Annotated in this window: 45 protein-coding genes and 2 pseudogenes (1 of these 47 running past the window's edge); 21 read left to right on the forward strand and 26 right to left on the reverse strand. The window is 69.4% G+C overall.

What is annotated here, in order from left to right:
* Positions 1–3,001, reverse strand: a pseudogene (locus tag ACFWV3_RS03615) (hypothetical protein); the annotation flags it as partial.
* Between the two features lie 507 nt (positions 3,002–3,508).
* Here ACFWV3_RS03615 and ACFWV3_RS03620 point away from each other — a divergent pair.
* Both ACFWV3_RS03620 and ACFWV3_RS03625 read left to right on the forward strand, forming a co-directional pair.
* A complete protein-coding gene (locus tag ACFWV3_RS03620) occupies positions 3,509–4,474 on the forward strand; it encodes an alcohol dehydrogenase catalytic domain-containing protein (RefSeq protein WP_382407807.1) in 966 nt (321 codons plus the stop codon).
* 137 nt (positions 4,475–4,611) lie between these two features.
* A complete protein-coding gene (locus tag ACFWV3_RS03625) occupies positions 4,612–6,852 on the forward strand; it encodes an ATP-binding protein (RefSeq protein ID WP_382407809.1) in 2,241 nt (746 codons plus the stop codon).
* Between the two features lie 63 nt (positions 6,853–6,915).
* Here ACFWV3_RS03625 and ACFWV3_RS03630 read toward each other — a convergent pair whose 3' ends face one another.
* Positions 6,916–8,391, reverse strand: coding sequence for an AMP-binding protein (locus tag ACFWV3_RS03630; protein WP_382407811.1), 1,476 nt, complete (start codon positions 8,389–8,391; stop codon positions 6,916–6,918).
* Positions 8,357–8,596 carry a hypothetical protein gene (locus ACFWV3_RS03635; RefSeq protein WP_382407813.1) on the reverse strand — a complete coding sequence of 80 codons (240 nt, stop codon included), beginning with the start codon at positions 8,594–8,596 and terminating at the stop codon, positions 8,357–8,359. The genes ACFWV3_RS03630 and ACFWV3_RS03635 overlap by 35 nt, the downstream gene beginning before the upstream one ends.
* A gap of 189 nt (positions 8,597–8,785) precedes the next feature.
* On the opposite strand from ACFWV3_RS03635, the gene ACFWV3_RS03640 reads away from it, so the two are divergent.
* Positions 8,786–9,808 carry an alcohol dehydrogenase catalytic domain-containing protein gene (locus ACFWV3_RS03640; RefSeq protein WP_382407815.1) on the forward strand — a complete coding sequence of 341 codons (1,023 nt, stop codon included), beginning with the start codon at positions 8,786–8,788 and terminating at the stop codon, positions 9,806–9,808.
* Positions 9,809–9,878: 70 nt separating this feature from the next.
* Here ACFWV3_RS03640 and ACFWV3_RS03645 read toward each other — a convergent pair whose 3' ends face one another.
* On the reverse strand, positions 9,879–10,640 hold the full coding sequence (locus ACFWV3_RS03645) for an IclR family transcriptional regulator (protein ID WP_382407817.1): 762 nt from the start codon (positions 10,638–10,640) through the stop codon (positions 9,879–9,881).
* Positions 10,641–12,458: 1,818 nt separating this feature from the next.
* Here ACFWV3_RS03645 and ACFWV3_RS03650 point away from each other — a divergent pair.
* Positions 12,459–12,737 (forward strand): hypothetical protein, encoded by a 279-nt coding sequence (locus ACFWV3_RS03650; RefSeq protein ID WP_382407819.1) that lies wholly within the window; start codon positions 12,459–12,461, stop codon positions 12,735–12,737.
* Positions 12,738–12,786: 49 nt separating this feature from the next.
* The gene (locus ACFWV3_RS03655) at positions 12,787–13,032 is read left to right on the forward strand and encodes a hypothetical protein (RefSeq protein WP_382407821.1); all 246 of its coding nucleotides are present in this window, start codon (positions 12,787–12,789) and stop codon (positions 13,030–13,032) included.
* 50 nt (positions 13,033–13,082) lie between these two features.
* On the opposite strand, the gene ACFWV3_RS03660 is transcribed toward ACFWV3_RS03655, so the two are convergent.
* The 5 genes from ACFWV3_RS03660 to hutH form a co-directional block, all read right to left on the reverse strand.
* Complete coding sequence (locus ACFWV3_RS03660; RefSeq protein WP_382407823.1) at positions 13,083–14,048, reverse strand: DMT family transporter; 966 nt, start codon at positions 14,046–14,048, stop codon at positions 13,083–13,085.
* Positions 14,049–14,108: 60 nt separating this feature from the next.
* Positions 14,109–15,083 carry a hypothetical protein gene (locus tag ACFWV3_RS03665; protein ID WP_382407825.1) on the reverse strand — a complete coding sequence of 325 codons (975 nt, stop codon included), beginning with the start codon at positions 15,081–15,083 and terminating at the stop codon, positions 14,109–14,111.
* A 1,284-nt stretch (positions 15,084–16,367) separates the two neighbouring features.
* Positions 16,368–17,288 carry a hypothetical protein gene (locus tag ACFWV3_RS03670; RefSeq protein WP_382407827.1) on the reverse strand — a complete coding sequence of 307 codons (921 nt, stop codon included), beginning with the start codon at positions 17,286–17,288 and terminating at the stop codon, positions 16,368–16,370.
* Positions 17,289–17,507: 219 nt separating this feature from the next.
* Positions 17,508–17,825 (reverse strand): methyltransferase, encoded by a 318-nt coding sequence (locus tag ACFWV3_RS03675; RefSeq protein WP_382407829.1) that lies wholly within the window; start codon positions 17,823–17,825, stop codon positions 17,508–17,510.
* A 105-nt stretch (positions 17,826–17,930) separates the two neighbouring features.
* Complete coding sequence (hutH, locus tag ACFWV3_RS03680) at positions 17,931–19,559, reverse strand: histidine ammonia-lyase (RefSeq protein WP_382407831.1); 1,629 nt, start codon at positions 19,557–19,559, stop codon at positions 17,931–17,933.
* A gap of 304 nt (positions 19,560–19,863) precedes the next feature.
* Here hutH and ACFWV3_RS03685 point away from each other — a divergent pair, with 304 nt between their 5' ends.
* From ACFWV3_RS03685 to ACFWV3_RS03695, 3 genes are all read left to right on the forward strand, one after another.
* Positions 19,864–20,646, forward strand: a complete 783-nt coding sequence (locus tag ACFWV3_RS03685) for a class I SAM-dependent methyltransferase (RefSeq protein ID WP_382407833.1) — start codon at positions 19,864–19,866, stop codon at positions 20,644–20,646.
* 38 nt (positions 20,647–20,684) lie between these two features.
* Entirely contained in the window at positions 20,685–20,924 is a 240-nt protein-coding gene (locus tag ACFWV3_RS03690; protein WP_382407835.1) for a hypothetical protein, read from the forward strand.
* A gap of 257 nt (positions 20,925–21,181) precedes the next feature.
* A complete protein-coding gene (locus ACFWV3_RS03695; RefSeq protein WP_382407837.1) occupies positions 21,182–21,457 on the forward strand; it encodes a hypothetical protein in 276 nt (91 codons plus the stop codon).
* Positions 21,458–21,750: 293 nt separating this feature from the next.
* Here the strand turns inward: ACFWV3_RS03695 and ACFWV3_RS03700 are convergent, their stop codons facing one another.
* On the reverse strand, positions 21,751–22,860 hold the full coding sequence (locus tag ACFWV3_RS03700) for a type III polyketide synthase (RefSeq protein ID WP_382407839.1): 1,110 nt from the start codon (positions 22,858–22,860) through the stop codon (positions 21,751–21,753).
* Between the two features lie 188 nt (positions 22,861–23,048).
* On the opposite strand from ACFWV3_RS03700, the gene ACFWV3_RS03705 reads away from it, so the two are divergent.
* The 6 genes from ACFWV3_RS03705 to ACFWV3_RS03730 all read left to right on the forward strand — a co-directional run bounded on the left by ACFWV3_RS03705 (position 23,049) and on the right by ACFWV3_RS03730 (position 27,748).
* Positions 23,049–23,819: an SDR family NAD(P)-dependent oxidoreductase gene (locus ACFWV3_RS03705; RefSeq protein WP_382407842.1), complete on the forward strand. Its 771-nt coding sequence runs from the start codon at positions 23,049–23,051 to the stop codon at positions 23,817–23,819.
* A gap of 203 nt (positions 23,820–24,022) precedes the next feature.
* Positions 24,023–24,148 carry a hypothetical protein gene (locus ACFWV3_RS03710; RefSeq protein ID WP_382407844.1) on the forward strand — a complete coding sequence of 42 codons (126 nt, stop codon included), beginning with the start codon at positions 24,023–24,025 and terminating at the stop codon, positions 24,146–24,148.
* A 385-nt stretch (positions 24,149–24,533) separates the two neighbouring features.
* Entirely contained in the window at positions 24,534–24,785 is a 252-nt protein-coding gene (locus ACFWV3_RS03715; protein ID WP_382407846.1) for a hypothetical protein, read from the forward strand.
* A gap of 479 nt (positions 24,786–25,264) precedes the next feature.
* Entirely contained in the window at positions 25,265–26,041 is a 777-nt protein-coding gene (locus tag ACFWV3_RS03720) for a WXG100 family type VII secretion target (RefSeq protein ID WP_382407849.1), read from the forward strand.
* A gap of 723 nt (positions 26,042–26,764) precedes the next feature.
* The gene (locus tag ACFWV3_RS03725; protein WP_382407851.1) at positions 26,765–27,247 is read left to right on the forward strand and encodes a cold-shock protein; all 483 of its coding nucleotides are present in this window, start codon (positions 26,765–26,767) and stop codon (positions 27,245–27,247) included.
* A 60-nt stretch (positions 27,248–27,307) separates the two neighbouring features.
* Positions 27,308–27,748 carry a hypothetical protein gene (locus ACFWV3_RS03730; RefSeq protein ID WP_382407853.1) on the forward strand — a complete coding sequence of 147 codons (441 nt, stop codon included), beginning with the start codon at positions 27,308–27,310 and terminating at the stop codon, positions 27,746–27,748.
* 395 nt (positions 27,749–28,143) lie between these two features.
* Here ACFWV3_RS03730 and ACFWV3_RS03735 read toward each other — a convergent pair whose 3' ends face one another.
* Positions 28,144–28,716 carry a methyltransferase gene (locus ACFWV3_RS03735; protein ID WP_382407856.1) on the reverse strand — a complete coding sequence of 191 codons (573 nt, stop codon included), beginning with the start codon at positions 28,714–28,716 and terminating at the stop codon, positions 28,144–28,146.
* 39 nt (positions 28,717–28,755) lie between these two features.
* Positions 28,756–29,166 carry a methyltransferase dimerization domain-containing protein gene (locus ACFWV3_RS03740; protein WP_382407858.1) on the reverse strand — a complete coding sequence of 137 codons (411 nt, stop codon included), beginning with the start codon at positions 29,164–29,166 and terminating at the stop codon, positions 28,756–28,758.
* A gap of 346 nt (positions 29,167–29,512) precedes the next feature.
* Between ACFWV3_RS03740 and ACFWV3_RS03745 the strand changes: the two genes are divergently transcribed.
* On the forward strand, positions 29,513–30,655 hold the full coding sequence (locus tag ACFWV3_RS03745; protein ID WP_382407861.1) for a CaiB/BaiF CoA transferase family protein: 1,143 nt from the start codon (positions 29,513–29,515) through the stop codon (positions 30,653–30,655).
* A 5-nt stretch (positions 30,656–30,660) separates the two neighbouring features.
* Here the strand turns inward: ACFWV3_RS03745 and ACFWV3_RS03750 are convergent, their stop codons facing one another.
* The 4 genes from ACFWV3_RS03750 to ACFWV3_RS03765 all read right to left on the reverse strand — a co-directional run bounded on the left by ACFWV3_RS03750 (position 30,661) and on the right by ACFWV3_RS03765 (position 34,396).
* Complete coding sequence (locus ACFWV3_RS03750) at positions 30,661–31,410, reverse strand: SDR family oxidoreductase (RefSeq protein ID WP_382407863.1); 750 nt, start codon at positions 31,408–31,410, stop codon at positions 30,661–30,663.
* A gap of 240 nt (positions 31,411–31,650) precedes the next feature.
* The gene (locus tag ACFWV3_RS03755) at positions 31,651–31,905 is read right to left on the reverse strand and encodes a hypothetical protein (protein ID WP_382407865.1); all 255 of its coding nucleotides are present in this window, start codon (positions 31,903–31,905) and stop codon (positions 31,651–31,653) included.
* Positions 31,906–32,659: 754 nt separating this feature from the next.
* Positions 32,660–33,115: a hypothetical protein gene (locus ACFWV3_RS03760; RefSeq protein ID WP_382407867.1), complete on the reverse strand. Its 456-nt coding sequence runs from the start codon at positions 33,113–33,115 to the stop codon at positions 32,660–32,662.
* A 450-nt stretch (positions 33,116–33,565) separates the two neighbouring features.
* A complete protein-coding gene (locus ACFWV3_RS03765; protein ID WP_382407869.1) occupies positions 33,566–34,396 on the reverse strand; it encodes a hotdog fold thioesterase in 831 nt (276 codons plus the stop codon).
* 535 nt (positions 34,397–34,931) lie between these two features.
* On the opposite strand from ACFWV3_RS03765, the gene ACFWV3_RS03770 reads away from it, so the two are divergent.
* The 4 genes and pseudogenes from ACFWV3_RS03770 to ACFWV3_RS03785 all read left to right on the forward strand — a co-directional run bounded on the left by ACFWV3_RS03770 (position 34,932) and on the right by ACFWV3_RS03785 (position 38,481).
* Complete coding sequence (locus ACFWV3_RS03770) at positions 34,932–35,372, forward strand: aldo/keto reductase (protein WP_382407871.1); 441 nt, start codon at positions 34,932–34,934, stop codon at positions 35,370–35,372.
* A pseudogene (locus tag ACFWV3_RS03775) lies at positions 35,279–35,506 on the forward strand (aldo/keto reductase); the annotation flags it as partial. The gene ACFWV3_RS03770 and the pseudogene ACFWV3_RS03775, both read left to right, overlap by 94 nt.
* 103 nt (positions 35,507–35,609) lie before the next feature.
* Entirely contained in the window at positions 35,610–37,862 is a 2,253-nt protein-coding gene (locus ACFWV3_RS03780; RefSeq protein WP_382407873.1) for a helix-turn-helix domain-containing protein, read from the forward strand.
* Positions 37,863–38,187: 325 nt separating this feature from the next.
* Positions 38,188–38,481, forward strand: coding sequence for an acyl-CoA dehydrogenase (locus ACFWV3_RS03785; protein WP_382408148.1), 294 nt, complete (start codon positions 38,188–38,190; stop codon positions 38,479–38,481).
* A 761-nt stretch (positions 38,482–39,242) separates the two neighbouring features.
* Here the strand turns inward: ACFWV3_RS03785 and ACFWV3_RS03790 are convergent.
* From ACFWV3_RS03790 to ACFWV3_RS03805, 4 genes are all read right to left on the reverse strand, one after another.
* Entirely contained in the window at positions 39,243–40,478 is a 1,236-nt protein-coding gene (locus ACFWV3_RS03790) for a cytochrome P450 (RefSeq protein WP_382407875.1), read from the reverse strand.
* 861 nt (positions 40,479–41,339) lie between these two features.
* Positions 41,340–41,600: an integrase core domain-containing protein gene (locus ACFWV3_RS03795; protein WP_382408150.1), complete on the reverse strand. Its 261-nt coding sequence runs from the start codon at positions 41,598–41,600 to the stop codon at positions 41,340–41,342.
* A gap of 259 nt (positions 41,601–41,859) precedes the next feature.
* Positions 41,860–42,429: a helix-turn-helix domain-containing protein gene (locus tag ACFWV3_RS03800; protein ID WP_382407877.1), complete on the reverse strand. Its 570-nt coding sequence runs from the start codon at positions 42,427–42,429 to the stop codon at positions 41,860–41,862.
* Positions 42,430–42,828: 399 nt separating this feature from the next.
* On the reverse strand, positions 42,829–44,328 hold the full coding sequence (locus tag ACFWV3_RS03805) for an SDR family NAD(P)-dependent oxidoreductase (protein ID WP_382407879.1): 1,500 nt from the start codon (positions 44,326–44,328) through the stop codon (positions 42,829–42,831).
* 286 nt (positions 44,329–44,614) lie between these two features.
* On the opposite strand from ACFWV3_RS03805, the gene ACFWV3_RS03810 reads away from it, so the two are divergent.
* Together ACFWV3_RS03810 and ACFWV3_RS03815 are read left to right on the forward strand one after the other, a co-directional pair.
* The gene (locus ACFWV3_RS03810) at positions 44,615–47,797 is read left to right on the forward strand and encodes an amino acid adenylation domain-containing protein (RefSeq protein WP_382407881.1); all 3,183 of its coding nucleotides are present in this window, start codon (positions 44,615–44,617) and stop codon (positions 47,795–47,797) included.
* Entirely contained in the window at positions 47,794–49,383 is a 1,590-nt protein-coding gene (locus ACFWV3_RS03815; RefSeq protein WP_382407883.1) for an HAD-IIIC family phosphatase, read from the forward strand. The genes ACFWV3_RS03810 and ACFWV3_RS03815 overlap by 4 nt, the downstream gene beginning before the upstream one ends.
* Before the next feature lie 59 nt (positions 49,384–49,442).
* Here ACFWV3_RS03815 and ACFWV3_RS03820 read toward each other — a convergent pair whose 3' ends face one another.
* The 6 genes from ACFWV3_RS03820 to ACFWV3_RS03845 form a co-directional block, all read right to left on the reverse strand.
* A complete protein-coding gene (locus ACFWV3_RS03820) occupies positions 49,443–51,011 on the reverse strand; it encodes an AMP-binding protein (RefSeq protein WP_382407885.1) in 1,569 nt (522 codons plus the stop codon).
* A 79-nt stretch (positions 51,012–51,090) separates the two neighbouring features.
* Positions 51,091–51,300, reverse strand: a complete 210-nt coding sequence (locus tag ACFWV3_RS03825) for an MbtH family protein (RefSeq protein WP_382407887.1) — start codon at positions 51,298–51,300, stop codon at positions 51,091–51,093.
* Between the two features lie 22 nt (positions 51,301–51,322).
* On the reverse strand, positions 51,323–51,562 hold the full coding sequence (locus ACFWV3_RS03830) for a hypothetical protein (RefSeq protein ID WP_382407889.1): 240 nt from the start codon (positions 51,560–51,562) through the stop codon (positions 51,323–51,325).
* A 169-nt stretch (positions 51,563–51,731) separates the two neighbouring features.
* On the reverse strand, positions 51,732–53,102 hold the full coding sequence (locus tag ACFWV3_RS03835) for a condensation domain-containing protein (RefSeq protein WP_382407891.1): 1,371 nt from the start codon (positions 53,100–53,102) through the stop codon (positions 51,732–51,734).
* Positions 53,099–56,053 carry an amino acid adenylation domain-containing protein gene (locus tag ACFWV3_RS03840; RefSeq protein ID WP_382407896.1) on the reverse strand — a complete coding sequence of 985 codons (2,955 nt, stop codon included), beginning with the start codon at positions 56,051–56,053 and terminating at the stop codon, positions 53,099–53,101. The genes ACFWV3_RS03835 and ACFWV3_RS03840 overlap by 4 nt, the downstream gene beginning before the upstream one ends.
* A protein-coding gene (locus ACFWV3_RS03845; protein ID WP_382407898.1) for a beta-ketoacyl synthase N-terminal-like domain-containing protein crosses the window boundary here: on the reverse strand, positions 56,050–57,671 show its 3' portion. The gene runs 415 nt beyond the window's last position; 1,622 of the gene's 2,037 nt are visible here — the last part of the coding sequence; the start codon falls outside the window, past its right edge; its stop codon occupies positions 56,050–56,052. The genes ACFWV3_RS03840 and ACFWV3_RS03845 overlap by 4 nt, the downstream gene beginning before the upstream one ends.

A 57,671-nucleotide genomic window follows, 5' to 3' on the forward strand; every position in this document is an offset into this window, starting at 1 on the left:
CGTCCACCATCTGAACGTCAGCGGGTTGCACGTCAGCCGGGAAACTCGGCCCACCATCGCCCAAAACCGAGAAGTCGATCCCCGCCCAGCCCTCGGGCTCCTCCTCCACGTAGCGGAACTGACCGTCCTCGCCCGGATCGATGTGAAAAGCAGGCGAAGGGGAGCCCGCGCTTTCGGAACCCGAGGCGAATTCCGGTGGCGTCGAGCCACCCCGCCCACTCGTCCCCTTGCCACCGAGTCCACCAGGACGCCGCAAACCCGCCTTCGCCGTGAGCTCGAGAGCCAACTCCAGCAGACCGGCGCCCGGCGGCATTCCCAGTTCCTGTTGGTGGATCCGGTAAGCGAGCATCTCCACGACACGCTGGTCGAGCTGCCACTGGCTCTCCACCTGGTCGGTCTCGGGTGCCAGATACGCAGGAGGGCGCGTGATGCCACGCAGAATCTCCGTCGCCTCAGCCAACGGGCCCTCCGTCACCCGGAGAGACAACTTCTGCCACGCCGTCGGCGCGTCCACGGCCGGATCCAGCCAAGGCACACCCCATTCGCCGGCCGCCTCCTGCTCACCAGCCGGCTCCTGCGAACCGACCGGCCCCCGCCCATCAGCGAACTCCCCCAAGCCCACGACGGACACGTCCGCGGATCCGAGGTAGTGACCACCATCGGTCTCCCGGCGCGGCAACACCACCGTGTCCACGCTCAGCGGATCGAAGGTCTTGCTCCCCTCACCCGGCCCACCCTCGCCCATGATCTGCAGACTGATCCCGGCAGCCCTCGCGATCCCACGGGGAACCAGGTTGCCCGCGTCACGGGCGTAGTTCCCCCGCTGACGGATGTACTCGACCTCCGCCGCATAGTCATCGCCGTCGTAGTACGAAGAAAATTCGTCGGCGTGACGCTGCAACGCATCGGCGGTGGCCGCGCGCAAGTGCAGAGCCGTGGGAAACCGCTCACGCAGAACAGGACGCGACCGCAACACCGCCTCGTAGATGTTGTCCCCACCCGCCGGAACCGGAAACGCCCGCATCCCGGCATTACCAAGGGCAACCCGTTGCATCGCCGTCGGCACCAGCTTCCCCGGCCGCGCCAGCCTCACTTCCTCGACCAGATCCCGCAACAGCGGCCTTCGAAGGCGGACGCCCTTGAGGCGAAGCTCGTGAACGATGTTCCTGACGCTGTCGTCCGGTTTGCCGGCCAGGTGCCGACCGATCTCGACGGCAACCTCCGCCGCCGGCATGGCCACGCCACCTGGGACCTCGCCGAGACGTGGCAGCTCTCCCACCCGGACGTCGAAATCCTGCCGCTGCTGCAGATCACCAGTCCGGTCCTCCACGACCGGAGGCGGCGTCGAGATGTTCACGACCTCGCGAGCCTGCGGCTCCACGACCGCACCGGCCGGTGTTCGGCTCGGTTCCGGCGCGCTCTGCCCGTCGGACACACCGGAACCGTCCACTGAGGACGAGGGGACGCCAGCGTCCGCCGGCAGCCGCACACCGGGAAAGGTGCCGGTGGAGTCAGTCGTAGCGGTGACGAGCGGAGTTTGACCCGTAGGAGAGACTTCGAGCGCTCGGATGCCCGGTGTGGAGTCCGAGATGCCGGTGCCGGTGAGGCCTGGCCCGGCGGCGGTTGTGTCTGGTCGAGTCACACCGTTCACAGGCGCGGTGGTGTCCGCGGTGAGCGCCTCGGCGAACCGGTCACCCACGAACTGCTCACCGGACCGCGGCGCGAGCCCAGCCAACCCCTGTGTCGGCGGGCCCTGCCCTTGGACACCCTGCCCTTGGACACCCTGCCCTTGGACGCCCTGCCCAGTCTGCCCCTGCCCCGCCTGTACCTGGCCTGGCGTGCCCTGCACCGGTGTGCTCTGCCCAGCCGCGCCCTGCCCAGCCGCGCCCAGACCCTCGGCAGCCCCGCCAAACCCGCCAGAGGCCCCCCTCCCCCCACCCGAACCACCATTACCCGGACCAGGCCCGACACCCGGACCCCTGACCGGTGCAGCGCCCCCACCACCGCCACCCGGAATACCAGCACCTCCGCCACCTCCGGGGAAACCAGGCCCACCACCCCCCGGAAAACCCTTTTCCCCCGAACCACCCGGAAGCTCCGGGCCATCCGGGCCGCCGATACCGCCGCCCTTCCCGGCCGCCAACGCCGCGATACCAGCCGCCACCGCCGCGATCTTCGGACCCGCATCATGCGCACCCCGCTCCACACTGCTGCTGAACGCACCATTCACCGCACCCGCCCACAAATCATCAAAACTCCCACCCAGAATCCCCGCAGCCCCCGCACCCACCACCGTCTCCGCCGCAGCCTCGTTCAACGCCCCGAACACCACCGACTTCGCAAACCCCGGCGCCACCCTCGACATCCCCAACGCCGCACCCGCAATCAACCCACCCGCCGCCGCACCCGCCGTGAACTCGATCAACGAACTCACCTTGTCCCAATAAACCCGCGTCCCCTCCGCAATCTGCGCCAACTGCGCCAACGCCCCCTGCACAACCTCATCCACCCCCTCCCGCACCGCCGCCACCAACAACCGCACAGCCCAGTTCAACCGATCCACCACCTGCGCCACCGCCACCCGCGCCGCCGTGATGAACGCCGGCACCAACGGCGCCGTAAAAGGATTCGACAACGCCCACACAACCGAATTCGCGAAATACACGATCTCGATCAACATCGAATACACCGACTGCTCGACATTCAACGCCAAACTCAACAACGCATCCGACTGCCGCCCCGCCAACCCCGCCAACCCCGGAACAACCGCCCCCAACTCCCTCACATGCAACCGGAACACCAAACCCAAACGACCCCCCAACGCATCCTCCACCTGCCCCGCCAACACATCCATCGTCGCCGCCATCTGCTCCAACGACACACCACTGTCCCGCCACTGCCGCGCCAACTCCCGCGCCACCGCCACATCCACCCGCGGCGCCAACTGCCCCGCAAGCAACACCCACAACCAATCCAAATCCGGATCAAAATGAATCTCCACGACTCAACCCCGAACCACACCGTCAACCGGACTGGCGGAGTGAACGCGGACGGCGAAATCAATCCCGTAGTTGCGGACTCCGCGCCGGACACGACACTCAGCGGACACCGCTGGCCCTGGAGGTGTGTGGGACGCCGTCGGCGTCGGGCCGTCGGCCGCTCTGACAGCCCACTCCGGCGGAAGACACACCCCTCAGTAGAAACGCGGCTCACAGCCTCGAACAAGGCTCGGCAGCGACGCCGGGCCTTCCGCGTGACCAACGGTGCCCGAACACACAGGGATCGCATCCTGGCTGTTCCGGCTGGCGGGACGCTCTCGTGGCGCGGGTCACGCCTGCAGCCATCCTGACCAGGCGAGCTGTCGCGGCGGTCCGGCACGCGCCGCAGCTCTCGAACGAGGCCGCGTCCTTTCAGGTCGGGTCCGCGCGGGTGAGGACGGTAGAGCATGAGAGCCGCTGTGTTGCAAGGCAGGCGAAGCGTGCGCGTGTGCATGCGGCCCGATCCCAGGGTGAAGCATCCGACAGATGTCGTCGTCCGCGTGGTCGCCTCCGCGATCTGCGAGTCCGACGTGCGGTACTACCGCGGCCTGGAGGGACCGGCGCAGCGGCAGCCCTGCGGTCACGAGTTCATCGGCGTCGTGGCCGACATCGGCTCGGAGATCGTCGGCGTGCGTCGTGGTGACATGGTCGTCGCCCCGCTCGCCTTCGCCGACGGCACGTGCGGCGACTGCGCACGAGGACGGCACGATCTCTGTGCGGCGGGCGGGCTGTTCGGCGTCGCCGGGGACGGCGGGCAGGCGGAAGGCGTGCGGGTCCCGTTCGGCGACGCGACCCTCGTCAAAGTGCCGATGGGCGAGCACGACGAACGGCTGCCCTCCGTGCTGGCGCTCGGCGACGTGATGGCCGCGGGATGGCACGCGGTCAGCTCCACCCGCGTCGGGCCCGGATCCGTCGTCGCGGTCGTCTCCGACGACGCCGACGGGCTGTGTGCGGTGCTCGCCGCCCGCTGTGCGGGCGCCGAACGCATCATCCTGGTGACGACGTCCGGGAAACGTGCCGCGATCGGCGAACGGTTCGGCGCGACCGACATCGTGGTGCCCGACGGGGAAGCGTTTCGAATTCGACGTCCCGGCGGGCGGGCGGGTGCCGACGTGGTGATCGACTGCGGCGGTGACGAACGGGCACTGAGCACCACCCTCGCCGCCTGCCGCGACGGCGGGGTGGTCAGTCTCGGCGCGAGTGCCCACCTGGGTGCGGGCGGCATCAGCCGGATCCCGGACTCCGGCCGGGGCCTGACGATCGTCGGCGGTCCCGCTCCGGCCAGGGCCTACCTGCCGGGCCTGCTCGCGAACGTCGTCGCGGGCCGTCTCGACCCGTCACCGATCTTCGACCACGCCGTCCCGCTGGCGCTGGTCTCCGACGGCTACGAGGCGATGAGCACGCGGGCGGCGGTGAAGGTGCTCGTCACCACCTGAAGTCCACAGTGGACTCCCGGTGACGGCGCCCGGGACGTCCGCCGACTGCGAACCGGTGACCCTCAAGGAAAACGCCACCGTCGAGCGCCTTGTGCCGACCGACCCGCACTTGTTAAATCACTTCTATGTCCGAGCCTATGAACGCACCACCCGCGTTCAGCGGGTTGTTGTTGCAGCACCGGCACGCGGCAGCGTTGTCGCAGGCGGATCTCGCACGTGCTTCCGGCCTGAGCGTGCGTACTCTGCGAGACCTCGAGCACGGCAGGGCACAGGCTCCGAAAGAGCAGTCCGCGAAGCTTCTCGCCGACGCGCTCGGACTCACCGTCGACGAACGGCGGATGTTCCTGGTGGTGGCGCAGGAGGGCCGGCGCAGACTGCCCCAGACCCTCGACCCCGCGCTGCTGCACGTGCTTCCGCTGGTCCCCGACGTGGTGGGGCGCGAGGAGGAGTTCGCGTGGCTGCGCGAGGAGGCCGCGGCGGGCGGAGTGGTCTCGATCGTCGGCCCGCCGGGTGTCGGCAAGACGACCCTGGCCGTGTCCACCCTGCACCGGCTGGCTCCGGACTTCCCCGGCGGGTGCATCGCGCTCGACCTGCGGGGCGTCGACGAGCAGCCGGTGGCCCCGCTCGCCGCTCTCGAACAGCTGCTGACCGCGCTGAACGTGCCCAGCTCCCGGATGCCGTCCGGCGTCGAAGATCTGTCGGCGCTGCTCCGTGCGCTCCTGCAGAACCGGCAAACACTGGTGCTGCTGGACAACGTCGCCGACGAGGCGCAGCTGCGACCGCTGATCGGCACCGGACCGGCCGGGCTGACGATGGTCACGTCCCGGCGCGCGCTCACCGAGCTCGCCGAGGTCAGGTCGCTGTCGCTGGAGCCGTTGCCCGCGACCGACGCGCTCGCGCTGTTCGCAGGGATCGCGGGTGAGCACGTCGTGGACGGCGAGCCGGAGGCGGCCGCCGAGCTGGTGTCGTTGTGCGGCAACCTCCCGCTGGCGGTGCGCATCGCCGGCAACCGGTTCGCCACGCGCAGGCACTGGACGGTCGCGTACCTGGTCGCGCAGCTGCGCGACGACCGCTCCCGGCTCTCGACGCTGTCCGCGGGCGACCGGCAGGTGCGCGCGGCGTTCGACGTGTCCTACCGGAGGCTGTCGCACGACGCGCGGCAGCTGTTCCGCAGGCTCGCCCTGGTGCCGGGACCCACCTTCGACGACGAGCTCGCCGAGGTGGCGGGCGGACTGCCCGCCGGCGCGGCCGACGACGTGCTCGACGAGCTGACCGAGGCGTCGCTGCTGCAGCCCTCTGCCACCGGCGGACGACTCCAGTTCCACGACCTGATCAGGGTTTTCGCTGGCGAGCGACTGGCGGCCGAGGACGACGACGCGACTCGCGAGCACCTGCGCGACGCACTGCTGAGCCACCTGATCGAGCGCGCCACGTCGGCCGCCCGGCTGTTCTTCCCCGACGTGCAGGGGATCCCCGAGGACAGCCCGTTCCCGTCGCGGGAGGCCGCCGAGGAATGGCTGTCCCGCGAAGGCACGAACTGGGTGGCGGCGCAACGCATCGCCGCCCGGCTGGGCTGGCACCGCGAAGTGGTCGAGCTCGCCAAGGCCATGCCCTACTACGGCGACAGCAGGGTGCTCACCCACCCGTGGCACGAGATCCTCGGTACCGCGCTCGACGCGGCCAGGGCCCTGGGCAACCGGCACGACGAGCTGCCCCTGCTCAGCCTCTACGGCTGGGCGCAGTACAAGTGCCTCGACGACAACGAGGCCGGCCTCGTGTCCCACCTGCAGGCGGTGGAGCTCGCGGACGAGCTGGGCGACCGGCGTGAACGCCTGATGGCCCAGCAGCGCATCGCCTCGATCCTGCTCCGGCTCGGCCGCCCGGACGAGGCGCTGTCCCAGGTGAGGGCCGCGGTCGAGGTGGCCATGGAGTTCGCCTTCTACGACGCCCAGGGACCGACGCGGCTCACGCTCGGCAACGTGCTGCGGCAGGCCGGCGAACCCGAGGAGGCGCTGGAGGTGTTCCGCGCGTTGCTCGCGGAGATGGACGACCACCGCGGCGAGATCAACCCGGAGGCCGAACGCTGGGTCCGCTCGCTCAAACTGCGCGGCGCCGGCCGGTGTCTCTCCGCACTGGGGCGTTGGCACGAAGCGGCGGACACGCACCACGAGGCCCGCCTGCTCGCCGAGGCGAACCGCAACCACTACTGGACGGCCGAGCAGGCCCTCTACGAAGGCGTCGCATTGCGGGAGATGGGTGAGCACGAACGCGCGAGGGAATGCCTGGAACTAGCGCTCGGCACGTTCGACGGGCCGATCTACGACGCTGAACGCGAACGCGCCGAGGCCGAGCTGGCACTGCTGCCCCCGTCCGCCTGACATCGGACTCCGGTGCGCCGCCGAGAGCAGGGCGCACCGGAGTCCGGTGTGGACAGAGCCCGGTCAGGGCAGCGCCGGGCTCACGGCGCCACCGGTGTGCGTACCAGGGCATCCACCCCGACGCAGGACCCGGTGAGGTGGTCGAACGCCCCCAGGCGAGGGGGCCACCGCAACCGGCGGATCGATCGACGACGAAGTCCAGCCGAGCACGCTGATGCTGCCCTCAGCCGCCCGTTCCACCAGCTCGTCGGAGAGCTGCTGCCCGTCCTCCGCCACCAGCAGGACGACCCGGCCACCCCGCGCCAGCAGCGATGCGGCGAGCAGGGCCCGCGGCACCGCCTCGGACCCGCTCGCGTCGAACACCACGTCGATCTGACCGATCTCCGCCGCCGCGGCGGTCGCCGTCCTACCACCGGCGTCGCGCACCACCATCCCGGCTCGGTCCAGCGCGATCGCCAGCTCGGTGCCCCTGCCGTCCGGTCCTTCGACGACCAGGGCGCGCAACGGCTCCGGGCGCAACGGTTTTCCGTTGGACGACCTCGGAATCTTCCGCACCCGCTGCGCGAGCCGGATCTTCTCGTACGGCGCGACGTGCTCGAGCACCTCGGCGAGCGAGGTGTCGCTCGCGCACACGACGTACGCCTTCGGCACCTCGCCGGCGACGCGGTCGGGCTCGCCCACCACGAGGGCGTCGGACACTGCGGGATGGCTGAGGACAACCTCCTCCAGCTTCGCCGGCGCGACCTGGTGACCCTTGTACTTGATCAGCGACTCGAGCCTGCCCACGATCCGCAGGTAGCCGTCGTCGTCCCGCACGGCCAGGTCACCGGTGTGCAACCAGCCCTGCTCGTCTGTCAGCCCGGCGCCCTGGGCGTCCACGTACCCCGGGGTGATCTGGGGGCCGCGCGCCAGCAGTTCGCCCGGTTGTCCCGCGGGCGCGTCGGCCCCGGTCTCCGGCTCGACGAACCGGGCTTCGGTGCCGGGCAGCACCACCCCGACCGTGCCGGAGGGTGCCACCCGGTCGTCGGGTGTGAAGGAGATGCAGCCCGCCTCCGTCATCCCGAAACCCTGCACGACCGGCCTGGAGATCAGGCGTGCGCATTCCGTCGCCACCGGTTCCGGCAACGGCGCCCCTCCCGAGACGATCAACCTCAGGTCGGGCAGCTCCACCAGGACGCCGAGGCTCGCGATCTCGGCGAGGACGCTCGGAACGAGGTAGGCGATGGTGACGCGGCGGTCGCGGAGGATGTCGAGAAACCGCGCCAGCTGGAACCTCGTGGGCCCGATCAGCAGCGTGCCGCCCGCCCGTAGCAGCGGGTTCAGCGCCATCTGCATGCCGTAGATGTGGCGCATCGGACCTACCGCGATCACCACCTCGCCGGGATGCAGACGGTGCACGGTCCGGATCTGCGCCAGCCCCGCGGTCAGGTTCCGGTGGGTGATCACCGCTTTGCGCGGGCGCCCTCCGGAGGAGCCGCTCGACGACAGCAGCACGGCCGCGGCGTCACCTCCCGGAGCAGGGGCGAGGTCGCCGGTCACCGTCTCGCACACCCTTGTCGCGCAACAACACCGCCAGCCCGTGGATCGATCTCCCCAGCTCGCCGTAGGTCCGCACCCGCTGCGCGCCGCCGGAGTAGTCGATCACCGCGGGGTGGCCGCCGGGAGTCGCGGCGTCGAACACGAAGCCGGTCAGGTCGGCGTCGCCGGCCGGGGAGTGGTCGAGGTCATCAGGTTCATCCGCCATCGCTCCTAGCCGCGAGGTGCTCGGCGACGATCGCCGTCTGGTCACCGCGGGCGCAGCGCAAGCAGCGGCGTTCGCCCCGGAGGAGATCCATTCCGTCCGGTGGGACGGCCCCGTCTCGCCCGTCTTGGCACCGCTAGCTTTCGTCCTGCCGACCGCCGCTCCGCCACATCGTCCGCAGAGGAGGATTCCGTGAAAGCAGCAGTGCTGAGCGCGCCCGGCGTGGTGGGCGTCGCCGACGTGCCCGACGCCCGGATCGAGAAGCCCGGTGACGCCGTCGTGCGCGTGGTCGCCGCCGGGATCTGCGGCACCGATCTGCGGGGGTACGCGGGACTCCCCGGCCCGGTGACCGGTCCGCTGTGCGGACATGAGTTCGTCGGTGTCGTGGAGGACGTCGGGCACGACGTGGTGCTCCTGCGGCCGGGACAGTTCGTGGTGGCTCCGTTCATGTTCTCCGACGGCGTCTGCCTGCAGTGCGCGCGCGGCCAGTTCTCCTCGTGCCGTGCGGGAGGGATGTGGGGCATCCAGGCCGGCGGCGGCCAGGCAGAGGCCGTTCGCGTGCCGTTCGCCGACGCGACGCTGGTCCCGGTCGCGTTGGAGCGGCAGGACGAACGGATCCCGGCGATCCTCGCCCTGGCCGACGTGATGGCGACCGGGCGCCACGCCGTCCTGTCAAGCGGCCGCGGCGCGCCCCGCACAGTGGCCGTCGTCGGTGACGGGGCCGTCGGGCTGTGCTCGGTCCTCGCCGCACGTCAGGCGGGCGCCGACACCGTCCTGTTGCTCGGACACCACGAGGCGAGGGCGGTGGTCGCTCGCGGTTTCGGTGCCACTGAGGTGATCACCGCCGACGACGACCACGTGGAAGCGGTGCTGGCCGCGACCGGCGGTGCCGGAGCGGACCTGGTCGTAGAGGCGACCGCGAACAGGACGGCCGCCGTGACCGCGCTGGCCGCCTGCGCGGACGGCGGTGTCGTCAGCCTGGTCGGCGGCCCGCACGCGGGCATCGACCTGATGACCTGTTTCGGGCGCGGTCTGACCATCACCGGCGGGCTGGTTCCGGCGCGGCGGTACCTGCCCTCGCTGGTGCGTGCTGTGCTGGCGGGCGAGCTCGACCCGAGCCCGGTCTTCGACCGCGAGATGGCACTGTCCGATGTGGAGGAAGGCTACCGCGCGATGGCGAACCGCCAAACCATCAAGGTTCTGCTGAAGCCGTGAGTGAGTGACGGCGCAGCGCGGTCACGTGGGCTGCGCCGTCATGCGGTCGTCCAGCCGTGCACAACGGATCTCATCCGGCTTGCCGCGACAGGCCGGTGATGCTCATCAGGCGAAGCGATCGCGCCAGAGTGAACGCGGTGCGGCGGAGCAACCGGGCGGTGGCCGGCACGTCGATCCGCTCCGTGCGATCAGTGGCGGTCAGTGCGACAGGCAGGGCAAAACCCGCGCTGACGAGAACCGGGACCGCCACGCTCGTCAGGCCCCGCGCCATGTCGTCGATGCTCACCACGCCGTCCCTGCGGATCTCCATCATCTCGGCGACACCGAGATCGACGGCGCTCGGGCCCCGGCCGGTCTGGAACGCGGCGAGCACCCGTCCGGTGGCGTCCGAACGCAACCGTTCGCTGCCCGACGTCCATTCGGGCAGCCGGGGGGAACGATGCCCGTAGACCTGGTTCACGCACTGCACGGCGTTGTCGGCCAGCACCGCCACCGCCACGGTGTGACCGCTCACGTAGTGCAGCTCGGTCAGGTAGGGCGTGGACTCCCTGCGCAGCTGCGCGACCGCGTCCCCGCTGCTGCGGCTCTCCGCGCCGTTGAAGCAGCCACCGGGCGTGTACTGGTCGCCGACGCGCTCGACCATCCGATGTGCCAGCAGAACAGCCAGCAACCGGTGCACCGTCGACTTGGTGAGGCCTGTGCGCCTGGTGAGTTCCGCGAGGCTCTGCGGCCGGCTGGAGTTCACCAACTCGTTGAGAAGCACCATCGCCTTCTCCACAGCGGTGAGGATGCGACCCGAGCCCCCGCGGCTCAGCATGGTCGGAGCGGTCATGACTGCCTCCGGTTCCCGCAGAAGGAAATGCTGTTGCCGAATGCTAGGTTCGATCGGGCAAAGAAGGCGTGCCTCGCAGTCCGCGATGGTCGATCGGGCACCAGCTTTGCACGAAGAACCAAGTTGTTTGCGCAGACCATGAAAACGACTTCTGCCAGCGATGACGTCAAATGGCGTCAAACCGATTTTTCCCGCGGCGCGCTCACCGGAACACACTGTCCGGCCGGTTCAGGAGGATTTTCGAGTGACCGAGGTCATGCGCCGGCCACACTCGTTGCAACGTCAGCCGTCGACCGTTCCCACGTTCTTTCGTTCACGCCAAAAAGGTCTTGGCACCATGACTGAAAAGTCAATAAACTTACTCTCGGTAAGCTTTACTTCCCTTCCGGACAAAATAGTCTTCCGGAGTGCGCGGAGCACACATCACACTCCGCCGATGACAGCAGCAGGATGTGCGTGAACGTCAGCTCGTCCTGCGGCGGTGTCGTGGTCGACAGCCGGGCGTCGCTCCAGGAGCGGAACCGGTCCTGATCCTCTTGCGGCCGCCGAGCAACGCACAGATGACGCCGGTCGTGAGTGGCAACGCCTACCCGTCCACCAGGTCCGCCGGCGACTCCCGATCGCGCAGTCCCCTGGCCAAACCGAGGGCCAGCGTGCGGACGCTGGCCCTCACTGCGGCGCATCGTGAACGCCCTCAAGATGAACGACCGCAGGCGCTTGTGCTGCGGCGCGTCCAACGCGAGGAGTCCCGCGTCGAGCGGCGAGTGGGACTGCCGGGGTACGTCCCTGCCTCTTGCCGCCGCCCGGCTGGACCTGGGATCACCGAGGACGAACCAGGCGTCGGCATGACTCACGACGAGCCAGGCCGGCTCACCGCGAGGCAACAGCACCTCGGTGAGGCTCCCGTTGGAGCGCAGCCGCTCGCAGCGGTCCGAGATCGCGAGCGACCGCGGGCCGTTGAACGGATGGGCCAGCGGTTCGGTCAGGTGGTCTTCTCGGGTGCGCGGCGTGCGCCGCGTCGCCGAGCGAGGTGGCCGAGCGGAGGTCCGCCTGCGCGACGGCCCGCCACCGGCGCGACCAGAGAATCCACAGTGAACTCCGGGGCGGACTCTCCGACGACGCCTTCCGGTGTCGGCCTGCCACGCGATGGGAGGAAGCCGGTCCAGGCAGATCGGGTCCGACATCCGCCGGCCTTTCGTGAGCGAGCACGTGAGCAGCGAGTGGCACCTGTGTCGCGCCGTCTCCGAACCTAAGACCGGTCGAATGGAATCATCAACCGCCACCCGGCCGCGAAGGCCTTTCGGGCACATCCACCTGCCCGAAAGCACATTCCGGCCGCCCGCGCGGAAGCCGAGTCCAGGAACGATCATCGTTGTCGAGCCCCGGGGTGCCCGATCGGCCGGAGAACACGTACCGGCTGGCTCGGTTCAGCAGCGAACGCTGGACCCGGGACACCTTCTCGCGAGACCGTGCAGGGGAATGGAGCCGCACAGGACGTTCACCGGCGGAAGATCCGAGCCGGAATCCCGACAGGCACGGGACCTCGAATTCCACACCGGAGCGTCGCCGCCGACGCTCCCGATTCGTGCCGCCGGACCGGTTCTCCCTCCCCCGTTGACCGGCGGCACGTGCCGGTGCCCGGTCCGAGCAACACGGCCGGGCGCCGGCACCACCAATTCGTCGATCGCGGATGCTGCGGCCGGGCTCCGGCTCGCAACCCGGATCGTCGCTTTCCGAACAGCGCAGGATCGGGCAACAACCAAGGGGCATAAGTACTTCGAATCGTCCGACCACCCTGCCCCGTTGCTACCTTCCGACATGAAGGTGACCACCCGCCCCAGGAAGGCCCGCATGCGAAAAGCCTCCATTCGATTCGCCTTGGTGCTGTCTGTTTTCGCCGCTCTCGCCGCGTTCGTTCCTGCGCAGGCCCAGGCGGCTGGAATCTGGGTCTACGTCCAGTACTGGCGAGCCGCCAACGAGAGCGAGTCGATGTTCGCGCAGATCGCCTGCTATTCCACAGCGTCGAGCAACTACCCGGGACGCAACCACGAATGCCGCCGCGTACCCGGCTACATCCAGCTGTGGGTGGAGTACTGAGCCTTTTCCGCTTATCTACGACAGAGTTCGACACCACAGGAAGGTCTCCATGCGAAAAACTGCCACTGGCATGACGCTGGCGCTGTCCTTTTTCGCCGCTCTCGCCACGTTCGTCCCGGCGCAGGCCCAGGCCGGAACCTGGGTCTACGTCCAGTACTGGCGGGCCACCAACGCCCAGGAGGCGGCGCTCGCGCAGTTCTCCTGCCACTACAAGGCGGCGAACAGCTACCCCGGCCACAACCACGAGTGCCGGGTCGACGTGCCCGACTACACCCAGCTGTGGGTGGAGTACTGAGCCCACCTCCCCCTCACGTGAGTGAGCCGGCGCTCATCCCGAGCGCCGGCTCACTCACGTCCCGAGGTTCCGGAGTCCCGCGAACCACGCCGGTGTCTCCCCGCCGAAGGCCTCGGACGAACTTCCGCCAAGACCATGGCGCAGAGGACCAGCACCGCGCCCAAGACGATGCGGAGCGTCATCTCGTCGCCGTCCACCGCGACTCCGAACACACCCGCGAACACGGGCTCCAGTGTGAGTACGACAGCGACGACGGAGGCAGGCAGCCGGGCCTGAGCCCACGTCTGGACCAGGTACGCGACCGCGGTCGCGAGGACCGCCAGACCGGTCACGGGAAACCAGAAGCTCCACGTCGCGGTCAGGACGAAGCCGTCCTGCACTCCCAGACCGAGGCAGACCACGCCGACCATGCCGAGCTGGATCACGGTGAGCGCATGAGCGTCTCCCGCTCCGGACCACTCGCCGAGAGCCGTGGTGTGCGGGGCCAGGAAGAGCGCGCAGGGCAACGTGAGGCTTTCACCTGGACCGATGGTGACGCTTCTGATCGACATGACGGCGAGGCCCGCGGTGGCGATCGCGACCGAGCCCCAGTACGCCGGGCCGATCCGTTTTCTGAGCAGAACCCCCGCGAGCACGGGCGTGAAGACCACCGCCAGGCCCGTGATGAACCCGGACATCGAGGCCGACGTGTGCTGCTGCCCGTAGGTCTGCGCGATGCAGGCACCGCACAGCATCAGTCCGAGCAGGACTCCGCGGCCCCACGTCCGCGGGCTTCGGCTCACCGACCGGCGCGGCCGCAACGACACGAGAACCGCCGTCGCGATCAGAAAGCGGATCGCCAGGAAGTCCACCAGGGACGCCTGCCGCGTCACGTCCTTCACGACGACGAACGTTCCGCCCCAGATCGCGGTGACCCCGACGAGAGCGAGCAGCGGAACCAGGTTCGGCTTTCCGCCGGGTGATCTGCCGCCGGCCGTCTCCCCGGTCTGCCCGTGCTCGACGATCGCAGAGCCCACGGTCAGGTTCTCACGCGCAGCGACGGGTACGGGCCGACCTGGATCTGGCCGTACCCGGGCTCATCGCGCTCGGCGTCCGGACGCTGCGCGGCGCCACGGGCGAGGATGCGCTTCAGCCAGCGGTCCGTGCCGTCGTACCTGGCCTTGAACGGCCGGCGGGCGTGGGCGGCGATGTCGTCGTTCACCACGACCACGTCGCCAGGCGCGGCCACCGCCGTGGTGGCGCAACGGTCCAGGGCCTCGCCAAGCCGTTCCCAGGCGGCCCGCAGCTCCGGCCGTCCCCTCTGGCAGTCTCGTGTACGGCGGGTCGTAGCGCATGCGCAAACCGTGCGCGGACTCCCAAAGAGTGAGCATCCGCGCCGCGTCCTCACCCTCCCAGCTGCCGGCGAAGCTGTCGTCCGGGCAGAGGAGCACCGGAACCGTGCTGAGCAGCTCGACATCACCCTGCGAAACGTCCGCCTGCCGAATGCTGGACACGTCGGTTCCGACCTCGTCCGGATTTCGCACGCAGGCGAGCAGCAGGAGCTCGGGCCTCTCGGGGTGGTAGGAGTCCTCGGTGTGCCATTCCAATCTCACCGCGCTGCTCGCACCGACCTGTTCGCCGGCGAACTCCCTGCTGGGAACGACGTCGTGCACAAGCCTTCCGTCCTGCTGGGACTTCCAGCCGAAAACGCGCCCCGCCGTGCTCGCGACCAGAGCGAACGCGACGTCCAGATGACGTGTCCGCCCGAAGTCGGCGAAATCCCACGACTTCGGCGTCGGACCGGGGTCAGCCACGAAATCCGACAGAATTCCCTCGATCACGCAGAATCCGGAATCAGACACGGGTGTACGGGTGTGTTCACTCAAGGCAGTGGCCAATTCCGGCGGCACCAGGTGCTCGTACATGTGCAGCGAATCGGCCGCGGCGGCCGCGTCGACGAGATCCGAGACCGTTCGTCTGAGGACCTCCCGTTGCCGATCACTGACCACCCGGACATCATTGGAATGATTGAAAACGGGCACGGAGGTCTCCTGGTTGCGGTCCGCGAGCAAGACGGTGTTCCTGGTTCGAAAAATCCTGTCAGCACCTTGCCGGAACGACCTGCGACCTGTCGCCGAGGCTGCCCGGTGACGCAGGAAGGTGCGCCCAGGAAAGGCGCTATTCTCGAATGAACATCAAGGCAGCCTCAACGGGGCCTTCATGCCCTGTCGACCGCGCCCGCTTTCCCCGGCCGCGTGGCCACCACGGGTGCCAAAGGTCCCGCGATGACCGAGCAGTCGTACGCGATGGGCCACACGGACCACGAGACACAGCGCCTGATATCGGTGGCACAGATGATCCACCCCAGGAACGAGTCGGTCCTGCGCACGGCCGAGGACCGGGCGCGCGCCGCGGACCTGGCACCACCACCTTCGTCGCGGGTGTGGCGGGCGAGACCGAGCTGGAAAGACCGTTCGACGCCGTCGTGGCACCATCGCGTTCCAGCACACCGCCCCCCGAGTCGTCCCGGACCACTCCTGTCGTTCCCCCGTGGCGCAAGGCGTGGCACTGGGCCATCACCGCCGCCGCGCAGGCCGGCATTCCGCCGACCACTGCGGGCCGAGTCGGTCGCGGCCGACGCCGTGATCAAGACCCCGGACAACGTCGACGCCTGGACGCGACTCCCCTGAGTCACCTCGCGAACCACGGCCAGTCACCCCAACGCCCCCGGACGAGTTCCCGATCGGGACGGCCGCTCCAGGACGTGCCGCGTTTGCCGCGCACGTGCGCCGTCGTCGGACGCGACGGATCCGGCAGCCGGACGACCCCGAGAAGGAGGCTGCGTGGCCGCAGCGGCACCTGATCATGAACGCGACCTGCGAGTTCGAGGCCGGGACGACCTCCACCCTCTACGCGCAGCTGCACCTGCGGACGTTCACCGGAGCCGCGTTCGAACTGGTCCTCGCCGCCCTGTCAGGACGCACGGCGCTCTCGAGCAGCGCGGTGAGCACACCGGCCCCCTGGTGGCCGACTCGCAGGTACCCGCCGCCGTTCTCTCCACGGTGCGCCCGCGAGACCAGTGCCGCCCGGAGACGTGGGTGTCGCCTCGAACGAGACCCAGCGGCGCGGACTCCGCTGTGCTCGCCGTGACCGGCGTGGTGCGGGTTCGCGTGGGCCGGCGCCTCACGCACCTGAGCGGGACCGACCTCGGTCCGCCTACCTGGAGATCTCCTCGTCCTGAGACGGCGGGCACCGAGCCGATCCGCGTCGTCACGAGGGGGTGAAGACCCCGCACACTCGTGGGCGGGTGTCTGCCGCAGCGGCAGGCACCCGCCCAGACCAGGGCGTGCGGTGGATCAGGCGCGGATGTAGGACCTCACTCCGTTCGGGAGCCCGAACGCGGTGGTGTCCCGCAGGTCCTCGGCGGCCACCGCGGACTTGCCCTTGCACCCCGGCTCGGACCAGATCTTGACGGCACCGTCGGTGGTCAGCGACCTGAACCCGACGGGGAGGTCGGAGCAGGTGGTCCCGACCGTGACGCCGGTCGCGAAGTTGTCGCCGCTGGAGTCGTCGAAGTTCCTGCCGGTGAAGAAGGTCACGGAGTTCGCGGGCCGAGCGCCGCCGGCCGGAGTGCTCGGCGAGGTGGGCTGTGCCGCGGCCTCGCCCGGCGCGGTCGCGCGCTTGCCCTCCGGGTTGATGACGAACCACTTGCCGGCGACGTTCTGCCCCTTGATGTCGCCGGGGTTGTCCCCGGAGAACCGGTAGATCGGCCGCCCGCCGATCGTGACCTGGCGGCCGCCGTCGCTGCGGGTGAAGAACCCGATGTTCTCCTTCTTGATCCCGGCGATGAGCACCTTGCTGCCCGGTTTGATCAACACCGGCGGCCACTTCTTCGCACAGTCGCCGACGCAGTTCGAGACCTTGCCGTTCACCGGATCATCGCTGAACCAGTAGATCGTGCGGTCCGCACCGTTCACGACAGCCGGCTCCAGGCCGCCGGCCGCCGCGGCGCGCAACTGCACCCAGACGGTCTTCGTGTCCGCCGACGCGTCCTCCGGAGCCAGATCACCGGTCTGCCGGCCGGCCTTGGCGGACTTGTTCGTCCCCTGCACCAGGTCCACACCGTCCACAGTGGTGTCGGCGGGCTGTTCCTGGCGCGTCTCCTGGGCGGCACCCGGCACGGGTGCACCGGACTGAGCGCCTGCACCGCACGCGCCGAGCACGACGGCACCGAAGGCAGCGAGGGCGGCCAGGACTCCAACGTTCTTGCGGCGCATGGCTTCTCCAACTCCGAGTGGTGGACTGTCTCCCTGTTCCACCCTCAGCACGAGGCCACGCCCGGCTCGGTTCACCCAGTCAGCCCCCACGACCGGAAGGGTGCCCGTTCAGGCAAAGTTGCCTGTCAGAACGGGCGCTTCCCGCGACCTCACCGGCCGGAAGGCCCTTGCTCCCGCCTGGGGGAAGCCCCGGGAACGTCCACAGCGGACCGTCACCGGCTACAGCAGGACCGCCTCGATGCCGACGAGCTCCCCGCCCGCTGGAACCACCCGGTCCAACCGCAGGCCCGCCGCGGCGAGCAACCGGTCGTACTCGGTCTTCGTGCGCTCTTGGCCTCCCAGCACCACCATCAGCAGGAAGGCGTAGGTCACGGTCTGGGTGAGCGAGTCGCCGGGCACGGCCAGCCGCTCGAACAAGACCAGCCGCGAACCCGGCGACATGGCACGACGGCGGTCGCGGAGGCTCGACACCGCCTGCTCGTCCGGCCAGTCGTGGATGATGTGCTTCACCAGGTAGAGGTCGCCTCCCGCGGGCAAGGTCCGAGGTGAAGAAGTCGCCCTCGGCGAGTTCACAACGCCCGGACTCCACATGGCTCCGCAGGACGTCGTGAACCTGGGACAGCACGTGCAGCTGGCCGACCATCACGCCTGTGGCGTCGGGATACCTGTCGAGCACGCCCGCCAGGAACACGCCGGCGCCTCCACCCCACGTCGACGATCCGCCGGTGCCCGGAGAGGTCGTAGCCGTCGACGACGGTCGAGCCGATGCTGCGGTTGAGCTCGACCATGGCCTGGTCGAACAGCTTCGACACGGCGGGATTCTACGTCTGCCGAGCTCTTGTCGGCGACGTGGTCGTCGAGCACCTGAGCGGCAAGGCGGACGTCGTTGTCGAGGGCGCGGTCGGGGTCGACCGGTGCGACGGAGTGGGCGAGGCGTTCGTACAGCTCGGCACAGGCCGGAGCGGTGGGCAACCGGTCGCCGATGTGGATCGCCTGGCGCGGTCCCACCGCGAGTGCCCCGTTGAGCAGGCGCAGCAGCCCGGACAGCTCCCAGGCGTTGAGCGCGGCCTGCGTGCCGAACGGGACGATGTCCAGGTTGTGCAGGTTGGTGGGCAGGCTCTGCATGCTGGCCGGGGTGGCCGACCGGCGCATGGCCACCACGATCGCCGTCGACACGAGCTGGATCCCCTGAACCCCGTGCTGCACACCGGGCCTCACCGACAACATCGGTGCCAGGCCGGTGTTGCGATGCGGGTCGACGAGCAGGTCCAGCTGGCGTTCGGTGAGGTTGCCCAGCTGGGTCGCGACCAGCACGAGCAGGTCGCCCGCGAAGGAACAGGGCTGGCCGAAGAAGTTGCCGCCGTGCGCGACCAGGTTCTCCTCGGCGAAGAACAACGGGTTGTCGCTCACCCCGTTGAGGTCGTCCTCCACGACCGAGGTCGCGTAGTCGATCGCCGAGCCGGCCGCGCCCAGCAGTTGCGGTGTGCACCGCACGCTGTACGGCTCCTGCAGCGGCCGGTTCCCGGTCGGCCGCACGCCGGCGAGCAGACGCGCCATGCGCGCACCGGCCGACGCGGCCCGCGCGTGCCCGTACGCCTCCAGCAGGTCCACCAGCAACGCCGTCAACGCGATCGACACCGAGTGCGACCGGCGAATCGACCTCGCCGCGAGCCCTGCCGCCGCCGCCGTCAACGACGTTCCGTTCACCAGGGCCAACGCATCGCGCCCGTCGAGCTCCAACGGCGACAACCCCGCCTCCGCGAGCGCTTGCGCCGCGGGCGTCCTCTGCCCGCCGAAGTACGCGAAGCCGTTGCCGCGCAGGGCTTGGGCGATGTGTGCCACGGGCACGAGATCACCGCTGGCACCGACCGAGCCCAGCTCGGGCACGGCCGGCACGAACGACGTCCGCAGCATCGCGCACAACCGGTCCACCACCGCGGGCGACACCCCGGAACGCCCTTGGCACAGCGACCAGATCCGTGCCGGCACCGTCGCGCGCACCACCTCGAGCGGGAGATCGCGTCCCTGCCTTGCCGTCAGGTGCTGCAGCACGTGGTCGCACTGGTCCACCGCCGACTCCCGGCCGGCGAACGTCACCAGCGGACCGAAACCCGTCGTGGCCCCGTAGATCTCCCGGCCGTCACCCATGCACGAGTCCACGAACTCCCGGCAGTTCTTCAGGCCGTGCAGCACGGAGTCCGACAGGGTCACGTTGACCTCGTCCGCCGCCAGCGCGAGCAGCTCCGGCCGGAGGCGGCCGGGCAACGTCACATCACGAGTTTGTGTGATCAAGACTTCTTCCGATCGTCAGTACCCATGGTTGCCGTCCGGCGGAGGTCGACGCTCACGGATTCCGTTGCCTCGCCAGGAGTTCGGGGAACGATGCCGGTTCCCGACACCAGGTCCGCCCTCCGGCGGCACGGCGAAGACGTTCCAGCGGGTGGAACCCGGACTCCCTCCGAAGACGTGTTCCGCCGGATGGCACGTCGTGGTCGGCTGAGCCGGATCTGGTGTTCGATGTCGCTTCCAGCTGGTAGTTCGAAGACAGCCAGGTTCGCGACATTCGGAGGTTCAGTTGCCGACTTCTTCGGGGACATCGCGCCTTCGAGCCAAAGGCCGGCCTTCGACCGATGCTCGCAAGAGCAGCGGGAGCGCGTCGTTCGACGGCATTTCGCATCTGTACGACAGATTCGCTCAACTGACGCAGGACGACCTCGCGCGGTGGGTGGCCGAACACCTACCGCCCTTCTCCCAGGAGGCGCTCGACATCGGTTGCGGCACAGGGCAGTTCCACGACCTCCTCCTGGCCAGGAGCGAGTGGCTGACCGGAGTCGACGTCTCCGCCGACCAGCTCCAGGTGGCCCGCGACAGGTACCGGTCGAGCCGGGTCACCTACACGCTGCGCAGACTCGACGCCGGCACACTGCACCAGCTGGGGCAGTACGACCTCGTGTTCAGCTCGACCGCGTTGCACCACCTCGGCCCCGCGGACGAGGTGCTCCGGCAGGTCCGGTGTCTCGTGAAGCCGGGAGGGACGCTCGTCGTGATCGACTGCATACGTCCGCCTCAGGGGATTCTGATGGCACGCATGGGCATGTTCGAGTGGTGGCGTTGGTTGCGCTGTTTGCACGGTGCTGCGAAGGTGTTGGTGCGCAGAAGGTCCTGGCGTGATGCCGCTCTGATGTTCGAGCTGCGGACGCATCCGACGTGGCGGCGTCTGGCAGCTGAGGCGCTCCCGCTCGGCAAGGAGGAGTTCGACCGGGTCTACACCCGCCGGCTACCGGGCGCACGCACCTACGGACTCAACTCGTCCACGAGAGGAGCGGTGTGGCGCCGATCACTGCAGCCGGAGGAGTGACCCGGTCCCGGCTGCTCCCACCGACCGCAGGAGGCGGTGTGAACGTCCACCACGAGACGTCGGGTCTCGTGGTCGCGCCACTGGCCAGGGCGCTGGACACACCCGCCGACCGGATCACGCCGGACGATCGGTTCGCTCATCTCCTGGCTGACGACCGGCTCGAGGTGGGCGAGTGCGCGATGCCGGTCGGTACCGAGGCCACGGCCAGCACCTGGTGGTCGAACGCGTCTCAGCGGGCGGACCGTGCTGGACCGCTGCGGTGCATCAGGAATCGCTGAGCCGGTGCACGCGCCGGACGCTTGGTCCACATTGGACTTTTTCGCTCGTCGCGCGGGCAGGGGTGTTGCGCGGGACGACGAGCACGTCGACAGCGCTGAACTCCAGACGCGAAGGCAGCAGTTCTCTCAACCGGGCCGGGAAAGTCGCCGGCCGCCGCCTGCTCGCCGGACTCGACCATCACGATCATCCGTTCGCGCTCGTGGTCCGCCACCGCGACGCAGACGGAGCGCCCGTCCGGCAGGGCGGTGTGGGCCACGTGTTCGACGTCCTCCGCGAAGAAGTTCCTGCCCGCCACGATCACCACGTCCTTCGCACGGCCCGCGATGCAGAGCTCGCCGGCGCCAGCCTGGCGGACACCTCGCTCGCCGGTGACGGCGCCAGCCTGGCGGACACCTCGCTCGCCGGTGACGGCGTCGGCGAGGCGGGCAGCACGAGGATCGCCCCACCGGCGGCCCAGACCCCGCACGCGGACGGCGCGAACTCCGGCGTCACGTGGACCAGCAGTGCCCTCACCGACCACGAGCGGCACTAGAACCGTGGCGATTCCCCCTGCAAGGGAGGAGATGTTCCGGTGCGGCGACGTGCGATCTGTCTCGGGGAACACCAGGCACGCCTCCGGACGGTCCTCGCCGAGGTGGTCGAGCAGTTGAGCGACGGTGCGCACCGCGGAACGGAAAGCACGAGTTCGCGACGTACCGGAATCAGTCGATCCAGCTCGTCCTTCGAACGCCTTGTGCTCGGAAGACTTCACAGCAGGAGACCGAGTGTGCGAGGAGCACCCGGAGAACGCAATCGTCGAAGATCGCTCCGTCCGCGACGACGCGATCAGGCGTGCTCGAGTTCGACAGGAGCGGCGACGGGAACGAAGCCGGGCGCAGCCGGGTGGACGACCCACGATCCCAGCACGACCTCGGCGGTGATACCGGGGCCGAAGCCGGCGATCATGCCTCGCGAACCCTCCGGCGTGGTGCCCGCGTCGAACTGCCTGCGCAGCGCGTCCAGCACCACCGCGGAGGCGATGTTGCCGTGGTCGGTGAGAGTTGCCCGGCTGTGCGCGAACATCTCCGGCTCCACCCCCAGGAACATCGACAGGTCGTCGAGGATCCTCGGGCCTCCGGCGTGGATGAGGTAGAAGTCGAGACTGGTCGCGTCCCAGCCGTGCGCACCCGCGGTCTCCTTCAGGACCGGTGCGAGCATCTCCATGGTCTTCGGCACCCGGCGGTCCAGCTGGAAGTGGAAGCCGGTCTCCTTGACCGCGTAGGAGATCCAGTCCTCGGTGCCGGGCACGAGATGGGAGGCGGTGGCTTCCAGGCGCATTCCCGCCCCTCCCCCAGCACGCACCACCGCCGCGGCGACGGCGTCCCCGAAAAGCCCGTTCGACAGGAGGTTGCCCACCTCGAGGTCGTCCGGCTGGTAGCACAGGGAGCAGAACTCGCACGCCACGATGAGCACGTTCGCGCCGGGGTGGGCGCGGCAGAAGTCGTACGCCCGACTGATGGCCGCGCCGCCCGCGGCGCATCCCAGCTGCGCGATGGGGATCTGGCAGGTGCTGGTGTCGAACCCCAGCTGGTTGATCATCCAGGCGGTCGGCGACGGCATCGTGAACCCGGTGCACGAGACGAACACGATCGCGTTGACCTGGTCGGCACGAAGATCCGCGTTGGCCAGCGCCTCCTCGACCACGGCCGGAATGCGGGCTTTGGCCTCGCGGACGTAGGTCAGGTTGCGCTCCTCCAGCCCGGGGTGACGCAGGGTCGACTCGATCGGCTGCACGAGGTGGCGGCGCTCGACCCTGGTGTTGTTGATCAGTCTCAACGCCAGGGGCAGCTGAGGATGGTCCGCGTGCATCGATCGCGCCAGGTTCAGCGTCTCCTCGAGCGTGATGACGTACTCGGGCACGTGCACCGCAGGACGGCACAGAGTCGGCCCCGTCATTTTGTTCTCCAACACCGGGAATTCCCTCCACGGAAGACACGAGGCAGGCAAAACACGCTATGAGGGCACGACTCAGGTGGTCAACACTCGTTCCACCGCCTGGAACGGTGCATCGCCCGGCGAGCTTTCCCTTCCTACGATTCCCGGGTCCGTTGGTTCTGTCAGATCGAAATGAGGCGGCAGGCAAAATGCCCTCGGGAAAGCTGGACGGCAAAGTAGCGGTGGTCACCGGAGGCAGCCGCGGGATCGGCGCGGCGGTCGCGACCAGGTTCGCGGAGGAAGGAGCCTCCGTCGTCATCGGCTATCGCAGTGGCGGTGAGGAGGCGTCCGAGCTCGCGGCCAAGCTCGAGGGTTCGGGAGCCCGGTGCCTCGCGGTCAAGGCCGACGTCGCCAGCCCGGAGCAGACGAGCGCCTTGTTCGACCGGACCGTGGAAGCCTTCGGCCGGATGGACGTCCTCGCGTCGTGCGCGGGCATCAACCACTTCGGTGGCCTGCAGGAACTGACGCCCGAGATGGCGAACCAGCTGTTCGGCGTCAACACCCAGGGCCAGCTGTTCGCGGCCCAGCAGGCTGCGCGGCACATGACGGCGGGCGGGCGGATCATCCTCACCTCGTCCAACGCGTCCCGCCGCTCGATCTTCCAGCACACCCTCTACGCGGCGAGCAAGGCCGCGGTGGAGGCCATGGTGCGCTGCCTGTCGATCGAGCTCGGGCAACGGGGAATCACGATCAACGCGGTGGCACCCGGAGCCACCAAGACGGACATGGCCGCCAAGAACGCGGTCAAGTACCAGCCGCCCGGCCTCGGCCTGTCGGCCGAGGAGTGGCTTTCCCTGAGCTATGCGCTGGACCACGTCGCCACCCCCGCCGAGGTCGCTGGCGCGTACGTCTTCCTGGCCGGGGACGACGCGGGCTACATCAGCGGGAGGACCTTGCAAACGGAGAGCTGCGTCTTCTGACAACGCCCCGGCTCCGTTCCGGCACGTTCGCCGCGAAAGGCCCTTCACCTCGATCACTGCACGTGGCTTCGCTCCACGCCACCTCGGATTCACGTCACCCGCTGCGTCACGCCACCTGAGCGGGCTATCGATCTTGACGGCCTCTCGCCCGACCCTCCTCGGGAAGAGTTGTCGTGCCGATGAACCACGGCGGAGACGGAACGATGAGTCACCAGGACGTCGAGGCGGAACTGCTCCAGCAACCACGGGTGCGGGACTGCGTCGTGGTCGAGGTGCCGATGGAGTCGAGTCCCGATGTGCTCGTGGCCTACCTCGAACGGAAGAAGTGAATGGCGCGGGCGTGCCGGACGGCAGGATCGATCTCGCGGAGGTCCGAAGATTCCTGACCGCGCCGAGCTCGGCGCTTCCCGGGTTCCGCACGCCGTCGTCGCCCTGAAGACGCTGCCCCCGAAACGCGGCGGGTGAGGTGTACCGCTCCGCGTTTGCCGATGCCGGTGCAGCGCGGTGCGCGGCCGGCAAGTACGGGGGCACCTCACGCCGCCGGCTCGCGGACCGAGCCTCCGGTCGTGGCCCTGGGTTGCGCCACCACTGTGCTGGTCTTCGTGCTGACGTTCGTGCTCTGGCCGGACTCGGTCGACTTGGCGCCCGCCCCGCAGCTGGGGGCGGCGTTGTTCGTCGGGCTGTACCTGGCCGAGTGGCTGACTTGCGGCGCTGGTGTCGCGTGCTTCCTGCTGGGGTGGCGGCGGCACGCGGGGCCTGGGACGGTCGCGCGGGCCCACCTGGGCCACGCACCTGGCGATCACCTGGCTGCTGGTCTCCCGGTGGCCGCAGGACACCTTCTACCGGCTCACGGCCAAGACCGACTGGCCCCGGCAGGCCGCGCTGGTCCACCTGTTCACCGTGTCCCTGATGATCGCGGCCGCCGTGGTGGCGGTGTTCCTCACCCGGTCTGACCACCAGCGGTGATACCGAGGTCGGCGAACATGGCACCGAGCACGGCGTTCGACTGGCGGCCAGGGGTTTCCGCGAGGTCCGAAGTAGAGGCAGCGCCGACTGCTCGCGAAGTACCTGGCCGAGCTGACCGGAGGACCAGGTGCGCGCCGATGAACCACCGGCGGAGGCGCCTCTTGCCACCCGGCGAGATCCACAGCGGAAGTGATCCGGAACAACCCTGTCCCGCACCGGAACTCGACCGTCCTCAAAGGTCTGCCCGACCTGCCACGCTACCCTGGTTGACCGCGTGCCAGCGGTCCGCGTGAGGGTGAACGTGCACCTCTCGCACACGGAAGGACATGGTTCCAGGCCACCCGCGTCCCGTCGGGCAGAACTGTGCTTCAGTGGTTGGTCAAGGGCTCAAGGGGTCAGGCCCTGCTTGCAGAGCGATGCTGAATTCCGTGCGAGGGAGACGCCCGATGGCAGGAACTACCAGCGCGACAACCCCAGGGATGCTGACTGCGGCGGCCTGCCTCGACGAGACCCACCACTTCGTCGTGCGCAGCATGACGATGGTCGGCAACGCGTTCGCGACGCTGAAGACGACGTGGACCGGTGAGGCGTCGGACGCGTTCGACTCCGCGATGAACGACTGGATCGCGGACTGCGCCTTCATCGCCATGAAGCTGGGTGAGATGGCCGACATCATGAACGGCAACCGCCAGGCCATCGAGACGGGCGAACAGAACAACATCGCCCATGCGTGCAGCCTCCCGACCGGTCAGGGGCTCGCGGGGATGGAAAGCGGCGTCAGGGTCAGCAAAATGGCGCCGCTCGGCGGACAGACCACCTCACCGGACCAGCTCGAAAGTGGCGTCAGGGTCACCAAGATGGCACCGGTCAACGGAGTCCAGCAAGGCCAGTCCGTCCCCCACTTCACCTCCCAACACCCGCAGCAAGGCCAAAGCGGTGGCCAGTCCGTCCCGCACTTCACCTCCCAACACCCGCAGCAAGGCGAATGGGGCACCGGGATTCGCGTCCCAAGCGAGATGGCACCGGTCGACGGAGTCCAACCCGGCCAGCACTTCGTCATGCGACCCCCTCCACCGGCCGAATGGGACGACAAGAGCTACGTGGCACCGGTCGGCGGTGTCGAGGACAACCAGTACTGCGACACCGAACTCCCGTCGACCGAGCCCGAACAGGTCCCCACCCGAATCCCGCTGTCCGAAGCGGTGGAGCGCGCCCAGATGCCGTTCGCACCGGCCGGGGGAACAGAGACGGGGTAGCACGACGCCGGGAACACCTCGGCCCGAACCGACTGCGGGCAACAGTGCACGCGTTGTCACAATCTCCAGCCTCAAAAGTCCGTCTGGCTTGAGTTCGACGACGGCATGAGCTCCGATGACGACCATGGCACCCACGACAACCGAGCACCACGCGCTCCCGGTCACCCGCACCGCGGACGAGGACATCACTCGGCCGCAGTGCGGTAGTCGCGGTTGCCCCTGGCGAAGCCCTTGCCCGGAAAACGAATTCTCCGGCCACGTCGATCCGGAATTCGGCCACCTGATCCGGCAACGACCGTTGAACGGCGCCAGGAAGTTCCACTGCCACGCCGCGCAACACCCACTGAGCCGGTACCAGGAGCCGGAGGTCTTGGTGCGCTCGGTGAGCGAAGCCAGGCCTGCCGAGTCGCTTCCGCTCCCGAAGCCGCACGCCGGTGCCCGGAAGCAGCCACCACCCGCCGTGGTTGCACGCCGCTCCGGATCCGGGACGGGAAGGCCCTTCTCCTCCCGCCCGTCCGACCTCTTCCCGCCCCGCCCCGAGGCCGGTTCAGGACGAAGCACGTCCTCCTGCTGCCGTTGAACGTGCACGGCGAAGGGGACGGCGAACGGCCGTTCCCCTCTCGCCGACGTCGCGAGGCGAGGTGCAGGAGGAGAACATTGAACGCTCCGCATTCCGCAGAGTCGTCGGACGGAGGCTGAGTTAGGGTCTTCACCGCATCGGTGATGCCGGACGTGGGTCTTGGTTGTTGTTGTGGTGGACGGAGTTCAGCTGTGGTGATTACGGGCAGGATTGTTCGATTCGACGAGCAACGGGGTTTTGGTTTCATCACACCCGAAGACGAGTCCGGACATCAGGAAGACGTCTTCCTTCACGTGAACGGCCTGCTCGACAGGTCGAAGAACCTCTCGACCGGCACTCGGGTCGCGTTCGAGATGATGCAGGGACAGCGTGGCCCCAAGGCTTACAACGTCAACGTGCTCGACGAGAACGAAGCCCCGCCGGCGACCGTGCCGAGCCGGCAGCCGCACCACGTTCCCGCATTGCCGGAGACCGACATGTGCGACGTGCTCACCCGCGCGGAGCTCACGTCGGAACTGACCGAGGTGCTCGTGGCGCAGGTGCCGTCGTTGAACGGTGCGCAGATCCAGGAGATCCGCGCGGCCTTCCTGGTGCTGGCGAAGTCGCACGACTGGGTGATCGACTGACCGGCCCGGTCCCGCAATCCCACACCACAGCAGCATTCTCCGCACGACGCCGCCCACGAAGTGGTGGTCGTGACCGGTGGCGCGGCGATGAATGCCGCCGAGTCCGGCCTGCGCGTGCACGACGTCGCGTCGAACATCCACATCGGACGGGCCGCCGTCCGGCTGGTTCTCACCCACTCGCTGATGGCCAGGCGGTCACTGCGGGGAAGCAGCCGGCCGGGCTTCGTGTCCCGGCTCTTCGGTGCGGTGGGCGACGCCATGACGGCACCGCTGAAGGCCTTCGCCGCGAAGTGGCGGCCGGACGTCGTGGTGCACGAGCCGTGGGCAGCCGCCGGGTCGGCGCTCGGCGTTCCGTCGGTCGTGCACGACCGCGCGTTGTTCGACGGCCTCGAGCTCACGGCCGCGATCGGCGCTCGCATGACGGCCTCGGTCGTCTCTCCCGCAACGGTTCTGCGCACGGCGCCGGCGGTCTCGCCCGGTTCCCCGGCGGTCATCCGATGAGGTTCTCGTCTTCGCAGCATCGTCGCCCTGACCGGCTCCGGTGCGATGACGGCCGCCGTCGTCAGGGCCGTCGCCCAGGTCGACGCCGAGTTCGTCCTGATACGACCGCGGAGGACCGCCGGCCTGCCGAACAACGTCCGCGCCACCGACTGGGTGCCGTTCCCGTACGTTCTCCTGTTTCTGCGACGGTGTCATCCACCACGGCGGCGCGGGTATCATGTTCGCCGCTCTCACCGCGGACGTGCCCCCAGCTGGTCGAACCGGGCCTCGGCGACCGCACCGCGCTCACCGCGGCTGAGGAGGTGCACGACCACATGTCGGCCATGCCCACTCAGAAGGATGTCGCGGCACGCTGGGGAAGCATCCTCTCCACCTCCACGTGGATGCCGCTCCATTTAGGACGGTGAAAGGTCCGCGGACGTGTCGCGCGGCTTGGTGGCGACGAGGAGGACGTTGGCACCGGGCGCGGCGAGCCATGTCGTGCGAACCCCGGCGAATCCCAGCTCCTCCAGCCAACGACGGATCTCCCCTTCGCGGTGACTGCCTCCGTGCTCCGTGTGCACGGTCATGGCCATGCCCAGCAGAGCGGCGGTCAGCGGTGCACCCCGCTCGTCGTCGGGTACCAGCTCGGCCACGGCGACGGTACCGCCCGGCGGGAGCGCGGCGAGGCAGCTGGCAAGCAGAGCCCGGTTCTGCCGCGAATTCCAGCCCTGCAGGATCGAAGGAACCAGGACGAGGTCGTGGCCGGAGGGCAGCGTGGCGAAGAAGTCCTGTGAGAGCACCGTGATCCGTCCCGCGAGACCGGCGCGCCGCACCTCCATCCCGGCGACCACCGGCGGCTCCGGCAGGTTCGCGACGGTGACGTTCAGCTTCGGATGACGGCGGCACAGGGAGATCGAGTAGGTAGCGGACCCGTCCCCCACGCACAGCACTCGCGAGTGCCGGCCGAAGTCGTACCCGTCCACCACTGCCTCCGCGGTGGGCGCGGACAGCGCCGTGACCCCCGCCTAGAAGATCGAGGTCATCTCGGGAGCGGGGTCCCAGGCGAGCAGCTTCCCGGTGCGCAGCGATTCCTCGAGGCCTTCCCACGCCCCGTACTGCCGGTCGACGTAGCGGACCCAGTCTCCGACGTACCGCTCACCGCCCCGCATCAGGTGGCGAAACGCGGTGCGGGTGACGGTCCAGCCCGCATCGCCGCGTTGCACCAGCCCCAGCGCGGCACAGGCAGTCAGCAGCGCCTCCGCACCACGCTCCGTCACACCGACCCCGACGGCGACCATCTCCGCGGTCGCACCGGGGCGTGTGGCGAGATGGTCGAAGAGGCCGATCTCCACCGCCACGGCGAACGTCTTGAAAGCCCACGCTCCCATCGACAGCCGCATCAGCGCCGCGAGCGGTTCCTCATCGGACGAGAGCATTCAGCGCCTCACAGGAGTCAGTACCGCCCGATGATCGCGGAACCCTAGGCCTCGCGACCCGCTCCCAGGGCCTCAGATTCCAAGAGGTGGAACAGGAATTCACCCCGGTGCACACTCGTCCCGTGGCGGCCGCAGGCCGGTGCGGGCCGTCCGCACGTCGGCGATGGCAGGTCCCGCCGGGTGAAACGCCGTCCTCGGGGACGTGACGACTGCGTACGCTGGCCGTGGAACACGGCCGTTCGGACCGGCGACCGGCGACGCATGACCATCGGAGTTCCGCCGTACCAGCTCGTGCGTTGCAGGGCGGAACCGAGTCGAGCACCGTCGGGCAGAGGTGGGTGGGGTCGTGAAGGCTGGACCGCTGAGCGGACTCGAGGTCGTCGAACTGGCGGGCCTCGCCTCGACGGCGTTCGCCTGCACCGTCCTCGCCGATCTCGGCGCGGAGATCGTCCGGGTCGACCGGGTCGTGCCGGGCCACGACGTGATCAGCTTCCCGGACGACCCGCTCACCCGCGGCAGGCGGTCGATCAGAGTCGACACCAGAACTCCTGACGGCATCGACCTGGTCCTGGAGCTCGCCGACCGCGCGGACGTGCTCGTCGAGGGTTTCCGGCCCGGCGTGGCCGAGCGCATGGGGATCGGCCCGGAGGTGGTCCACGCCCGCAACTCACGACTGGTCTACGGCCGCCTGACCGGCTACGGCCAGGACGGACCGCTGGCACAGGCCGCCGGACACGACATCAACTACATCGGCATCTCAGGCGCGCTCGAACCCATCGGGCACGCGGGAGAGCGGCCGGTGGTGCCGCTCAACCTCGTCGGCCTCTTCGGTGGCGGCGGCCTGCTGCTCGCGATGGGTGTGCTCGCCGCGCTGTACGAACGCGTTTCGTCCGGCCGGGGACAGGTGGTCGACGCGTCCATGGTGGACGGCTCCGCGATGCTGACCACAGGTCTGCACGGCCTGCTGAACTCCGGTTTCTGGCCGGGCGGCCGCGGCGAGAACATCGCCGACGGCGGTGCCCCGTACTACGACACCTACAAAACCGCCGACGGCAGATATGTCGCCATCGGCGCCGTGGAGACGCGGTTCTGGCACGATCTCATGAAGGTGCTCGACCTCGATCCCGACCGGACGCCGGTGCACACCGACAAGAGCAAGTGGCCCAGACTGCGAGAAATCGTCACCGAGGCGGTCGCGAAGTACACCCGCGACGAACTCGTGGCAAGAGCGGAAGGCACCGACGCGTGCCTGACGCCCGTGCTCGCGCCCGGCGAAGCACCCGCGCATCCTCACAACATCGCGCGCGGAACGTTCGTCGACGTCGGCGGCGTGCTGCTTCCCGCGCCCGCACCGCGGTTCGGCAGAACTCCGGCGGGAACGCCGGAAGCCGTGCGGCCCGCGGGCGCGGACACCGCCGCCGTCCTCGAGGAACTGGGCGTGGACGCCGAGGAGATCGAGAGGCTCAGGGCCGCGGGCACGATCGCCTGAGCGGCTCACGGCATCACCGCACGCCCTCCGTCGACGATCAGGGTCTGCCCGGTGATCCAACCGGAGTCCTCGGAAATCAGGAACGCGACCGCTCCCGCCACGTCCTCAGGGGTGCCCATTCGCTTCAAGGGGGCACCCTTGGCGATCACTTCCTCACGCCCCTCGTGGATCACGGCGCTGAACCTCGTCTTCACCACCGAAGGCGCGACGGCGTTGACCCTGATGCTCGGCCCCAGTTCGTCGGCGAGCTCCATGGTCATCCGAGCCAGTCCGGCCTTGCTGATGCCGTACATGCCCATGCCCCGCGTCGCACGCAGCGAAGCGGTCGAGCCGATGTTGACGACCGAACCGCCGTTGAGTCCCATCCACGCGGCAACGGTGAGCCGGGTCCAGGCCAACGGCGCCAGGACGTTGACGGCCAGGATCTTGGCCGCGACCGAGGCATCGATCTCCAGCAGCGGCTGACCGAAAACCGGGTTGATGGCGGCACTGTTCACCAGGATGTCGAGGCTGCCGAAGGTCGCGACCGACTTGGCGACGGCTTCTTCCTGGTGAACGGGGTCGTCCGCCCTGCCGGCAACCGCCAGCGCCACGCCCGGCCCGCCGAGGTCCTCCGCCGCCCTGTTCAACGAATCGGCGTTCCGAGCCGTGATGCAGACTTTAGCCCCACGGCGAACGAGTTCCCGCGCAACCGCGAACCCGATTCCCCGACTGGCCCCGGTGATGAGGGCGACCCGCCCCTCCAGTGGTTTCATGCAGAGCCTCGTTCCAACGGATCGCCCGGCTCCACCGGCACAGCCGTTGATCCAACAGCTCCACAATTCCCAGTGGGTAAAGAATAATTTACTGCCCACCGAACCCGCGCGTCAACACCTGCGTCCCCTTAGGACATGAGTCGAGTCTCCGCCGCGAAGGGCGCACCAACGCCGAGGTTCACGGAACACCGGCCCCGGCGCGTGCCGCAGTGGACGACGAAGGGCGAGCACCTCGTGGGCTCATTGACGCGTGGCACGGAACGCGAGCGTCGACGGGTTTCTCCGATAGGCGTCCCAGAACCCGGGCCCGAACGCTTCGACGTCCTCCTGGCTGATCTCCATCGGGATCCATTGCAGGACCAGGCCCGAGCGGGCGGCCGCGCGCTCGTAACCGGCGTGCGGGAGGAAGTACGTCTCGAAGTCGATGTCGCCGTCCGGGAGGTGGAGGACGACCTGGCCGCGACAGCCCTCCTTGAGCGGGCCGAGGAATCGCACCGCACTTGCGGAAGTCCGCAGAGGTTGCAGGAGCCCTCCGTCGTGAAACCGATGATGCGGCCGTCCGCGGCCAGATTGAGCGCGACCTTCTCGAACATGAGGCCGAGATCGGCCTCGCTCGGCGCGTTGTCGAGTCGCCCTCCTCTGTGGCGCGTGCGGCCGAGATCATCTCGTACGAGATGTCCACGCCGACCACGCGCCTCGCACCGAGCCGCAGGGCGTCCAACGTCGGACGCTCACCACACCGGACGATCGGGATGAGTTTCACCGGATCGCACGAGGAGCCGATCTGGTCGTACTGGGCTCCCACTGCAACTCCTCATGGATTGCGACGCCCTGGTGCTCAACGCTTGGTACACCAGCCGACCTCGCTGCCCGCGGTCTCGAATACTCGCAGGTAGAAGGCCTCGACCGAGCCGCGCCCTGCGCTCGGACGGTACCACCCGATCCCCCGTTCAGCGGCGGTCAACAGGCGAACGGGCAATTCTTCGTGTTCGTTCGTGCACCGGGCGAGCGGCCGCGTTTCCGCAGAGCGGGACAGTCGGCCGGACCGCCCTCACAACCTGGTGGGGACTACCGTCGACAATCTCGCCGGTCTTTCCGCTCACCTTCTGGCGATGGTCGATGGCGGCTGCCACCACAGCGCTTCGCCCGAAGATCCGGGGTTTCCTCATCGAAAAGGGCGCCAGTGCACCATGATGTGCACTAACGCCCTCTTCCTGGTCTTGCACAGGTGCCGCTGATCCTCAGGGAATCAGAAGAAGCCCTTGTCGTAGTAGAACGAGCCGAAGTTCTCCCGAGTCAGCACGATGGTGCGACCGGAGGAGATGACGCGGTCGAGCTTGGTGGACTTGTACCCTCCTTCATAGCCCATCGCGGTCACGTAAAAGGGCTCGTTGTGCCAGACAGGGATCGTCGTGCACCGACCGGGAGTCATGACGTAGGTGGAGAAGTTGGTGTTCGTGAACGTGGCGTAGGCGTTGTAGCCTTTTCCGTAGTTGCACAGCTGGAACTGCGTGATCGCCGCCTGCGCGGTACCCGTTGTGGCGACCAGACCGACGAGGCTGACACCCACTGCCGCAACAACGGCGCTGATCTTCTTCGCGATGACCAAGAGCTTGCCCTCCCGTATTTTGCCAGGAATTTCCCGACTTTCGCGAGCGTGCACTCGATGCCCGCCGATGGCAACGAGCGTGTCAGCGAGATGCACCTTCGCTCACGCGCCTTGGTCCTTTCACCCCTATCTCTCCAGTCTGCAAGGACAACGAATTACCTGGCTCCGTCGCTCTGTTTCCGGCTGCGGGGCAACAACGGCCGGCCACGTTTCATCCTGCTTCACCGTCGATTTCGACCGTCGATCCCACAAAACGCGACCTGACGTCCCCCGGCTCGTGCCGACAGGAGAGGCGTCGGTCTCGGGCCCCACTCCCGCCCATGACACCAGGATGTCGTGCAACGCCATGACGGTCCGGCGGGAACACGAAGCCCGGACTCGGTGAAGGCTGATCGGCGCGGGCGGGAGACGCGCGCCGTCCTCAGGAGGCCGGGCACCGCACCTGGCCCAGGCTTGCGGCGCGCCGGAACCGCTGCCACCGGTGTGTCCCGCGTCGCCCGGCGACAGCCAGGACGACCTGGTTCACCGGCGTCCTGACCAGACTCGTCACACGTCCGGCGCGCGGGACCGGCGGCACCCAGCCCCTCTGCTCGGGCACGGGGGACGATCCACAGGCCCCGCAACGCCCCGGGGTCGCCCCGCGTCAGCAGTTCCTGAACCGGGCGGCGCCCCGCGGCCGAACGGCCAGGTCACACGTGATGTTCCGGTGAGGGATTGCCGCGCAAGTAGGTCGACAGGGCTGAGGACGGTTCCCCGGCGACTCGTCCCGTGAGCACGCAGGACGAAGGTAAGACGAGCCGTGCAAACGCATCTGCTCTCGTCTTCGCTGATCACGATCTCCAAGGACGACGTGGTCTCGCCCAGGTGGACCGGCCTGCAGATACCGGTGAGCACGCCGTCGGCAACCGTCCGGTGGTAGGAGCAGGACAGATCCGGGCACGGGGCCGCTCTGCCCGTGGCCTCGGCGTGCAGCGCCGCGGCCAGCGCACCCAGCGACTCGGCGAGCACCGCGTTGGCGCCACCGTGCAGCACGCCGGAGGACTGCCGGTTGCCCTTCACCGGCATCGTGCCGATCAGCTCGTCGACGTCCCATCGGGTTATCTCGATCCTCATGCGGGTGGTCAACCGCTTGATCGCGGTCTGATCCGAGGTGTCAGCGCCACCGCACCTCCTCCGCGCACGTGGTGGCCCCTCTCGGCGACGGCAGTGCAGTGCTGCAACCGAGCGTGCACGTCCTGAACCACCCAGGCGCGAGGAAGACGGGCGTCGAGCTGCCGTTCCCGTGCGTCTGGATCGCACCTTGGAGGCCGGCTGGCGGAATCGCACCGGCACGCGATCTCTTGTGCTGGCGGCGATCATCCATCGCGAGGACCTCATCGACGCGCCGTACGGGAGCCCACGATCGGCAACGTCCACATAGGTGACATACCGACGTACTCGTACCGGCTGGGACTACCGCACGACGGTTACCTCAGCGAGTTCCTGATGCGGTCGAAGACCGTGGCCCGGCGGTCGCTGCGCCGGCAGCCGGGCACGTGGACCGTTCCGCCGGGCGGCACGGGATCGCGAAGAAATCGGTCGTGTGTCGCACCCTGGTGTCATCCCGGCCCGATGAACGGAGCACGATGACGAAGCGAGCCCTCCCGTACAGCGACATCGAGGTGTCCGAACTCGGCCTCGGCACCGCCACCTGGGGTTTCAGCGGCGACAGCGATCCCGTCGCCCAGCTGCGGAGCTCCGCCGACGCGGGTGGCACGCTGATCGAGACCGCCAGCGTCCACGGCGACGGTAATGCGAACGCGTCATCGGTCGCACGCTCTCCTGGCATTTCCGCCGCGGCGACTTCGCGCTCACCACGAAGCCCGACCTGGTGCTCGGCAAACCATCGACGACCGATGTGTCGACGTAGCGCATGCCGGCAGAACTGCAGATCTCGCTGCACAACCCGCGGGTCGGCCACGTCGACCTGTGGCTCGTGCACGCCTGGGAACAGCGGGTAGCCGTCGAGGAGACGCTGTCGGCGATCGACACCGCGGTAGCCGCGGGCGAGGTGCTGTCGGCGGGTCTCTGCAACGGTACGGGGCCGGCAGACGGCGATGTGAGCGCGGCGCACGGCATCGGTGTGCTCCCGCGGGCCCCGCTCGGCAGGGGGTGCGCTGACCGGGAAGTACCTCGACGGCGTGCCGAAGGAGAAAATCACCAGCGGTCTCTACCAGTGGTAGATGCGGCACTACGCCACGAACGCGGACGTGGCACGCATCCCTCGATTGCGCGCGGGAGCTTGACACGAGCCCGATGGCGGTCTCGATCGCCTGGGTGCGCGACCGGCCGGGCGTCGGCGCTCCGCTGGTAGGCACCCGCACGGTGGAGCAGCTCAAAGCGTCGCCGGCCTCGGAAGCCCCGGAGCTCCCCGCCGAGATCACCGATTGGCTCGACAAGCTGTCGGCGCCGGTTCCGGGACATACCGACAAAGCGTTCACCCGCTGAACCACGTGGGTGGGGGGACGGCCGCAGCGCCATCGGGAACCTCGCAGGCCGGACCGAGCCGCAGGGGATTGCATTCCACGTCGACGGGAGTTGAATGTCAGTGGTGACCGAACATTCCACCCTGGCCAGCCGCTCCTCGTTCGGCGAGTGCCTGCTGAAGCACCGCAAGAGCGCGGGGTTGTCTCAGGCGGAGCTGGCACGTGCGTCGGGGGTGAGCGTCCGGGCTCTGCGAGATCTCGAGCGCGGCAGGGCCTCCGCGGCCCAGGAACGCTCAGCGGAGCTGCTGGCCGCGGCGCTGGGCCTCGCCGGCGACGAGAAGAGCACGTTCCTCATGCTGGCTCAGCAGGGCCGCCGGCGGTCCGCGGGCAACGACGGTCTCGCGATGCTGTACTCGCTGCCGCTGGTCTCCGAGTTGGTCGGCAGGCAGGAGGAGCTGCGAACGCTGTCCGCCGAAGCCGAGCACGGTGGCGTGGTGGTGATCTCCGGACCTCCCGGTGTGGGGAAGACCTGGCTGGCGGTCACCGCGGCGGAGCAGCTCGCGGATCGTTTCCCCGACGGCTGCCTCGCCCTGAACCTGCGCGGTGTCGACGACCAGCCGATGACACCGAACGCCGCACTGGAACGACTGCTTTCCGCACTGGGAGTGCCGGCGATCCGGACCCCCGTCGGTGAGGAGCAGCGCGGAGCTTTGTTCCGGATGTTGCTGGCCGATCGCCGGATCCTGGTCGTTCTGGACAACGCCGCGAACGAGTCACAGGTCAGACCGCTCCTCGGTACCGGCGAGAACAGCCTGACGTTCGTGACCTGCCGCCAGGTCCTCGCCGGGCTCGATGCCATCCGCCGGATGACGCTCGACGTGCTGCCGACGGACAACGCGATCGACCTGATCACGGACATCACCGGCGAGGAGGTCGTGCGACAGGATCCGGCGGCTGCCCTGGAACTGGCCGGCCTGTGCGGCAACCTGCCGCTCGCCGTCCGCATCGCGGGCAACCGGCTCGCCACCCAAACGCACTCGATCGGCTACCTGGTGCGGCAGCTGCGCGACGAACGGCAGCGGCTCGCCGCCCTGTCCGCTGGCGACCTGCAGCTGAGGTCCGCGTTCGAGGTGTCCTTCCAGCGACTGTCCTGGACGACCCGCATCGTCTTCCGCCGCCTGGCACTCATCCCCGGAGCCGACTTCGACGAGGACCTCGCCGCCGCCGCGACGGACGTGCCCAGGGCCAAGCTCGGAGCCAGCCTCGACGAACTGGTCGACGCCTCCCTGCTCACCAACATCTCCAGCCCGGTCCGCTTCCAGTTCCACGACCTCATCCGCATCTTCGCCCAGGATCACCTCATCGCCGACGAACCAGAAGAGGAGAGGACTCGGCTCCGCGACGCGTTCCACGCCCACGTGCTGTCTCGCGGTACCGCCGCGGGGACCCTCCACCTGCCCACCCAGCGCGAGGTGCCACCGGACAGCCCGTTCTCCTCGCAGCAGGAGGCCGAGGACTGGCTTCAGCGCGAGGCCACGACCTGGTTGGCCGTGCACCGCGACGCCGCCGCTCTCGAGAAACACCGCGAGGTTCTCGACTTCGGCTGGGTGCTGCACCACTACTCCCTCGGGCGCGACCTGCAACAGCGCTGGGACGAGGTGTTCCTGCGCGGCCTGACGGCGGCCAGAGCCCTCGGCGACGACGTCACCGAGGCCGAACTGCTCAACCCTTTCGGCTGGATGCAGTACCGCGCGGCGAACAACGCCGAAGCCGCGGTGGCGACGCTCCACGGCTCGATCGAGTTCTCCGAGAAGATCGGGCACCACCGCGGAGAGATGGTGGCGCACTCCACTCTCGGCACGCTGCTGAACTACCTCGGCCGGTTCGACGAGGGGCGGCACCACACGGCGCTGGCGCGGGAGATGTCACCGGGCTACGACTTCTTCGACGTCAGGTTCTGGTGCCTGATCGGCACGCCCACCGCCCTGCTGCTGCAGGGAAAACTCGACGAAGCGCTCAACGTTCTGCGGGAACTGCTGACCGAGGCGGGCGACCGCCGGGACGAGACCAATGTGGACACCGCGAGAAAGGTGAACGTGCTGCTGCTCACCCTGATCGGGGACTGCCTGTCCGGCCTCGCGCGCTGGGAGGAGGCGGCACACGCCTACCGTGGCGCACGCGACGTGTCGACAACACACCAGGCCGGCTTCAGGAGCGACGGCGAGCTGGCACTGGCCGAGGGCGTCGCGTGGCGGCACGCCGGGCACACCGACGCTGCTCGAGCCTGCCTCCAGCTCGCCCTCAACCAGCTCGTGAGTCCGATCTACCGAGCAGATCGGGAGCGCGCGACCGCCGAACTGGCCCTGCTGGCAGGCTGACCAACCCGGACGCTTCTCAGTCGGCGTGTCGAGTTTGCCTCCTGCGGGCAAGAAGTAGCGACTGTGCGCGATCAGCCAGGCGTCACCTTGCCGCTCCGGCTGCATGGTGAGCCAGGGAACCGGCTGGGACGCAGCACGAGACTGCTGCCACCCGGCATCATCGTGTCCCAAGGACCCCGGCGCGCTCAACGGAAACCGGTGTGCGACCGGCACAGCGCGCAGAGTTGTGACGCGCTCGAAAGTCGGTACCACAGCACGTGCCTCATGAGCGATCGTCGGAAGTGGAATCCCGCGGGCCTTCGAGTCGCTGATCTCCGCAGCGCGTCTGGCGGACGGCGAGGACCGCGTTGCGCTTTCGATGATCGCCAAACTCTTCACGCTCGACTACATCAGGAGGCACGCGGGTACCTATCTAGCGGCTGGACACATCACTTCTGGTGCGTTCAGCGGGCTGGACGACGAGTACTCGGACATCTGCGCACGCCTGATCGAGCACCTCCCCTTGCTCGTCGACTCGTTCGGCATCGACGAGGACATCCTCGCCGCTCCTGTGACGTCGAATGATCGGATCGCAGCCTGGGAACAGCGCAGCCACGAGAGAGCCCACCTCTGGAGCTGATCTCGGGCGGCAGCCGGAGGCAGCCGTCCCAGACCTGCGGGACGGGGCCGCCCGCAGCAGTTGCAGCGCGTGCTCGAGTCGACAGCGCGTTCCAGGCAGACTCCGATGTCACGGTCGGCGAGCACGTGCCGTCTGCCCGGCCGCGGCGGCGAGCCGGGCACACGCTGCGCGATCAGTTTTCGCGGCCGTCATCCGCTGCTCGATCAGCCACTCCCGATCACGACCCCGCAAGAACTACCGCAACCGCATGTCCGACAACGGCTTGCACACGACGCCCACCTCAAGGCCCTGCCCAGCCACGCCGGCGAGGTCGCGACGCAGCGCTTGCGGAACAGGCCGTCAGCGCCGTACGGGCAGGAGCGACTCCCGCGCAAGTCACGCGGCGTGAGATCAAGCCGCACACGACAATTCCAGGCGTCCTCCACTGTTGTAGTCACGATCGACCTGCTCGACCCCGACCTGCCGAACCTCGGCCGGCCGCGAGATAGCACTCGCCTTGTTCGAACTACCTCTCCTGAGCCGGCATCCGGCACCGTGCTCGGATCGCAGCGAACACAACGTCCGGCTTCAGTCAGCGAACCCGACGCCAGCAGCAACATGGAGCTGGCCCGCACGACCAGGCATCCCGCCTGTGACCGCTGGTCAGCCCACTTCTCCTCCTTGGCCGCTCCCACCCGATGTCGGGCCCCCCGCACAACGATTCCGCGCAACCTCCTCACGCTGGCGGGGCCACGGGTGGCGCCCGGGATCTCGATCGGTCGTCAGAGCGGAATGACGTGCAGCGACTCCAGCTTGCGCTGAAACTTTCCTGGCTGCCACCGGACCTGGTCAGGCGGATCGACGAGCGCGGTCTTGGGGAAACGCTCGAAGAACAGCCGGAGAGCCGCCGCGACGTTGGCCTTCCCCAGCTGTTCGCCCGCACACCGATGCCTGGCGTAACCGAAACCGAGATGCCCGGTCGTCACCCGCGTGATGTCGAAGGTGTCCGGGTCATCGAACCGGTTGGGATCGCGGTTAGCCGCACCCAGGCAGAGCAGAACCAGTTCACCCGCCGGAACCGTCACCCCATCGAGGTGCAGCGGCTGGGTGGTGACATGGGGTGCGATGAAGCGGGAGTTGGACTCGTAACGCACGATCTCGTCCACGCTGGCGGTGAAGAGATCCGGCTGAGCCAGGGCTTTGGCGAGCTCGCCGGGATTGCAGAGGAAGGAGTACACACCGTTGCCGATCGTGACAGCTACCTGCGTGCCGGCGGAGAGCAGCACGATGTACGTCGACGTCAGTTCGACCTTGCTGATCTTCCCTTCGTCGTGGAGCCTGAGGATGCTGGTGAACACATCGTCGCCCGGCTCTTTCCGCTTGATGTCCACGAGCTCGGTCGCCCAGTCCACGAGCAACCGTGCGGCTGGCTCCACTTTGCTTCTCACAGGAGTTGTCAACGAGTGGCCCCACAGCGTCGCCGCTTGCATGTTGCGATCGTTGTCCGGAATTCCGGCGATCGAGCAGACGGTTTTGGCGGCGATGATGTTCGCGTATTCAGCCATGAGATCGATCGTTCGACCGGGCTGGAACGCGTCCAGCAGGCTTTGCGCGGTTTCGCGCGCTTCAGCCGCAAGTTCCTCCTCCTTGTCGTGGAACAGGAATTTCTTCACGGCCGCACGAACCAGGAGATGACGTTCCCCATCTTGGTAGAATGGACTCCGATTTGCCCCGCGCGGTACGCGGGGGAACTCGGACTCAGGCGTCAGCTTACTGCTCGCCACAGCAGTCTTCTCATGCTTGAAAAAGTCCATCTCAACGCTCGGGTCCACCATTACGCTGCACACGTCGTCATACCGGGAAATTACCCAGAAACGATGTCCAGCGCTTTCGACCGGAATGGCGGGAGATGTTGAACGGAGATGCGAGAAAGCTTTGCCAGGGCAGGACGAGAATTCGGCAACCGGGAGCTTGGCCAGTTTTTCCGGGATCGCTTCTTGTTGCTCCGCGTTGGTCATCGAGCCTTCCCTCCACATCATTGACTGTTCAATATTGTCGGGAGTCGATCCTGTACGTGAACTTTGACGATTGCTATCGAACGCGCTCGGGAGGTTCGATGAGGCGGGCATCCGGAAACTGCTGAACAGCATTACGAGTGCGATAGCAGCCTGCACTCGCCTCAGCGAGGCACCGATCCACCGGCACGCTCCTCGTCCGAAACCGAGGTGACCGCCGGTTTCGCGTTCTGTGTCGAACTTGTCCGACACGGGGAAAATGCCGGTTCCTGGCTTGCTGCCTCTGGGACGGCGGCAGCTCGCCCTCGTCAATGGCAACGGCGCCAAGGTGTATCGCCATGACACGAATTGAAGGGGTGTCCCACCAGGGCCAACGCACGACTGCCGACCGAACTGGCCGGTTCGAAACTCGTGATGATCGCCAGAGGGTATGCGGAGGCCGGCTCATCCGCATTCATCGGCTGCACTCGCACACCCGCAGTGATCTCGTGCACAGATCGTCATCAGGCGCCGCCCTCTCGGCTGGCACAAGTCGTCTGGCGTAGTCATATCGCCTGAATGCGGTATCGACGCTCTCTGCCAGCGAGGCAGGATCCGACTTTCGGATGGCCGCCGGCATGCCGCCGAGATCAACCGTCAGGTGACACATGCCGATCACCCCAGAGCGCCGGAATCATTCGTTGGCCTTCCGCACCACTCATGGCACATCCCCGGCAAGATGACTACGACGGCATAAATTTCTCGACACCGTACACTCGTGCTCGGTGGTTCCCGGCCTAACGTTCCACAGGGTGGAACATCTCATCTTGTTTCACCCTGCGCCGTCGTTGAGGCCTGTGCCGCTCGGAAAGTGGTCGCTGCAGCTCAAGCTGCATATCGGTACTCCGCGATCACCCCACCGAGGATCCGCGTGCGGACGGGTCGACGGCCAGAGACGTCAAGATCATGCGCCGCTCGGAGGTGCTCGTGAGCATCTGGCAGTAGCTGGTCGCGGGCCTGATGAGGCCGGTGCTCGTTGTAGTGCGTCTGGTAGGCCGCGAGTACTTGACGCGCATGGCCTTCTCCCCATGGTGAGGACGTGGTCGAGAACCTCGCGGCGGATGCTGCCGATGACCCGTTCGCAATGCGCGTTCATCAGCGGAGCTCGCGGCGCGGTCGCGATCACTCGCAGTTCCTCTGCGTCAAATACGGCGTCGAACGCGTCGCCATACTTACCGTCGCGGTCACGCAGCAGGAAGCGAAGGGACTCCATCCGCGCCCCGAGCTCGCTGGCCAGGTTCCTTGCCTGCTGCACCGTCCACTCCCGCGTCGGATGCGCCGTGACGCCAGTGATGTGCAAGCGCCAGGTGCCGTGTTCGAGACACGCCAGCGCATACAGGCGTGCTCAGAGCACGGCGTCGACGTGGAAGAAGTCCGCCGCGATGATCCCCTCGGCCTGCGCGGTCAGAAACTCCCGCCACGTCGGGCCGCATCGCCGCGGCGCCGGATCGATGCCCGCGCGGTTCAAGATCTCCCAGACCGTCGAGGCACCCAGGCGATGACCAAGCCGAACCAGTTCGCCATGGATCCACCGATGACTCCACCGCGGATTCTCTCTGGCAAGTCGGAGTACGAGCGCCTTGATCGCTGCTGCGGTTGAGGGACGCCCGGCGCGCCGGCGCGCGGCATGATCCCACTTCCGGGCGATGAACCTGCGGTGCCAGCCGAGCAACGTGCCAGGGGTAACCGGGAAGACCTCCTGCCAGCGCGAGCGATGCACCAATCTCGACAGCACCGCGAACCAGAACCGGTCCGCAGGCTCGTAACGAACCAGACCAGTCAACTGCCTACGAAGCACAACGTTCTCGTGCCGCAGAACGAGAAGCTCCGCAACCTTGGCCGCCTCACCTCGAAGCAGCACCGCCGGAACAGACAACGACTTGCAGACCACCCGATACAACAGCGAACAGACCACCCAGACATGCTCTCAGCTGGGAAACAGGGCCGATCAGAGCATCGATGACTTTCCGGGCGGCACATGCGGTGGCGAGGGACTGCGAGCTGAAGCAGCGCATCCGGTCCGAGGCAGTCAAGCGGCTGAAACAGCTCGAAACGGTGTGAGCGCGAGCACTGCTGTACGAAATGAGCATCGACCAGGAGTTGGATCCGCATGTGCGAGAAGCAGCTCGCAAAGCACTCGCCCAGCACTCCAGCCGTACGTCGTGATCGTCACCATTGAGCGGATTTCCGCTGGTAACGGCTGACACGGGCACGGTGCTGGTGTTGCCGGCGCCAGAGTGACCGGTGCGGGACACGGCTGATCCGTCGAGCGGGCCGGATGACCAGGTGGCTGACGGCGGTGTCGTGCAGCAGGTCAGGTCACGGGTGACCGTTCGCGGTACTCCCAGTCTTGTCCCGCCGGCGAGACCGAGCACGGTGTGCTGATCATCTCGACCTGTCTCCTCCGTCTGCTCGGGTCCAGGAGCCTGCGCACCAAGGCGGCGGCTGTGGGTTCGACAGCGGCAGCCAGGTCCCGGGCGCTCGGCGTGGTCATCTGATCGGTGAGCAGCGCGCCCGGCCGCGCGGTCAGGAAGCCGACCTCCGGGTGGTTGGCCGCCGCCCACCGCAGCAGGCCCTCCACCGCCGACTTCGCGGTGACGTAGTGCGGCCACTCCGCCGGCAGACCGGCCAGTGCGGCGGAGGAGATCGCCAGGCAACGGCCCCGCGAGACCTCCAGCAGGGGCAGCAGGGTGCTCAGCGGGACGGTCACCAGCCGGGTCGCCCGCGTCAGGTACTCGTCGAACCCCGGCAACGCGGCCGGAACGAAGTCGGCCCGCCGGACGGCCGGGGCGGCGTTGCACACGAGCAGGTCCAGCGACGTGAGCGTGGAACGCACTTCCAGTGCCCACGCGGGTTCGCCCGCGTCGCCCGCGACGAGGACCAGTTCGCCGGTCGTGGCCGTCACCTGCTCGCGCAGCGCGTCCACTTCGGGACCGGTGCCGCGGTGGCCCGCGAGCACCCGGCACCCCTGGTCCGCGAGGGCCAGCGTCAGACCGGCGCCCAGCCCCCTGGTGCCACCGACGACGACAGCGGTCTGCCCGGCCAGCGCGGCACCCGGCGCGAGCGACTCCCGGATGGCGCGCAGGCTCGGCAGCGGTGCCGGGTCCAGCACCATCGCCTCGATCTCGGCCTCGGCCACCGGCACGCCGCCGCAGCTCAGCACGCCCAGCACGGTCACCATGCCGAAGCGCGGATCGACGTCGTCGACCTCCGCGCGGTAGTCGAGCGCACCGGGCCGTGCGTCCGGGTGCACGCGCAACGTCACCCTGCAAAGCAGGCCGCGCCTGCCGGGGATCTCCATGCCGGCGAGAAAACTGCACCACATCAGGCTCACCAGCGGCAGCACGCCGAGCCTGCGCGCCGCGACGGGCCACCGCTCCGCCAGCGCCCGCACCGCCTCCGCAGGAGGACCGTAGGCCCCGGTGACCGCCATGCCCGGTTCGACGGCGCCGAGCGACAGGTCCGCGGAGGACGACCGCATCGGGCGGGCCAGGATCTCCGTGTCCTCCACCGCGTGCCCCGGTGTCACCGCGAGGTCGAGACAGACACGGCCGTGTTCCGACACGGTGATCCGCCGCGAACTCCCGGCGGCGCACTCGTAGCGGCGACCGGGGTACACCGGTTGCCGGAAGGTCACCTCCAGCCCGCCGACGGGCTCGTCGCCCGCGACCGCGTCCAGTGCGGCGACGCAGGCCAGCACGCCGTGCGCGATCGGTTCGTGGAACGGCGTACGGCGGGCGAACTCCGCGTCCCCGTGCAACGGGTTGCCGTCCCCGCTCGCCTTCCGGAACAGCGCGATGTCTTCGTCTGTCAACAGCACGACGGCCCCCGATCATTCTTCGCCGAAGGGCCGAATGATAGGGACGGACGTTGCCTTGCACCATCGCGCGCACCGTGGGTAGCGTCGCCCCGGCCGCGCTTCTTCCCCTTTCCGCAATTGCGATCACGCGCTTTCCCACAGCGATGGGCAGGTTCACATGAACGGCGATCCACGCCGGGCTCAGGACGTACTCGCCGCGATGCGGTCCGCCAGGTCCGGCCCACCCCGCACCACTGCGGCAATCCGGCCTGCCGACCCCTCAGACCAGGTCGGAGCGGCCGTGTTCACCGTGTTCACGGCCGTGCTCGGCCGCTCCGGCGTGGACCTGGACACGCCGTTCGGAGCCCAGGGCGGCGACTCCCTGCTCGCCGTTCGAATTCTGTCGAAATGCCGCCGAGCGGTCGGCGTCGAACTGCCGTTGCGCGAATTGGGGCAGTCGACCACACCACGTGAATTCATCAGCGCCGTGCGCGCGGAGCTCGGCAACTCCGGCGGGATCGAAGAAATGAGCACCGCACCGCGGGCGACTCCCGAAATGAACCGCGGTCAACGCGCGTTGCTCGGCGTGAACGCAGTGCATCCCGACGTGCCCGTCTACAACGTACCGGTCGAACTCACGCTGTCGGGCGAGCTCGACCAGGTGCGGCTGGAACGCGCGTTCACCGCACTCGTGCGGCGCCACGAGTCCCTGCGCTGCGTGTTCGACCTCGGTGGCGAGTTCCGGGTGCGGCTGGACGCGGCGGAGCCGGCCGTCGAGGTGGTGGACCTGAGCTCGCTGCCCGCCGAACGGCGCGGGGCCGAGTCCGGCCGGCAGGTGGAGACCGCGGCCCGCGCGGCGCTCGACCTGGCCGTCACGCCGATGCGGGTGTTCCTGATCCGGGAGAAGCCGGCACTTCACCGGCTCGTCATCGTCGTGCACCACGTGGTGTGCGACGGGATCTCGTTGCGGACCCTGCTGCGCGACCTGGTCCTGCTCTACCGCGACGGGGACGCGGCCGCGCTGCCCGAGCTCCGCTCCAGCCCGTTCGACCTGGCGCACCGGGAGAACGCCGAACTGACCGGCGCGGTGCGCGAGGACCTGGCCGGCCGGTGGCGGACGCTGCTCGCGGGAGCGCCCGAGCTGATCCAGCTCCCGCTCGAACGCCCACGCCCGCCCCGGCGCGGCACCGCGGGCGGTCGCGTGCCGCTCGTGGTGCCGGCGGACGTGCTGGCGCGCCTGCGCGAGACCGCGCTGGCCAACGGCACCACCGTCTTCGCCGTGCTGGCGAGCGCGCTCTCCCTCCTGCTACGCCGCTACACCGGGCAGGACGACGTCGTGCTCGGGTTCCCCGTCGCCAGGCACCTCCAGGACGAGCCCCTCGTCGGCTACCTCGGCAACACGGTGCCGATGCGGATCACCATCGACGACAACGCGACGGTGAGCGAGCTGCTCACCGTCGCGCACGAGGCGATCACCTCGTCACGGGAGCTCGCGGACCTGCCGTTCGGCGCGGTCGTGGAAGCCACCGGGCAGCGGCGCGACCCGAGCTACCACCCTGTCTTCCAGGTCGCCCTCGCACTGCTGACCGGGCTGGACGAGCTCGCGGAGGTGCCCGGCCTCGACATCCGCAGGACCGACCTCGCCACCGGCACCACCAAGTTCGACCTCAGCTGGTACTTCCAGGAGGTGCCGGACGGGCTGGACGGCTACGTCGAGTTCGCCGCCGACCTGTTCCCCGCCGAGCTCGTCAGCCGGATGGCGACGCACTTCGGCACCCTGCTCACCGCTCTCACCACCGCCGGGGACGACCGGGCGACGAGCCTGCCGCTGACCGGTGCCGACGACCGGCGCGAGCTGGTGCACGGGCTGAGCGGCCCGCACCGCGACCGGTCCGGCTGGGCGCCGGTGCACCGCATGTTCGCCGACCACGCGGCGTCCACGCCCGACCACCCGGCGCTGTGGTGCCGGGGCCGGGAGATCGGCTACGGCGAGCTCGACCGCGCCACCGACCGGCTGGCGGCACGGCTGGTGGCGCACGGGGTCCGGCCGGGACAGCTCATCGGCATCTGCGTCGAACGCTCGCCCGCGCAGATCACCGCCGTGCTCGCGGTGCTCAAGGCCGGAGCGGCCTACCTCCCGCTCGACCCCGCCTACCCCGCCGACCGGCTGGCCTACATGATCGACGACTCCGGTGTGCGGGTCGTGCTCACCACGGCCGGCACCGTGGACCGCCTCGGTGACGCGGCCGAGCGCGTCCTGCTCCTCGACATCGAGGACGACGACAACGGCGACGACGACGGCGAGGAGCACCCTGCGCCGCCAACGGTGGAGGTGCCGGAGAGTCAGCTGGCCTACGTCATCTACACGTCCGGGTCGACGGGCAGGCCCAAGGGGGTCGAGCTCACCCACGGCGGCGTCGCGAACGTGATAACCGCCTCGCGCGACGCGTTCGGCATCGACGGGTCGACGCGGGTGCTGCAGTTCGTGTCGTTCAGCTTCGACGCGTCGGTGTGGGAGATCTTCATGGGACTCGCGTGCGGGGCCACCCTGTGCCTCGGACCGCCCAACCACCAGGACGCCGAACAGCCGGTGGAGGACACCGTCCGCGAGTGCCGCGCGACGCTCGTGTACCTGCCACCGGCGATGCTCACCGTCATCGACCCCGCGCGGACGCCGTCGGTCCGGCTGGTGCTCACGGGCGGCGACCGGATCACGCCCGAGCTGCGCGACAGGTGGCTGCCGCACGCGCGGTTCTTCGCCGCGTACGGCCCCACCGAGGGCACGATCGTGCAGACCTGGGCCGAGTGCCGCTCCCCAGAGGGGCAACCGCCGATCGGCGACGCGTTCGACAACGTCCGCCTCTACGTGCTCGACCAGGACCTCGAACCCGTTCCGCGGGGAGCCGTGGGCGAGGTCTACGTCGGCGGCATCGCCGTGGGCCGCGGCTACCGCGCCAGGCCCGGCATGACCGCGGACCGGTTCGTGCCCGACCCGCACACCCCCGCCACCGGCGAGCGCATGTACCGCACCGGGGACCTGGTGCGGCGCAAGCTGAACGACGAGCTCGAGTTCTCCGGCAGGGTCGACCACCAGGTGAAGATCCGCGGCTACCGGATCGAGCTGGGCGAGGTCGAGGCAGCGCTGCGCGACGTCGGGCACGTCGAGGACGCCGTCGTGCGCGCGGAGACCGCGCCCAGCGGACGGCCGCTGCTGGTGGCGTACGTGCTGCCGGACCAGGAGGCCGCGATCACCGCGGAGGACGTGCGGCTGGCGTTGCGCGCCAAGCTTCCCGAACACATGGTGCCGACCCGTCTGCACCTGGTTCCGGTCTTCCCGCTGACGCCCAACGGCAAGGTCGACGTGCCGACGCTGCACCTGCTCGCCGACGTCGAGGCCGACGGCCTCGCGCGGCTGCTCGACCAGGTGGAGCGGCTCACCGGGGACGAGGCGGAGGCGTTCCTCGCCGATCGGGGGCCGGCGTGATCGCGCTGACCGGGACGTTCGTGCTCGACACGGTGACCGAGACGGTGTCGTGGTGGATGTCGAGGCTGCGGCCGGACGTGGAAGTCGCGCAGGCGCCCTACGGTCAGGTGCTCGAGTCGTTGCACGACCCGGCCGGCTTGCTGCGGACCAACACCGGGATCAACGTCGTGCTGGTGCGCCCCGACGACCTGATGCGCACCGGCGGTGACCGCCGCGTCGGTGATGTGGAGAGCGCCGACCGGTTGCTCGACCTGCTCGTGGCAGGGCTGACCACCGAGTTGCACGGCACCACCGCGGTGTGGCTGGTGGGCGTCCTGCCGCCGGCGCCCGCCACCGCCGCGCAACCCCTGACCCGTGAATGGGTCGACGCGGCCGCCACCCGCATCGCCGGCGTCGTCGCCGACACGCCATGGCTGCACCTGCTCGACCTCGCCGCCGCGGCCGAGCGCTACGACGTGGCAGCGCTGCACGACGAGTACGGCGACACCATCGGCCACCTCCCCTACACCGACGAGTACCTGGCCGCGGTGGGCACGGTGATCGCCCGCACGGCGGAGGCGCTGCGGGCGCGCCCGCGCAAGGTCGTGGTGCTGGACTGCGACAACACGCTGTGGCGGGGAGTCTGCGGCGAGGACGGCCCCGAGGGCGTCGTGCTGACCGAGCAGCACCTCTGGTTGCAGCGGTTCATGGCGGCGCAGCGCGCCAACGGGCGGCTGCTGTGCCTGTGCAGCCGGAACAACGAGGCCGACGTGCTCGCGGTGTTCACCGAACGCCCGGACATGGTCCTCCGGATCGACGACGTGACGGCGCGCCGGATCGGCTGGGGCCCCAAGCCTGCCGCGATCGCGGAACTGGCCGCGGAGCTCGGCCTCGCGGTGGACAGTTTCGTGTTCGTGGACGACGACCCCGTCGAGTGCGGGATGGTGCGCGCCGAACTGCCCGGCGTGGCGGTCGTGCAGGTACCGCGCGAGCCGGAGCTGATCAGGAGCGCTATCGAGCACGAGTGGGTGTTCGACCAGTTCGTGGTGACCGAGGACGACCGCCTGCGCGCCGACCGGTACGCCGCCGAGAGCCGGCGCAGGACCACGGCGGCCGCCAGCGCGGATCACGCCGAGTTCCTGCGCCGCTGCCGGATCGAGGTCGCGATCGAGCCGGTGGTCGAGTCCACCGTGGACCGGGTAGCGCAGCTCACCGCGAGGACCACCCAGTTCACCCTCACCGGCGAGCAGTTCACGGCGGGCCGGGTGTCGGCGTTCCTCGCCGGCGGCGGCCTCGGCTGGACGGTGCGGATGCACGACAGGTTCGGCGACTACGGGATCGTCGGCGCGCTGCTCGCCGAGCCTGCCGAGGACGCGCTCGACGTCCGGGTGCTGCTGATGAGCTGCCGGGTGCTCAACCGGGAGCTGGAGCACAGGATGCTCGAGTTCCTCGCCGCGCACGCCAGGTCCGCCGGGCGCACGTCGGTGCGGCTGCCGTTCCGGCCGACCGAGCGCAACACCCCGGCCCGGCTCTTCCTCGCCTCGGTGACCGGCGCCGACGTCCCGGCGGAGGACGCGACGTTCCGCCTGCCCGCGAAGGACTTCTGAGGACCGGCGGAGGAGCGCACCGGGCGAAGGTCCGGTGCGCCCCAGTCGCGCGGGCGAGCTCAGGCGAAGGCGTCCTTCAGCGACGCCGTCACGGCCTCCCGGTCGAGCTTCCCGCTCGGCGTCGTCGGCATCGACGGCAGCGCGGTGATCGACACCGGGGTGGACACCTCGGGCAGCGCCTCGCGGAGACGGCGGATCGTGTGCTCCTCGTCCAGCGCCACGCCGTCGACGAGGACCACCGCGGCGCGCAGCACCCTCGTGCCTCCCGCGCCCTCCACCACGACGGTGACCGCCGAGGCGATGCCGGGCAACGCGATCAGCTGCGCGTCCACTTCCGCGAGGTTGATCCGGATGCCCCGGAGCTTCACGTCGTCGTCGATCCGCGTGAGGAAGTGGACCCTGCCGTCCCGCAGGCGCACCAGGTCGCCGGTGCGGAACACCTTCGTGTGACCGTGGCCGGTCGGCGCGATGGCGGTGTAGCGGCGGGCGTTGAGCTCCGGTCTGTTCAGGTAGCCGAGGGCGACGGGGCGACCGGCGACGAGCAGTTCGCCGGCGTCCTCGCCGTCCTCGACGTCGACCAGCAGCTCGCAGCCCGGCAACGGCGCGCCGATCGGCGGCAGGGTCGGCCACCGGTCCGGCGGACCCTCCAGCACGTGCGCGGTGACCATCGCGCTCTCGCTCTGCCCGTAGTGGTTGACCAGCCGGCACCTCGGCAGCGCGGTGAACAGCGCGCGGATGTCGTCCGAGCACACGAGCTGCTCGCCCGCGACGTTGACCTCCACGAGGGCCAGCTCGTCGAGCGGCGCGCCGAAGCTCGCGGCCACCGCGATCATCTTGAGCGCCACGTAGGGCAGGAAGAGCCGTTCGACGCGGTGTTCAGCCAGCCACGCGAGCAACGCCGTCGGGTCGCGGCGCAGTCGTTCCGGCATGATCACCAGCGTCGCGCCGCCGTACAGGCCGCCGAATATCTCCTGGAACGACACGTCGAAGTTGAGCGGGGCGAACTGTGCGGTCCGCAGGTCGGGTTCCGGGGAGAAGACCGACTGCCAGTGCGCGACGCTGTCGAGACAACTGTGCTGCAGCACCACGCCCTTCGGCCAGCCGGTGGAACCCGACGTGTAGATCACGTAGACCGGCAGGCCTGGGTCGCACGTGTTGATCCACGGCGGAACGGGCTCCGCGGCGTGGTCGCCGGTGGGCTCCGGGATACGCACCGCGGTCGCGGTCGTGTCGAGTTCGAACGTCTCTCCCACGTGCAGCACGAGCCGTGCCGCGCTGTCCCGCAGCATGTGCTCCAGCCGGAGCCGCGGGTACTCGAGGTCGAGCGGGACGTAGGCGCAGCCGGACAGGGTCACGGCGAGCAGTGCGGCGACCGCGTCCGCGCCGCGCGGACAGGCGATGGCGACCAGGTCGCCTCGCCGGAGGCCGTGCGCGCGCAGCACCTCCGCCGTGCGCGCAGCCCAGGCGAGCAGCTCGCGGTAGGTCAGCACGCGGTCGCCGTCGATCACGGCGACGCGGTCGGGGTGGTTCGCGGCGACGGCCGGGATCCGCGCGGCCAGGCACGCGGGCTCGGTCGGCTCACCCCACAGCGACGTGGCACCGGTTGGCGCAGTGGTCTCGACGGGCATCAGGTACACCTCGCTGGGAGTAGGAGTGGTTTTCGGGAGCGGTGGCGTCCCGCCCGCGGGACGCCACCGGCGATCGGGATCAGCCCCTCGCGTTCTGCGCCATCCGCTCCCGCAGGCTGCGCGGGCGCATGTCCGTCCAGATCTCATCGATGTGGGCGAGGCACTCCTCGCGCGTGCCGCGTTTGCCCTCCGCGTGCCACCCGGCCGGCAGCGCGCGATCGGCCTGCCAGACCGAGTACTGCTCCTCGTCGTTGCGCACCACGATGTGCTCGTGCTGGTCGTCACTCATGTCGATCCCCCTGCTCTCGGTGTCAGTCCTGGACGAAGGTGCGGAAGACCCGCGTTCTGCCCGGCTTCGTCCTGCTTCCCTTGACCTTCAGGCCGGCCGGCGCACCGAGCGCCGACACGTGCACGCCTGCGGCGAGCACCTCCTCGACCGCAGCGAACCGCGCCGTCACGGTGGAGTCCTCCGCCACCGGCCGGTCGAGTTCCTGCTGACCCTCGTTCGCGAGGATCTCCCTCCGCCCCGGTCCGACGACAGCTCGAACCACACGTGCGAACCGCCCGGGAGGTGGTGGCGCTCGGCCGCGGCAGTCCGGCCAGCGCGTTGTCCGCCGTCGTCACCAGGTGAACGCCGGCGTGCAAGCGCGTGGCACCTCCCGGGGGAAGTCCACCTCCACCTCGGCCGGGCACAGCTCGCTGTCCGACGGGTACATCGGCTCAGTCCGCACTCGAGCTCCCCCGCCGCTCACCGCTCCACCGTTCGAGCTGGTCGCGTTCCGCCCTGGTGAGGATCGGCAGGCACCACACCACTTCCTCTGGCCGGTGGACCGCCGATTCGAGCAACACCAGGAAGTTCTGCGCCATCCTGTGCACCGTCGCCTCGTCGAACAACGCCTTCGACCAGTGGAACGCACAGCGCAGTCCCTCGCCGCGCAACGCCGTGAACGACAGTTCGTACATGAGGTGCCCGGTGGTGGACGCGATGGGCTCAAAGCTCACACCCGCGGCCTCCCGCACCCCGCCACCGTTGTCGTGCAGCAGCTGGAAGGTCACCTGGAAGAGCGGGCTCGCACCCTCGATCCGCTGCGGCCGCAGGGCGGAGACCAGCTGGTCGAACGGCAACCGCTGGTGCGCCAGCGCGTCCAGCACGTGCCGGCGTACCCGGCCCACCAGTTCGGTGAACGTCGGCTGCCCGCTCACGTCGACCGGCGAGGGCAGCAGCGTGGCGAAGAAGCCGACCACGTCCTCGAACTCGGTGCCGGTCCTGCCGGCGCCGGCCGTGCCCACCGCGAACCTCTCCTGCCCCGAGTAGCGGGCGAGCAGCACCTGGAACGCCGCCATCACGACCATGTTCAGCGTCGCGCCGCACCGGCCGGCCAGCTCCTCGAGGGCGAGCACCACCTCGCCGGGAACGGAGATCTCGAGTCCCGCCGCGACGGCGTCCCGCTCCGCCGACCGGTTCCGGTCCAACGGCAGTTCCAGCACCGGCGCGGCGTCCGCGAGCTCGCGCCGCCAGAAGCCGATCTCCTCCTCCACCACGTCCGCGGTCAGCGTCTCCTGTTCCCACAGCGTGAAGTCCGCGTACTGCAGGGAGGGCGGTGGCAGTTCACCGTCCTTTCCGGACACCAGCGCGTCGTACAGCCCGATCAGCTCTCTCAGCACGAGGTCCACCGACCATCCGTCCGCCACGAGGTGGTGCACCACGAGCCCGAACACGTGGTCGTCGACCGCCAGGCGAACCAGCGCGGCACGCACCAGCGGGCCCCGCTCGAGGTCGAACGGGCTCTCCGCGAGCGCGTCGAGCCCGGCCAGGTCCGCCGGCCGTTCGAGGCGCACTTCCAGGTGTGGCAACACGATCTGCCGCAGTGCGCCGTCCAGCTCCCGGAACACCGTGCGCAGCGCTTCGTGCCGGGCGACGAGGCGGCTCACCGCCGTCGCCAGCGCGCCAGGACGCACGCGGCCGCGCAACCGAAGGTTTGCGGTGATGTGGTAGCTGGAACCGAGTTCCTGGGTCTGCTCCTGCAGCCACAGCTGGGCCTGGTTGCGCGAGGGCGGGAACACGTAGGCGCCCTTGAGGTCCATGCTCATCGAGTCCCCCGCTCCTGGGCGGAGGCCAGGGTCGCCGCGTGCGCCAGCACCGCGAACGCCTCCTCGAACGCCTTCGTCAGCACCTCCACCGAGGTGTCCCGGTACTGCGAGCGCGAGTAGGAGACGCCGATCGCCAGGGTCGAGTCCCCCAGCTCCGCCACGATCTTGAGGTCATGGCTGCGCAACAGCTCGTCCTGGACGTCCGCCTCGTACGGCGCGGTCCGGAAGAGCCCCTCCCGGCTCAGCGCCGACCGCTTGCCGCGGTAGTTCAACCGGATCCCGGCGTCGCGGCTCAGCGCCTCGCGCACCGCGGGGTCCGGGTCGAGGTACCGGAGAACGCCGTACCCGAGACCTTCGTCCGGCCGGGAGGCGAGGTGCAGCGAGACCTCGTCGACCAGCCGCGCCGCGCGGCCGGGATCGGCCAGCTCGGTGAGGTCGCAGCCGTGCACCACGACGGGGGCGAGGATCACGTACCACCCGATGCCGTCCAGTGAGGACGGCAGGTCCGGCCGTGCGACCCGGCCGTGGTGCTGCAGGTCGATCAGCGTGCGGCTCTCGCCGCTCCACTCGCGGAAGGCGACGGCGAGCGCGCCGAGCAGGACCGGCTGGACCAGCGCCGGGGTCAGGTCGCCGAGAGAGATCTCCCTCGGCGACCACCCCTCCGGCTCGCCGGACGGTTCCACGTCGAAGTCACGCGGCAGCGTCGTCGTGGCCGATGCCAGCACATCGGTCCACCACGGCAGCTGCGCGCGCAGCACGCCGGACCGAGCCAGTCCGGACAGCGCCCGCGCCCAGGCGAGCGAGGAGGGCGCGGGGGCGAACCGGGGTGTGCCGCCCCGCTGCACCGCCCGGTAGGCCTCTTCGAGATCACCCATGAAGACCGCCAACGACACCGCGTCGGTCACCAGGTGGATCGACTCGTACAGCACGCGCCGCCGGTCCGGCGACACCTCCAGCCGCCACAGCGGGCCGTGCTCGACGTCGAACGCGCGGGGCCGGGGTCCGAGCACGATCCCGCCCGCCGGTGGCCCCGGCACCTGCCGCCACCCGTCCCGGCCGTGGGTGAACCTGACCCGCAGCGCCTGGTGGCGTTCCACGACCGCCGCGAGCGCCTTCTCCAGCAGCACGAGGTCCAGCGGTTCGGTCGCGATGAACAGCTCGTGCGCGACGAACTCCAGCCCGCGTTCCAGCGCCCACTGCTGAACGGGGATCAGCGGCGCCTCTCCCTGCTCCTCTGGCACCAGCTCCTCCCGCACGGCGTCGCGCACCCCGGCCGCGAGGTCGGCCAGGGTGCGGGACTTCAGCACCTGCCCGGCGTCGATCCGCAGTCCCGCGTCCGCGGCCCGCCTGGCGACCGCCATCGCCATCATCGAGTCACCCCCGAGCGCGAAGAAGTTGTCCAGGGCACCGACCCGCGGCAGGCCGAGCACCTCCGACCAGATCGCGGCGAGCCGCGCGGTGGCGGGATCGGCGTCCCCGGCGGACCCGGTCGTCGCCGGACGCCAGTGCGGCAGAGCGCGGCGGTCGACCTTCCCGTTGGCGTTGACCGGCATCCGGCCGAGCCGCACGAACCCCGACGGCGTGAGGTAGTGCGGCAGGACGGCCGCGACGAACTCCCGCAGGTCGCTCTCTTCGACCGCGGTCCTGGTCACCACGTGCGCGATCAACCGGCGCGTCTCGCCGTCCCGCTGGACGACGACCTCGGCCTGCTCGACGTCGGGGTGGCGTTCGACGGCGGCCCTGACCTCCTCCAGCTCGACGCGGTGGCCGTTGATCTTCACCTGGTCGTCGGTCCTGCCGGCGAACTCCAGCGTGCCGTCCGGACGCCACCAGGCGATGTCGCCGGTGCGGTAGGCGCGCGACCCCGCGGGCCCCGCGGGGTCCGGCACGAACCGGTCCGCCGTCAGCCCGGGCTGTCCGAGGTATCCCGCGGCCAGGCTGGTACCGCTGACGTGGATCTCCCCGCGCACGCCGATCGGCACCACCTCGCCGTGCCGGTCGAGCACGCGCACCACGCAGCCGTCGCGGGGCGAGCCGAGCGTCACGGCGGACGGCATCCGTTCCATGGCGAGGTAGGTGGTCACGACGGTGCACTCCGTGGGCCCGTAGACGTTGACGACCACGTCGGCCAGCCCGCTCTCGAACGCCGCCGCGACCGCCCGCGGACTCGCCGCGTCGCCGCCGAAGGCGATCCTGCGCAGACGCAGACCGGGCGGCACCGGCCGCGCGGCGAGCTCGTTGAACAACGGCGTGGGCAGCATCGAGGCGGTGATCCGCTCGGCCGCGAACGCGGCGAGCAACCGGTCGGGCGAGGACCTGACGTCGTCGTCGAAGACCACCAGCGCGGCTCCGCCGAGCAGCGCGCACCAGATCTCCAGGACCGCGGCGTCGAAGCTCGCGGTGACGACCTGTGCCGCCCTGTCACCCGGTCCCAGCGGGTACAGCCCCGGATCCGCGACCAGGGCGACGACCGAGGCGTGCGGGACGACGACCCCCTTGGGCCGCCCGGTGGAGCCGGAGGTGTAGATGACATAGGCGTTCTCGGCGGCGTCGACCACCGGCAGCACTTCATCGGCGGGCCCGACGCGGTCGATGGGCACGAAGGCCGTGCCCACGCCGGGATCCCGCACGCCGACGACGCACTCGCAGCCCGAGTCGGCGGCGAGCGCACGCACCCGCTCCCGCGGCAGCCCGGGGTGCAGCGGCAGGTAGCACCCGCCGGCCTTGGTCACCGCCAGCATCGCGGCGATGTGGTCGACGCCGCGGTGCAGCAGCACACCGACCACGGCCCCGCGGGAGATCCCGGCCGCCGAGATCGCCTTGGCCAGGCCTTCCGCGCGGACGTCCAGCTGCCCGTAGGTGAGCGCCTGCCGTCCGTCGGACACGGCAGGGGCGCCGGGTTGCCGTGCGGCCACCTCCGCCACCAGGACGTGCAACGGCCGGGCGGTCATCGCGTGCCTCCGCTCTGCCTCAGCTCGCGGACCGGCCTGCGGACCGCTCTGCCCGGCGCCGGTCCGGCCCCGCCCGCGGCGGTGGCGTCCACCGCCGCGGCCAGGTCGCGCACGGTCGGATGGGTGAGCACGACAGCGACCTCGACGGCGCTTCCGATCTCCGCCCGGATCCGGGCGGAGACGCGCAGGGCGGTCAGGGAGTCGCCTCCCAGGGCGAAGAAGCCGTCCGTCACCCCGACCTCCTCGACGCCCAGCACCTCGGCGAACACGTCCGCCAGCGCCCGTTCCAGCGTCGTCGCGGGCGGCACGACCCTGCCCAGGTCGGCAGGCCTGCCACGCGGGCCGCCGTCCTCACTCACCCCGGCCCAGTGCCGCACGCGTCGCAGCGGATGGCCGGGCAACGGGGTCAGGAGCGGCTTCCGGCCGTCGTGCAACGATTCCCAGCGCACGGACTCCCCGGCGCACCAGGCCCGCGCCGCGGCGACGAGCACCTCGGGTCCCGAATGGACGGACGGCGCGATGTCCTGCTCCAGCGCGGTGATCAGCTCGCCGACGTCGGCGGCCACGTACGCCTTGCGGTGCGCGAACTCCCCGCGTCCCGTCTGCAACGTCCAGGCGACGCTCGCGAGGGACTGACCGGGGTTCGACCGGAGGTGCTCGGCCAGGACGAGCGCGGAGTCCCGCAGTGCCTGTTCGGACTTGGCCGACAACGGCACGAGGTGCGGTCCTCCCGCCACGGCGACCGGCTCCGGCGGTGCCTCCTCCACGACGACGTGGACGTTGGTGCCGCCCGTGGTCGCCGAGGTGATCCCGGCCCGGCGGGGGTGTCCGGGAGACGGCCAGGCGGCCGGGTCGCGCAGCACGTCCAGTCCCGCGAGGTCGGGGGTCACCGCGCCGGACGGCTCGGTGAAGTGCAGCACCGGCAGCAGCGTGCGGTGCCTGATCTGCAGCACCGCCGCCAGCAGTGCGGCCAGTCCGGACACCGCGTCGGTGTGCCCCACCGCCGCCTTCACCGCGCCGAGCGTCCTCCTGCCGGGGCCGAACACCTCCGCGGTGGCGTCGAACTCGATCGCGTCACCGAGCGGCGTGCCGATCGCGTGCGCCTCCACTCGGTCCACAGTGGACGGATCGAGTTCCGCGGCCTCGTACGCGGCGCGCATCACCGCCACCAGACCGGCCCCACTGGGTGTGCTGAAGCCCATCTTGCGCCTGCCGTCGTTGCGCACGGCCGAACCGCGGACCACCGCGAGGACGCGGTCGGTGCCCACGACGTCCTCCAGCCTGCGCAGCACCACGACCGCGACGCCGTCCGAGGGCGCGCTGCCCGCCGCGTCTCGGTCGAACGGACGGGTGTGCCCGTCGGGCGAAAGCCGGCCGTCCTGCGTGTGAAGGTAGCCCTTCCCCCGTTGTGCGGAAACGCAGACGGCACCTGCGAGAGCCATGTCGCACTCGAAGTTCAGCAGGCTCTGCGCGGCGAGGTGGACGGCGAGCAGCGACGTCGAGCAGCCGGCCTGCACCGTCACGGACGGGCCCGTCAGCCCGAGGTGGTAGGCGACCCTGCTGGTGAGGTAGTCGCCGTCGTTGCCGTAGGGCGTCGACGGCTCGATCCCGGCTTCGC

Origin of the sequence: Lentzea sp. NPDC059081, from assembly GCF_042738015.1 — a bacterium.
In the GTDB taxonomy this organism is placed as follows: domain Bacteria; phylum Actinomycetota; class Actinomycetes; order Mycobacteriales; family Pseudonocardiaceae; genus Lentzea.

Excerpts from the sequence above, each read along its gene's own strand:
- ACFWV3_RS03625 (WP_382407809.1), top strand. The coding sequence starts at position 4,612 with ATGAACGCACCACCCGCGTTCAGCGGGTTGTTGTTGCAGCACCGGCAC.
- ACFWV3_RS03635 (WP_382407813.1), bottom strand. The coding sequence starts at position 8,596 with ATGGCGGATGAACCTGATGACCTCGACCACTCCCCGGCCGGCGACGCC.
- ACFWV3_RS03645 (WP_382407817.1), bottom strand. The coding sequence starts at position 10,640 with ATGACCGCTCCGACCATGCTGAGCCGCGGGGGCTCGGGTCGCATCCTC.
- ACFWV3_RS03650 (WP_382407819.1), top strand. The coding sequence starts at position 12,459 with ATGAAGGTGACCACCCGCCCCAGGAAGGCCCGCATGCGAAAAGCCTCC.
- ACFWV3_RS03655 (WP_382407821.1), top strand. The coding sequence starts at position 12,787 with ATGCGAAAAACTGCCACTGGCATGACGCTGGCGCTGTCCTTTTTCGCC.
- ACFWV3_RS03670 (WP_382407827.1), bottom strand. The coding sequence starts at position 17,288 with ATGCGCCGCAAGAACGTTGGAGTCCTGGCCGCCCTCGCTGCCTTCGGT.
- ACFWV3_RS03700 (WP_382407839.1), bottom strand. The coding sequence starts at position 22,860 with ATGACGGGGCCGACTCTGTGCCGTCCTGCGGTGCACGTGCCCGAGTAC.
- ACFWV3_RS03705 (WP_382407842.1), top strand. The coding sequence starts at position 23,049 with ATGCCCTCGGGAAAGCTGGACGGCAAAGTAGCGGTGGTCACCGGAGGC.
- ACFWV3_RS03710 (WP_382407844.1), top strand. The coding sequence starts at position 24,023 with ATGAGTCACCAGGACGTCGAGGCGGAACTGCTCCAGCAACCACGGGTG.
- ACFWV3_RS03720 (WP_382407849.1), top strand. The coding sequence starts at position 25,265 with ATGCTGACTGCGGCGGCCTGCCTCGACGAGACCCACCACTTCGTCGTG.
- ACFWV3_RS03725 (WP_382407851.1), top strand. The coding sequence starts at position 26,765 with ATGCCGGACGTGGGTCTTGGTTGTTGTTGTGGTGGACGGAGTTCAGCT.
- ACFWV3_RS03740 (WP_382407858.1), bottom strand. The coding sequence starts at position 29,166 with ATGCTCTCGTCCGATGAGGAACCGCTCGCGGCGCTGATGCGGCTGTCG.
- ACFWV3_RS03750 (WP_382407863.1), bottom strand. The coding sequence starts at position 31,410 with ATGAAACCACTGGAGGGGCGGGTCGCCCTCATCACCGGGGCCAGTCGG.
- ACFWV3_RS03765 (WP_382407869.1), bottom strand. The coding sequence starts at position 34,396 with ATGAGGTCCTCGCGATGGATGATCGCCGCCAGCACAAGAGATCGCGTG.
- ACFWV3_RS03770 (WP_382407871.1), top strand. The coding sequence starts at position 34,932 with ATGCCGGCAGAACTGCAGATCTCGCTGCACAACCCGCGGGTCGGCCAC.
- ACFWV3_RS03790 (WP_382407875.1), bottom strand. The coding sequence starts at position 40,478 with ATGACCAACGCGGAGCAACAAGAAGCGATCCCGGAAAAACTGGCCAAG.
- ACFWV3_RS03820 (WP_382407885.1), bottom strand. The coding sequence starts at position 51,011 with ATGCCCGTCGAGACCACTGCGCCAACCGGTGCCACGTCGCTGTGGGGT.
- ACFWV3_RS03825 (WP_382407887.1), bottom strand. The coding sequence starts at position 51,300 with ATGAGTGACGACCAGCACGAGCACATCGTGGTGCGCAACGACGAGGAG.
- ACFWV3_RS03835 (WP_382407891.1), bottom strand. The coding sequence starts at position 53,102 with ATGAGCATGGACCTCAAGGGCGCCTACGTGTTCCCGCCCTCGCGCAAC.
- ACFWV3_RS03840 (WP_382407896.1), bottom strand. The coding sequence starts at position 56,053 with ATGACCGCCCGGCCGTTGCACGTCCTGGTGGCGGAGGTGGCCGCACGG.